Raw genomic sequence first — 57,671 nt, forward strand, 5'->3', positions numbered from 1 at the left:
CCGCAAACGGCCCAAAGACGCGCAATTCGAAAAGCGAAAGAAACCACCGTCAAAACTGAAAGACTCGGATCTAAAGTAAGTGCCATTCGGCGTTAGCCCCGGTTGTGCGTGAATACCGTGACGAACGCCAACGGATCACCTACCCGATGACACCTGCGTACCTGCTTAGCTGAGTTTTGAGGCCCCGCTACCACCGATTGTTCCGTCGTGTGTGCGGAAACGAGCGACCAGTCCGACCAAGCCAAGTTGGTAACCGCCATGCGGCGAGACACTTTCGCAATTACCGGAACAGCGCTTCAACCGAGAATTTGATCTCGCAGTCGTCGCAGACACGAAAGGCGACCGAATCGTTCAAGTTTTCAGTTTGATAACCACCATCGTCTTGGCGTCGATCGAGAACAACCGTTTTTTCTTGTGGGTCAACAATGAGGTACGCGGCGATGCCGTGCTGGTGATAGAGCTGTCGCTTGTAGCCGAGATCGTTCCGTCGCGTGGACTCCGAAAGCACTTCCACAGCGACTGCGGGAGCCTTTTCCAAATGCCGTTCAGGTGGATCGCCGCCGACAACCATCACGTCCGGTCGCACAACGGTATCGTCACTGACAATCCAATCCAGCTCAACCACCGTTCTGGCATCGCAACCCGCATCGTGAATCGCGTTGCGAATCAGTCCAGCAAGTTCGGTCAGCGCGAGCTGATGCCGACCAAATGGGCTGGGGCTCATCGCAATCGCAATGCCTTCCCACAATTCCCAGTCACCCTTCCAGTGCTGATAGTCGCTTGCCGTGTAGTGCGGTGAAAACTCGTATGCACTCGACATTTTTGATCCCTCGTAAATGCGGCCCCTCAACCAAATGGCCCGCATGAATGCAGCGGAGACGCAGAAATAGCCCGGCTGCCCACTGGACCAGTGCCCGTATTCTAGCAACGATTTCATTTGACCGAGAGTCGAGACTTGGCAATCGCGATTTTAACTGCAAGCGAATCCCCAGCAGGGATCAAGCGGTCAGTGCAATTCGACCGCAGTAAAAAACGCCAACCGCCAAAATCAATCCGGCACGCAAATACGGCCACGGCAGCTTCCCGAGTCGGCTGTCTTCGCGAATCAGGCTGCCGCCGAAACGTTGCAGCAGAATACCGACCAGCGTCAGACTGCTGGCAATCCCGGCAGCAAACAAACCGATCACCGCGTAGGCCGCGACTGGCGAACCAGTCGACATACTAGTGAAGTAGGCGGCCAAGGCCGACGGACATGGAAGCAGCCCAAAGGCGATGCCCAGCAACGCACTCATCGAGTAGCTCGACCGTTTGGACACCGGCTCAGCATCACAACTGGCGTGCTGATGCGACTTGCACCCACACGCCATTGGCTTCGCCCGCCAAGCCGACCACAGCATCCAAATCCCCACACACATCACCAACGCGGCACTGATCCACTGCAGCGATTGCGTGACCACTTCATCGTCATGATGGTGATCACCCGAGACCAGGTGATGTGTCAGGTGCACCGCCATGGCGATCGCAATCAACGAAACGGAATGAGCCAAACCACTGGAGATTCCCATCACGATCGGGTGCCAGAAACTTCGACGTTCCCCAGACAGATAGACCAGCATCGCGGTCTTGCCATGCCCCGGTTCCAAGGCATGCAAAGCACCAAGGAAGAACGCGAGACCTAGCGTCAGTTCATGGGAATGAGTGTGCATATTTTTCTCGCTTACTGACTACAAGGACATTCTTCGGTACCGCTGACAATTTTGAGCTTCCGACCGACCGCCCAATGTTTCGAAACCGACGACATTTCAATGACTGACTTGGTACCCGGAGCACAAAGGACGACTTTCCAAGGGCGAACCTGCTGCCGAATTCCAACGATGCATAATTCTCGGTCCAACATGACCACGTCGATCGGAAACCGCATGAAACATGTGTGGAGAGACGAACAGGGTGTGATCAACAATCCGGTATCAGCCGGCAGCGACGATCGAAACTGCAAGCCTTTGAATCGTCGCCAAAAGGTGTCGGCGACTTCGACTTGGTTCAACAGAACTTCGTTCGTGGCCGCGTCAATCAAGTGTCTCATCCTCCACCTCCCGTCAACGAATCAACGATTCGCAGCAACTGAGTGAAGAATGGACCGAGAGGCCAAACGAACAAACCAGGCAGGAAACAAACCACGAGCGGGATGACACGCTTCGTCGCGAGAGACTGTGCGAATGCCATCGACTTTTCACGGCGTTCGGCACGGACATCTTCGGCTTGCAGACGCAACGTTTCAGAGACGCTGGCCCCCATTTGTTCGGACTGAATCATCGCGGCAGTGAATCTCGTCAGCGGCGGCACATCCAACCGGCCCGCTAACCTGCGAAAGGCAACACTCCGTCGCATTCCCCCTAGCAAATCACGTTGAAAGCCTCGACACGCACTCGCCAACACTCGGTCCGGTCGTTGAGTCCTTTGCCAACGATCCAGGGCCGCATCAAACCCAAGTCCACCTTCCGAGAGCGTCGCCCAGAGGTCCATCGCGAGCGGCAGGTCACGTGACACTTGCGCCACCCGAGTGCGGCGTGATGCTCGCACCACCAGAATTGGCAAGGCAGCCACCATCACAGCGATCAACCAGGGCGAAACGATCACCACCGGCGCCAGCATCCCCGACAGCCCGCCGGGCACCGATTCGATCCCTTCCAAGAAGACTTGTTGCAGTCCCGACCACCGAAACAGCAACGCGCAGAAAATCCCACCCACCAACATCACGATCGTTGAGACAACGAGCAGCGTGCCGGCGGCCGGCGTTCCATAGCCAGCCAGCATCATCCGCCGACGAAGCCAACTGATTTGGTTTTCTTCGATTTTGGATGAGTCCGTTCGCGTCACGTCCCGTTGCAAACGGTCCAACGCCTCACCACGCCGTTGGTACCTTCGCCAAACGGAATAGCAAACAAGGATGATGCCCAGCCAAAGGACAACGACGATCGTGACTCGCAGCGATACGCTCATGATCGTGCCTTCTTCGACCCCGTTGGGGTCGGGTTTGCGTGAGGAGTCGAGGACCGGGGGTGCGCTGCGCGACCCCCGGCTACCTTCTTCCACCGCTTCGCGGTGGTTTCGGCGCGCCCCCGAAGGAGCCCCATTGGACAGCAGCTCGCTTTCTGACCCCGAAGGGGTCGTGGATGGTAGCCGTGGGTCGCGCAGCGCACCCACGGATGACGAAAACCAACGCGGCTCTCGCCCCCGACAGGGTCGAAGATTCGTTTCACCTGCTTCCACCGCTTCGCGGTGGGTCGAACATTGCACCCTCGATGGGCGAGAAGGTTTTCATTCATCGCTCATGCCTTTGGCCGACTGATTGCGTTCATCCAAACAATTCCAACAGCCTGCAATACGATCGTGGCCGCGATGGCTGCCGAACCGAGCGAACTGCTCGCAAATTCTTTCATCACGTCCGGTCGATCCAGCCACAACACCAACGCGACAAAGTAGATCAACAACAACACCGCGATCGTCGAAAATTGGCTTTGAGCAATGTTGCTGCGAATCCGCCGTGCCACCTCTTGCCGGTCACGCGCGACTCGCGCGACGGACGCCAGCACCGGAGCCAGCGAACCACCCGTTTCCCAGTGCACGCTCATCGTCGTTGCAAACAACTCCATCGCATCAATCGGCATCCGCCGGGAGAGCTCACGGAAGACACCGCTTCCGGAATCGCCAAGCTGGATTCGTCGCACACACCAGTGAATTTGATCCTGCAAGGGCGAAGCCGTGACCTCGGAAGCCGCCGCCAATGCCGCCGACGCTCCGGCACCGCTGCGCAGCATCGGAATCATCATGTCCAGTAAATCAATCAACTGCCGCTCAATCCGGCTGAGTCGCCAAGCGTGCCAGCCGACTTCGAGTTGCGCCAGCAACAGAGCCACCACCAGTCCAATCGCGGCCACTATCGAAATGGGAATCGAGGTCAGCAGGCCGATCGTCAATGAAATCAAGGCACCAACGAGGTAGGGCACCCACCGCAACGGACGCAAGAGCGGCTGAATGATCCGACGACGGTCCGCACGTGCTGAACTCGCCTCGACTTGTGGCGTCTTCGTCGGTGAAAGCAACTCGATGCTATCGCCGAGCCGATTGCCCGCGGTTGCACCGGCGAGTGATCGACGCAGCGCCAGCGTCGCACCTGCGAGCACGAACAGCGTGATGGCTAGAATGATGAGTGTGGCCATTGGGGCAAACGATTCAACCGAATCTGTCTTCTCTTTGTTTAGGTTGGCTTCTCAAGGGTCGAAACGGAAAAGGTTGGAACGCTCGTTCCCGGGCTCTTGCCTGGGAACGCACTGCTTCGGAGGCTCCTGCCTCCACCGCCCCGTGCTCAGCAGGCAGGAGCCTGCCATTCGGTGGATTCCTAGGCAGAGCCTGGGAACCAGCACCGGCGATCCATGAAACCATTCAACGCTCCACTTTTTCAAACCACGAGGTCGGCACATCGATCGCTCGAGCATGCAGCTTCTCGACCAAACGCGGCACCGTTCCCGTGGCCACGTGCGTTCCTTGCAAACGCTTTCCCTTGCGACCGGAAACGTTGAACCGAAAGATCTGTTGCAACTGGGGCGTGCTGCCTTCCAACCCGACCAATTCATCGACCGACTCAACCCGACGCACGCCGTCTTCATAACGACGGACGTGAAAGATCAAATCAATTGCCGAGACAATCTGTTCGCGAATCGCCGTGGGCGGCAACTCCATGCCGCTCATCAAAACCATCGTCGACAATCGTGAGATCGCATCGCGAGGGCTGTTGGCGTGAACCGTCGTCAGTGAACCATCGTGCCCTGTGTTCATAGCCTGCAACATGTCCAGCGTTTCGCCAGCGCGAACTTCGCCGACAATGATGCGGTCAGGACGCATCCGCAATGCATTGACCACCAAATCGCGAGCCGTGATTTTGCCACGCCCTTCCACATTTGCCGGTCGCGTTTCCATGCGAACCACATGCAGTTGATCCAGCACCAATTCCGCGGCGTCTTCAATCGTCACCACGCGTTCATCGTCGGGGATGCTCTCACAGATCGCCCCCAAGAACGTGCTCTTGCCGCTGCCGGTTCCCCCACTGATCAGAATGTTCAAACGGGACCGAACGGCGATGGCAAAGAACTCCGCCATCGTTTCACTGAACATCCCCAGTCGCTGCAGTTCCTCCCCCCGCAATCGACGGCGACCAAAGCGACGAATCGATAGCGTCGGTCCGTCCAAGGTCACCGGAGGCAAGGTCGCATTGACACGACTGCCATCAGGAAGCCGTGCATCCACCATGGGCTGCGACTCATCGATCCGTCGTCCCACGCGAGTCGCAATTCGCTGGATGATTCGGGTCAGGTGATCGTCATCCCGGAACTCGACCTCGGTGAGTTCCAGTTTGCCATATCGTTCCACGAAAACATGATGCGGGCCGTTGACCAGGATGTCGGTCACCGACGGATCCGCCATCAGCGGTGCCAATGGCCCCAACCCGAGCGTTTCTTCCAACAAGTCGGCTGCGAGACGCGACCGTTCCGAATCGTTCAGTGGCAACTGCTCACTGGCAGCAATGTCAGCCACAAACGCATCGACTTCCTCCTTGAGTTGTTCGTTGTCGGCGGTCAGCAACCCGCGACGATCCAGGTCATCGAGCAACTGACCATGCAAACGTCCCTTGACAGTCACCGCTCGACCGCGACGGGCCGGGTCAGTGGCTTGCTTGGCCGTGTCTTCGGTGAGTCGTTCCGGTTGCGGCTTGCTGGTCGTCAATCGAGTCGGGCGTCCAACCTTGCCCAGCCGAGATCGTAGATTCGAGTCGCTCATGAGCTGACCTGCTGCTCGGGTAGCTGATCAGGTAGCTGATCGGAATTCACACTCCCGCTTGTGGGACGGTCGGTCGCGACAACGGCCGAGACAGGTTCTGTGCCAGTCCGCCTGAGCAACTCATCTGCCAACTTTCGCATCGAGCCACCCACGCCCCACCAACCGCGTGACATGATGACGGGCCGGCCCAGGTTCGCGGCTTCCAAAACACGACGATCGTATTTGATGACCGCAGCGACCGGTTCGCCAAGTTGCTCCGCCACTTCGGCGGCCGACAAGCTCCCCGCACAACTCTGGAACCGATTCAGGATCAACGAGCGCCGATCTCGGCGAACCTCCAATTGATCCAACGTCTTCAGCATCGCCGCGGTTCCGGTCAGCGTGGGCACGACATTCTCCGTGACCACCGCGACGTGATCCGCTCGGTCGAAGATCGCCAACGTCGTCGCGTCCAACAGAGGAAACGAATCGACGATCACCAAATCGAACGCCGATTTCGCGACCCCCAGGATGATCGACATGCAAGTGTCGTCCACCTCGGATGCATCGGCCGGTGTCGGCGGCGCCGCCAAAACGTGCAACCCAGATTCATGCCGCGTGGTGACTTCACGCAGCATCGTGGCGTCCAGTCGATCCTGCATCGCGGCCACATCGGCGATCGTCATGTCCGGCGTCAAGTCCAAGAGCGAGGCCGCGACCCCCAATTGCAGCGATGCGTCAACCAACAAGACTCGCTGGTCCGTCGTCGCGGCCCAGTGAACGGCTGTGTTGATGGCGATGGTTGACTTTCCGACGCCACCCTTGGTGCTGGCGACCGCCAACAACCTCCCGCGACGCCCCGATTCGGGACGCGATTTGGCGACACGGCGAATCACACCGGCAAGCTCTCCTGCACTGGCCGGACGCCGCAGGAAATCGCGAAAACCGACGCGGACAGCTTCCACCAACAAGCCATCGCTGGGGTCGGCGTCATCATCCAGAATCCCGATGATCGGGCAAGTGATCTGGTGCACTTCGATCGCATGCTGCCACGCGTCCAGCGACTCGCGTGACCCCGACAACTCGACGAGCAACAGGTCCGGTGCATCGTGCCGCATCTGGTGAATCGCGGACGAAAGATCGATGCTGAAATCGAGGGAGTGATCCCCTTCGAGGGCCGAGGTGGCGGCTTCCAGTTCAATCTCCAGCGAGTCCGATTGAACGACTGCGAGAAACTTCGTCATGGCGTGCCTCCTTGGATTTGTTGACTGCGGACCAGGACTGGGGCACGAACGACGTTTCGTTCCGAAAGCTTTCCCAGTGAAAAGCGAATGACTTGCGATGCAATCTCAGTAGATTGAGCGTCATAGTGCAGCGTCGGCAAAGCAGCATCAAAGTCGGTCGTAAAATTGGCGAACTTACCGGTGCTGACGAATCGAAGAATCTCAACTCGATATTCGTCTTCGTCTTCGTCTTCGTCTTCGTCTTCGGTGATTCTCGCAAAAACAAAACCAACGACGACATCGAGATCGTCGCCATTGTCATCTTCGAAGCTAGAAAACATGGAGTAGAATTGCGGTTCGTCTGGCAAAGTCACTTCAGAAATGTCGGTGACTCGGTGACCAATCGACAGTGGATTGCAATCCTCAAATTCTGAATCGTAGTCTTCAAGTTGCTTCAGTGATCCCACTGGGAAAGCATCAGCGAAACCCGAATCCTGCCAATCTGCAAAGTCAAAGGCCAGCTGATTCGCTGATGGCAATCCAACTGGATTCTCAAACGCTCGACCGATCGCCACCGCCGGAGCCAGCGTCGCGATCGACTCACTACGGACAGCGATGCCATCACCTTTCAAACTCAAGTCGAGGAGCGAACCGCGACTCCACAGGTACGTCAAACGTTCCGCTGAGGTGCCTCCTGCGAGGGCGGCTTCGCCCGTCCGACGTAGGCGAACCAAGATCGAATTCGGGTCCTCGTCGTTTGGTTCAAACGCCGGGCTGCGGTCGTACCCACTGGGCTGACCAGGTAAATCGTCTGGCACCTCGCCACGCATATACTCACCGAGCACGATGTCGCCCGCGATGTCGTTGTCGACATTGGGATCCAGCATCGGACGAACGGGATCGCCGAGCGTGTCTCGTTTGATCGTTTGGGAGCTCTCCCGTTTGCCGTCATCGTTGAGGTCATAACCATCTTCCAGCTCAATGCGATGCGGTCCCCAACTCTCGGACATCTCTGCGGCACGACGGACGACCGCGTCTCGCGTTGTTTCCTTATCGGCCCCCATCGCCAACTGCCAACCACCTTCGATCGCGGCGGCGTCAGAAACCGATTGCATGTGAGCCTGGGTGAGCCGAGCCATTCCGATGTCGATCAACAGCCCCGCGATCGCCAGCAATGCGAAGAGCAGCATCACCACCAGAATCAACACGGCTCCACGCCGAGCATCTTTGACCCCTCCGGGGTCACGCAGGCAGGTTGGACGACGTTCCGGGGGTGCGCTTCGCGACCCCCGGCTACCTTCTTTCACCGCTCCGCGGTGGGCTGGGATCCAGCAATGAACCGCTTCGCGGTGTCCTCCACTCAACGATCCCGAAGGGATCCAAGAGGGTAGCCGTGGGTCGCGTAGCGAACCCACGGATAACGTGCCCCAAAACAATTTGCGACCCCGGCGGGGTCGAAGACGTTCACTCACGGCACCCAAGGACGAGGCGTACCAACGCGACGCCCGACCCTGAAGGGGTCGAAGATCCGACAAACAACCGCCCCCCCGCCTTACAATGACTGGCGTCACTTGCCACTCAAGCCCCAAGGCTCCGCCATGTCGACCTTTCATAGCTTGCACTACCACATCACCTTCTCCACCAAACATCGCAAACCCTGGATCAAGGTCGATTGGCGAGATCGGATGCATGCCTATTTGGGAGGAATCGTGAAGGAAATCAGCGGCGTTCCTCTTTGCGTCGGTGGTGTCGATGATCACGTCCACCTGCTCGTCGGACTCAAGACAACGCATTGCATCGCCGACTTCATGCGAGAATTGAAAGGATCGACCAGCCGATGGGTCCATAAGGAGATCGGTTACCCGCCCTTCCAGTGGCAAGACGGCTACGCCGTGTTTTCGCTCAGCCCATCGGCCATCCCCGAGGTTCGGCGATACATCGAAAACCAAGACGAACACCATCGCAAGCGAACGTTCCGAGAGGAGCTGATCGAAATGCTCGATCGAGCTGGAGTGAAGTACGATCCGAGATACTTGGATTGAAGTGCGCGATGGTTCTTTGACCCCTCCGGGGCCAGGCCGGCACGTTGCGTGATGTTCCGGGGGTTCGCTTCGCGACCCCCGGCTACCTTCTTTCACCGCTTCGCGGTGACTCCAACGCAACGATCCCGGAGGGATCCAAGAGGGTAGCCGTGGGTCGCGAAGCGAACCCACGGGTCGAGTAATACAACATGCCTCCCGGCCCCGAAGGGGTCGAAGACGTTCCCAGAGCGAGCGGCGCGACTCCCGGCTACCTTCTTTCACCGCTTCGCGGTGACTCCAACTCAACGATCCCGGAGGGATCCAAGAGGGTAGCCGTGGGTCGCGAAGCGAACCCACGGGTCGAACGGCACAACGCAAATCCCGGCCCCGAAGGGGCCGAAGACTTCCACTCCGCACCAACGCCGAGATCGAAAACGAACTCAATTCCCAATCGCAGGAACTCATATCGCCCCCTCTCATTCTCCCGCCCCAAACAACTGGGCTTCTCGCGAACCGCCGACGAAAATATCGGTTCGCTTGGCATCCGAAAGCGGATCGAACTTCATCACGGTCACTCGTTGCGGCGTGTCGCTCACCAAATCCAACGCGTCGACCCGCGAACTGCCCGACCGAACCGTCGCTCGCAAACTGGAACCAACCGCGACGGCGTATTCCAACTGAGCGACCTGATCGGGGCGAACCGCAACGATCAACTTGGGCGACTCGGAATCCTTCGAGTCCTTCGATTTCCTGCCCGTCGGATTGCCAGGGGATCGGGTCGGCATCACGACAATGACATCGTCCGCAATCGGTTCCACGCGAGTCCGCTGAGCATCCGTGAGCGTCACGTTGGCAAATCCGCCTCGATTGCCCCCCCGAGGTTGATCTTCCGTCCGGCTGGCCACGAGATCCAAGTGCTGACCGAACTCGAATGCATCCCCACCGATCAGTCCCTCGGTATCGAGAAAGAACAAGACCCTTCCCGGCGGCGTCGCACCGGACAATCCCGTCATCGTGCCTGCCGGCATCAAGTCGCCCTCCTGGATCGGCACGGTGGCCGGCAAATCGTGACGTGGAATTCGCCCCACCAAGTCCGAAAGATCCGTGATCCAGTTCGATTGACTCGCCGTTTCCACGGGCACCTGGATCGTTCGCACGTAAGCTGTCGCCGGATCTTCAAAGCTGGTCGGACGAATGGTTTGGTAGGCCAACAAGGTTTGCCCGGGAATCGGAACCGCCACCATGCCCTCGGGAACATCCACCGACGATTCGTTTGTGTCGACTCGACCGCTGCGGACCAAGACGTTGACTGTTGCCCCCAATTCCAACGCGGACGTGACCGCGGAGACGTCTTCGGCGGCAACTGCCAACACCACTTCCTCCACCGGCACGCTCAACAGTCGCTTGCCCTGCGAAAGCGAAGCCGATGTTTCGGTGCTGACTCGCTTGACGACCGGGGTCAGCACCACCGCTTGCCGAGCGACCAACCGCGCGGTCGTCTCCTTTTCTTGGTCACGATTGGCGCGTCCCGCATCCGCCACCAACTCTGCCCCAGGCAATTGACTGCCAGTCGAGAACTCAAAGCGGCTGAGTTTCTGCAGCGGGATATTGGCCACCAAGTCGATCTGTTCGCCCATGCTGATACGATGCACGCCAGCGAGCTGAGCGGCTTCCAACGTCATCGCACGCATGCCCGGGGGAGTCGCACCGGCCAAACCTGCCGGCGTCCCACGCTCGAAAAAGTTGGCTTCGGCGAACGCAAATCCGGACGACTTGTCGCTCTTGACGACCCGGCCGATGATGTCCGTTGCCTGCGTGAACGCGCCCCCCAGTTTCACCAATTGGCGACTGGTGACGACCGATCCATCTTCGAGTTGCAAGACGATCCCCTCGTCGGTCCGCTGAGCGAGTTCAATTCGTTTGTCGACCAGCCCCCCTTCGCCATCCGTCATCGTTGCACTCATGCCCCCGAGCGCTGTCAGTGGAATTTCGACCCCATGGATGCCGCCCGTGCGGGGATCCACCAAATCGCCGCGAGAGACTTTGCTGTAAGCCGGAATCGTCTGCCAGTTCATGGGCAGCGAGATCGTGTCAGGCCGAGTTTCGTCGACACGCCAGAACGCAAGCCGTTCCATTGGCACACCGGCAGCAAACAGCGATGCGATCAGGCCACCGCCGAGAACCACGAGGACCAGCAACATCGCCAGCAAGATTTTGATGAGCCCGAAGGATGATTTTTGTTTTCGCATGATGGAAGTTTTCGATGGTAGTGGACGAGGCAACGAGTCCCTTCGCCTGGGAACACGCAACTTCGTTCACACCCCTTTTATGGAGTCGCTTCAGTGGAGGGTAAAAACACTTCCCTGCGAAAGATGGCGTGTGACACGAGCACTCGCCGGTACGGGCGAATGCCGATCGCACTGCCCGTCAACTCGGGACTGGTCATCGCTCCATGAATACCAAGCCCATACTTACCCCCGTAAGTTCCTGCGTAGACCGATTCGCCAAGAGCGTTCTCCAACACGAGCGGTTTGCTATCGTGCAGCGATCCCTTCATGGCTTCAGGATTGAGTGATTCGACCGCATCATCGATGGCGACATTGGGATCACCGCCGTTTGATACAAACGCACCACGGTCTTGATAGCTGCTCAACCAAGTCGACTGAGCGGGGTAGTGAACACGAAGTGCCACGACGCCCTTGGGCGGTTCCGATTCCGGTGGATCAAGCGGATCGGCAGGAATCGCCGATTCATTGGTCAATGAGAAAGGATCTGGATTGGCACCTGAATCGTCGTCCGGCAATTCTTCTGTGTCGATTTCCTCGACCACACAAACCCAACGAATTCGCTCGGCACCACCGCCGTTGTTGTGCTCCTCTTTTCTCTCGACAACGAAAGGGATCTGAACAACGTAATCGTCTGCGACATAGTCGGGATACTCGATCCCCGACTCATCGGACTCACCTTGAGAGCGATTCAACAACGCACCGGGATACCGCATCAATCGCTTTGGCGGAGTGGCGTCGTCGTTGTCATGATCGAAAGTCTCGAGCACATAAAGAACCGCCAACTGTTGGTTCAACAGAGGCATGCGTGGAACCACATCTTGGAAAAAGTTGTAGTCAGGAATTTCCTCTTCCAGCTCATCCAAGTCGATCACCAACCAGCGATCGTCATAGATTCGCTGGCGGACGATTTTCTGATCGAGTGCATCCTCGAACGTCTCATCAAATGGCAGCGGCGTTTGCGAAAGCTCCCGGGCGCCCACATTGGCCGCTTGTTGAATTTGCCCCGCCGCATAAATCCAGATGCCGAACGTGATCGCGCCACCCACCAGCATGTACAGCACCAACGCGACGAGTCCAAACTCGACGAGTGCTTGACCGGATCGTTTGTGGCAGCGACTTCGCACTATTGAACGCTCTTCATTGCGTCGAAGAATTTGTGCAGCAAATCGTGCAACTCTTTGTGGCCATCTTTCACCGCGTCGTGTTTCTTCGCCATCGCAGCATGCTTGGCCGAGAAATTCTTGTGCTCCTTTTCCAGAGCCTCGTGATTGCTCGCGTCACCATCATGCTCGTGATGGGCGATCTCCTCGCCATGATGCATCGCGTGATCTTCATGAGCACGCATCGCTTCATCGTGCTCGATCAATTCCGCTTCGTGTTCGTAGATCTTCGCTTGCAGCTTGGCCATCATGGCCAAGGCTCGCATGTGTTCGGCACGCCACTTGGCGTGTTCAGCAGCCCATTGGTCGTGTTGCAGGTGAGCGGACTGGTGTTCCTGCTTCATGCCAGCGTGATCGTCAGCCGAAGCGACGACATTCGAGGTCAGCGAAACAAACGCAACGGCCAGAGCAAGTGTGACTTTCAACATAGGAACAATCCTTTTCGAGTCAGACGAGGAAGTGAACGAAACCGACGTAGCCAACAAACCCCGCCGCGATGGCGGGCACATAGGCGTAGTCTCGCTCGCCGCGAAGCATCGCGATCAGCGAGAGCACGCCACCGGCGATGGCCATTCCAAACAACACAATCAAAATCCCAACGGGTCCCACCAACATCCCCAGCGAAATGAGAAGCTTTCCATCGCCACCACCGAGCTTCGCGAATCGAAACAAGGCGTACGCGATCGCAAGTCCGACGACACCGCCCACCAGCACCCAGACGATCGGTAGACCAAGCCAGCCCAACAGCGAACTGATAACGGCAACGCTGCCGATCGACACCGAGATCCAATCCGGAATCTCTCGCGTGCGAAGGTCGCAAGCGGTTGCGATCGCAAGCAAGGCACACACAACGATGGCGATGGTGATGAACAAACGATCGAATTGAGAGGCTGAAAGTTTTTGGTTTGTGGATTACCGCGGAGCGGCAATGGAAAGTAGCCGGGGGTTGCGAAGCAGACCCCCGGGAACGGTTCTCCTCGTGCCGAAACGACCCCGTCGGGGTCGAAGATCGGTGCGAGTCTTCTTTGACCCCTCCGGGGGTCACGCTTGTGTGCTGGACGATGGACCGGGGGTTCGCTTCGCGACCCCCGGCTACCATCTTGGATCCCTTCGGGATCAGGAAAACCACTCACGGCGAGCAAGCTCGCCGTGAGTGGTTGAAGAGTCCGTGCAGTTTCAAATCAACTTACGGCTCGAGAACCAACCCACCAAAGTCGGCTGGTGTATCCAACCCAACGTTTACACCAAGTCGATCGGTGCCGGAGTTACCCGCGATCGTAACGGCGTCTAATTCAATTGGGTCGCCGACGGCTCCAGCAGTCGTTTCGATCAACTTGCCGCTTGCCAAGGCTGCATTGTCTTCACCATGGGCACCTGGCAAGATCGCTGCCGTTGCACCGATCAAATCGCTGGTCTTGTGACCGAAGACCGAAATGGCAGCGGCACAGATCAAAGCCACACCGGCGATGATCAAACCGTACTCAACCAGGCCTTGGCCCTTCTTGTTGTTCAAAAACTTACGCATTGTGTTTTCCTTTGAGAAAACGAGTTGTTAACAAATGTTTTGTCGCCTGACCAAAGGTTTTGCATGACCAATGCAGGCATGTGCGGCGGCGACGAACAGACCGCACACGTTGTCCTTTCTTCGTAGTGGACGAGGCAACGAGGCCTGAGCAAGAGGACTCGTTGCCTCGTCCACTACGATCTGTCTTGTTCAAGGAGCCCCACCGCGCGAAGCACAACCGATCTGGTTTGGTCGGACCGTTTGACCGATCGCACCGCCGCGCGGCGGGACGTATTGGGTCGTGAGTCCATTTGGATCAGCGCGCACCGATCAACAGCGAGCACCAAAACAAACGAGGTGGAGATCCTGAAACAGGCTTCCAAACCGTTATGTGGGGACAACAGGCTGGACGCCTATCCCACGAACGGAGTGCGAACCCTAAGCAACGATCGCGGGTGGCCCGCGAGGCTGCGGGATCGAAAGAAGAGTCGCCGACAAGAGGCGAGCAGGCGAGACGCTGGTGAGCTCGGAAACGGACTCCACCGGAAGAACAACCACCAATTCCCACGTCACACCGACGGGGGCCGCCAATGATTGGCAAATCCCGCAAGTATTGGGATCGTGCTCGTGAGGGCTGCTCGAATCGTGCGAAGCTGGGACCGCGTTGTCTGCATCGGAACCCGATGCGTCCGGCGCGGTCGCTTGGTGATAGCACCCATGCGAGCAAACGAAAACCGTGTCGCTCGCCGATTCCGTCACTTGCGAATGGGACTCGCTGTCACAGGTGGCCACATGCAACCAAGCCGGAGCCTGACCGAGAACGATCAGGCTGCAGAGCAGGCTAGCGACGAGGGGCCGGAACAGCGAAGTCATGAAAGCGACGTTCGATTCAAAGAGATTTTGATTGTGGCAAAGTGGTCCGACCAAAGACGATTGCTGCCTAGTACGATGACTACAACCCTTCCGTTCGTCAAGTTCTTCGTTAAAAACTTGGGAGTTTGAACGTTTTTGTCCGTCACAAGCAATTGCAATCAGACTCGGATCGCATGTCGTGGGCAGGCGACCGATTCGCCCATCCCTCCAGTCACTCAACGGACGGACGCTCTGAACCATTTCGATTGACAAGCCGTAACATCGCGAGAACAATCATGGCATCCTTGGTCGGACCGTTGATTCACGCTTGAATCAATCTGCATTGCTTCAAGCTTCTTCCGCTTTTCAACGTTGGCAACCGACTCTTGGCGTCGTTTCGCATCTTCACCGTTTACTTGACTCTGGCTGCGTTGCTGTTCGGCAACGCTGCAGGTTGGGTTCACGTGGGGTGCTCGTCACACACCGCGGGTTGCTGTGCCGTTGAATGTCATCCGAGTGGGCATTCTCATGGCGAATCGCATTGCCTGGCAGACTCACATCGCCTGACTGACGCTGGCTCCACGCATGATCACAGTGGGCACAGTTGCTGCCATCATGGTCACGCGAACCACAGTGAAAGCGAAGTCACTTGCCAGAGCGACGCAGATGATTGCTCGGCCGAGTCCGACTCGAATCAACCGACAGAGCCGCACGATTCGGATCGCTGCTCGATTTGCCAGAGCTTCTTTGGGTCGCGTCATGCCGCCTTGCTTTGGGACACGCTGGTTCAGTTCGAACCACTGACCGCCAGCCGCGAGATCGTGCTGGCCGACACCGCGTTCGTCCCCAACACCGCGTCCAATCTCCACTGGGTACGGGGTCCGCCGAGCGTCTAACGCTTCGCGATTGTTTCCCCCTGTTTCGCTTCCGTACCCAAGGTGCGCTTCCATGGCCATTGTCCATGAAGTTCCCAGGTCGGCGAGTTGGTTATCACGCATGCTGACGACCGATTTTTGCCCCTGGGCGAATCGTTTTGTTTACTGGCTCAAAGAGCCAATCGGTTGGTTCGTTCTGGCAACCGCGATCAGCGTGATCGTCGGTTTGTACTTGAGTCCCATCGGTTGGGTCCTGGCCGCGTCCTTGTCCGCGATCATGGTCGTCGGGATGGCCTGGCCGTTGGTGGCCGTGTCCGTTACGAGATGCGAACTGCGGCCCGAAACAAATTGCGTTCATGAGGGGGATGCATGCCGAATGCTTGTCTCGGTTCGCAATCGGCTTCCCATTCCAGTTTGGGGATTGTCCGTCGAAGGCTACCTGGATTGTGAAGGTGATGAAGCGGTTCCCACGGTCGGACTCGCTTGTGTGCCACCGATGTGCGTCAGTGACTTTGGCATCACCGTCAATCCGACACTGCGAGGCCATTACCCCATTCAATCGCCTTCCGTTGCCTGCTCGTTTCCATTTGGAATTTGGACCGCACGGCGAAAGCTGTCCACGACGAAGTCGCTCACGGTCTGGCCCAAGGTTTATCCGGTTCAAGGCGTTTGCCCGATCATCGGTCTGACCAGCACCGATCACGGCGACGGAAATCGCGGCGGCCGAAGCGGCGACTTTGTCGGCGTGAGAGACTATCGCCGCGGCGATTCGGCCAAGCACATCAACTGGGTCGCATCCGCCAGAGTGGACACGTTGGTCGTGACCGAACGTGGCGGACCGCAGTCGGTGGAACTGGATGTGTTTGTCGACACTGCCATTTCCCGCTCCGCCTCCACGACACTCTCCGAAGAGGAGCAATCTGAATCCGTCGGGCGTGAACGGCTGGCCAATCGCATTCGCATGGCGGCCAGTGTCTTGATCAATCTGCACCAAACCGGGGTGCCAATGCGTGTCACGATTGGCCCGCAAAGTTTGTCTTTGCCACATGGCGCCAAAGGCAGGCAGCAGATTCTCAACGCACTCACCGAGATCCCCGCCGATGGAATCGTTGCCCCCATCCAACGAAAACGGATCAGCAAACACGCCCGAATCGAGTTCGCGACCGATCCCCCTGGGTGCGAAGTCGTGCAGGTGATTGACCCGCGGGGCGGCCGCCGGGCAGGTGGGCGATCGGTGACGAAACAAATCGTATCGAGCGGTGCGTTGGCGCAGCAAATCGGCGACTTCTGGACGGAGGTGCGTGATGCTGACGTCGCCGCGTAAACGAACCGAAATCATCCTGCTCGCAATCCTTGCGATCGTCGCCGTTGTGCCGCTGCGATTCTTCGTTGAATCAAAGCTCTGGTTTCTGACGGAGATGGGAACGTTGTTGGTTCTCCTGGCCGTAGCGGAAGTCGTCAAGACTTTCGGTGTGGAATCAGGCAGATCGAAACTCGTGTCGAGCTTCGCTACGACGCTGCTCGCGATCACCCCCCTCCTGTTCGCAACCCTGGCCCGAACATTCGGTTCGCCAATCGCGTTTGAGATGTCCGCTCTCTCGGCATTTGGTTCGGTCTCGTTGGCCGTTGCCATCGCGGCAACCACCGATCGAACCCGATCGATGTCCTTGGTTGCCAGTGGTTTCCTGGTGCTGTTTGCCACGTCCATTTCCGAACACCCACACGCCGTCTGGCTGGCGGTTGCCTGGATGAGCGTTTGCGTTTGGCACTTGGTTGCCAATCACTGGGAAAAACTCGACGTCTGCTTGCCCGACTCCGTTCGCCCCGCCGTGGGCGTTCGTCCCGCAAGCGTGCTGGTCGCCGTTGCGTTGTGCGTTGCCGGTGGACTGGTCGTTCGCGATCGCGTCGGTCCAGCCAATCGAATGACCAACGGTGTGATGCCCACCAGCGGAGGATCCAAGTGGTCCGACCCGGCAGCACGCTCTGGCATTGGAACGGGCGACGCTGCGATCGCAGCGAAGGATCATGCCGAGTCCTTCGGCGCGGTCGAATCGGAGATCTTCTTGGAATCCACTGAGTCGTCGCTGTTCGACATGGTCAACGAAATGATTGGAGAACCCAAGCAAAAAATGAAATGGGATCGTCGCCAAGCGATGGGCAGCGAGAACCTGATCCCGATGCACGATCAAGCCGCCAAAAGTGAAAAAGGCGGGGCCTCTTTCAGCACCGATCGAATGCCACCGAAGAAACATCACCACATCGAAGATGCAAAAGAAAACGCGGTGATTCAGTGGGACGGACCCACCGGCATTCGATTGGCGATGGAACGCTTCGACACCTTCGATGGTGTTGACTGGACTAACTCAGCCGATCACTTCAACAATCAACTCAGCCGGCAGGAGATTGATCAACATGTTTGGTTCTTCGACCCACACATGAAATCCAGAGCGTTCAGCAACAGCGACCTGGTGTCGGTCAACTTGCTGAAGGTATTGCGTCTCGATTCAACGCGGTTTCCGTCACCGATGATGACGGCAGGACTGCATATCAAAGACATCAACCGCCAAGACTTCTTTGGCATCACCAACGATGGTTCGTTGTTCATGCCCGAACGCGACAAGATCCCGCCCCTGACGGTTGTGAACCTGGCTTCGATCCAGGTGATGGAAGATGAACTGTGGGAACGGCTTCCACGATGTGTCACCGAAGTCGAGGGACATCCAACGCTGGATCCAGCTTCCACGCCGCACCCATACGAACAACTGCAAGCCATCGTCCACCGATTGCGAACGGAGTTCACGTTCGATCGCAACACCGCGAGCCTGACCGACAACCCAGTCGAAGAATTCTTGGAAAGCCGCCGCGGTGGCGATCACCTATTCGCGACCGCAGCAGCACTCCAAGCACGTGAAATCGGATTGCAATCCCGACTGGTGACCGGGTTCTATGTTCGTCCGGACTCCTACGACTTCACCGCGGGACATGCAAACATCACCCCCGAGGACGTTCACGTTTGGGTGGAGATCCAACTCGACGACGGACGCTGGTTCGAACTGGAACCCACACCGGGGTACCAACCACCCATCTACACGCCGTCTTTGTGGCTGAGCACCAAACGCTTTGCGGCAGCGCATTGGATCCATGGCTGCCTCCTCATCGCAATCGGTGCCGTGATATTCCTCACGCGGTTGATTTGGATCGAGTGGTTGCTGGCAACCATCTGGTCGCTGTCGTTGTTGCTGCCCTCGAAACACCAATTGCGAATCGCCATGCGGATCGTGGAAACGCGAGCCCGCTTGATTGGCAAAGCTCGTCCGACGGGGAAACCGCAACGTGATTGGTTGGAATCCTTGGTCGCCCGTGACGTTGGCCTCCACGATCACGTCCAGCAATTCTGCGATGTGGCTGACCAAGCCGTCTTTGGCGCACCGACACCGATCGATCGTCGCCAACTCAGCTCGGTTGTTCGCGGATTGAAAACCAAACAATTGAAATCGATTCCAAGTGAGACAACCGCATGAGTGTGGCAACAGAACACGAACACGAAACACAAGCCGCCCTGCAGGCGATGCGTGAGCAACTCGGAAGAGTCCTCTTGGGCAAGTCCGAACAAATCGAAATGGTGATTGCGTGCCTGCTCGCACAAGGCCACTTGCTGCTGGATGATTTGCCGGGAACGGGCAAGACAACGTTGGCGAAAGCCCTCGCGGATTGCTTGGGAGGCCGACTGGCCCGGATCCAGTGCACGCCGGACTTATTGCCGACCGACGTGACGGGGTTCAATCTCTTCAACCAAAAAACTCGGGAGTTCGAGTTCCATCCCGGTCCCGTGTTCTCCGACGTGCTCTTGGCGGATGAGCTGAACCGAACAACGCCACGTACCCAGAGCGCCTTGCTGGAAGCGATGGCGGAACGGCAGGTCACGATCGATGCGGTCCCGCACTCACTCTCGGACACGTTCTTTGTGATCGCAACGCAGAATCCGATCGACTCACACGGCGCCTACCCGTTGCCCGAAGCCCAACTGGATCGGTTCACGATCAAGCTTCAAATCGGATACCCCGACCGCGCCGCACAACTTGGGATTCTGGAAAACGCTGCCCGTGCGACCAGTTCCCATGACCGTCCGAGCAGCACCCTCTCATTGGCCGAACTGAGGCGGATGCAGCAACACGTCCAAACGATTTCCGTCCACCCGAAAGTCCGCGAATACTTGGTTGACTTGGTCGAAGCAACGCGTGACGACGCAACCATTCAGCTCGGTGTGAGCCCCCGAGGCATGCTGCTGTGGCAACGGATCGCTCAAGCTTGGGCGGTGCTGCAAGGTCGCGACTTCGTGACCCCCAGCGACGTTGCCAAGGTGGCTCACCCGGTCCTGTCCGTGCGTTTGCTGACGATGACCGACGACGTCGATTCCGTGATCGACCGCATCATGGCTGAAGTTCCCGCCCCGGAGTACAAGTGATGACTCGCAAGCCCAAACCATCGCAACCAGCACTTCCACGCCACCGGCTCTGGATTTCAGCTCTCGTCCTTTCACTTCTCGCCCTGCTTGTTGGCTGCAGCACGGATGACGCTCCCAAGACCTCCCTCTTTGAACACGACCACGTCGTGTCATCGCACTGGCCCAGTGACCTTGCCGACTTGTCGAGCAAGCTACGCAGTCGAATGGAGGAATACGGCGATTCGCCCGACGAACACCTGCGTCACGAAATCGAAGACCTTGTCGACTGGGTCAGTGAATTCGCTGCAGACACGCCCCTGTCCGAAACCGATTGGATTCCGCTGCATGAAAACAGCCAGGCCGTCTCGGCAAACTTGAAGGCAACCGACGAAGCGTTCGCCAGCGATGACCTGAAACAGATCGAATCACTCTGCCAACGGATCGATGAATCGGTCTCCCTGATCCCGGAACACTTTGCCAGCGTGAAAGCGTCCACCCCATGAACCAACCACTCACAATCATGTTGACCGGCGGATTCGTTCGCGTCCTTCAAGGCTTCGCTGCCGCCGCGCCAACGTTGCTGGTGGGACTGCTGATCGCGTCGATCATGCGCTACTACCTCGGCGACAAGGGCACCCGAAGGTTGTTCGGCGGCGAGACAATCCGATCACTGCCACAATCCTGGTTGGTCGGCATGCTCTTGCCAGTCTGCTCGATTGGCGTGCTGCCGATTCTCTGCGAGATGCGACGGGCTCGCGTGAAGCCGGGGGCGATGTCGGCGTTCGCTCTCTCCGCTCCGTTGTTCAATCCGCTGTCGCTGCTTTACGGGCTGACACTCAGTCGACCGATGGTGATCATTCTGTTTGCATTCGGTTCACTGATCATCGTCACAGCGCTCGGACTGTTCTGGGATGCGTTCGGCGGGCGGAAAGAACCAGCTTGCGATTCAGAACCAGACATCTCGGATGCCGATCCCACCAACCCCGACTACTTGATCGGTCTGCGGCGACTGGCCGCCACGTTCGTTCACTTCGCTCGTGATCTCACCGGTGCGAGCCTTGGTTGGACGGTGCTCGCGTTGTCCGGTCTCGCGGTTCTGGCCGCTGTCCTTCCCTTTGGAGCCATGCAGCACTCCGTGGAACGCGACGACTGGCTGGCGCCGTTGACGATGATGGGAGTCGCGATTCCTGTTTACGCGACCCCGATGTTGGCGATGAGCCAGTTGGGGATGATGTTTCAACATGCCAACTCACCCGGTGCAGCGTTCACCCTGTTGATCTTGGGCACCGGTATGAACCTGGCCACTCCGGTCTGGTTTGGAAAGCACTACGGATTCAAAGCGACGGCACGGTGGACGGTTTCCCTGCTGGTGATCGTGCTGGGAATCTCCTATGCAATCAATCAGCCGCTGATTCCACCGGGGGTCGAACCTGCCGGTCACACGCATGCCTTTGACATCTACGCCAATCCGATCCCGGTCTCCCAAGGGGGCAACACAACCTCGCTGCGAGACTTGGTGGTCAAGGACCTCGACTTCAGCGTCATCGCTTCGCTCGCCGTCCTGGGTTTCTTCAGCTTGGCCGGGATCGGTTTGCGACTCATGAAAATCGATGAGGCTTGGTTGGTGCGAACTGCCAAGGCTCACTCGTTTGTTTCCTCCCTGACATCGGAAGATGCAAAACCTCGCAAGGGACTCGACTTGGTGGTCCCGCCAGGCATCATCGGAGCGACCATGCTGGCGGGCTTGGTCGCGATGAGTGTCGTCGCCTGCTTCGCCTACTACCCATCGGCGGAGGAATGCTTGGATGAGATCAGCATGGCGAGGGCAGAGTGTTTGTCGGCGGCCAACAGCGGCCAAGCCGAACACGCTTTGTATTGGCTGCCTGTTTGGGAAGACTGGAGTCGCCGAATGGAAGTCGGAACATTCATTCGCACGGGGCAGATTCGGCCCTACCAAAGGATGCAGGGTTATTTGATCCGCAAAAAGCTCGAATTGCTCGAACATGAACTGGAGCACGACCCGTTCGAACTGGAGGAAACACAGCAGGTCGTGAGGAATATTCTGTCAACCAACACCCGCTGGGTACGTTCATTTCGACCCCAAGACTGACAATCCGATCTCGACGAGATTACAATCGCAGGCGGTCGGACCGGACTGACGCACCTCTTTTTGCGGAAGATCCGTTTCATGTTGGTAGTTCAAAAAAGCAAAGCTCGCGCCTTCACGCTGGTCGAATTGCTGGTGGTCATCTCGATCATTGGCGTTCTGATCTCGATGTTGCTGCCTGCCGTTCAATCGGCCCGCGAAGCCGCTCGTAGCACCGATTGCAAGAACCGCATTCGGCAATTGGCACTGGCGACGCACATGCACCATGACGTGCTCGGCTACTTTCCGCCGGCCAGGTACGAGTCGCGACCGGACGCCGATCCGGCCGACCAATGCGGCTTGGAAACACCCACGTGGCTGGCCCGTGTGATGCCTTATATCGAGCAAGCCTCGCTCGGTAGCCAATGGGATTTTTCCAAACCCTGGCATCAACACCCCGAGAACGTTCGAACGGTCGTTCCGGACATCTTCCTCTGCCCCTCGCGACGCTCCGGAACACAACCGACCGGCACTCGGGCACTCCGCACAACGGTCGATGGCGGAGGCGGTCGCCTCCCCTGCGGTTGCCCCATGCCGCCTCGTCCCGTCGACGTGTCCTTGGATATCGAAGGTGCGCTCAGCGATTACGCAGGCAACCATGGTGACCTGACGCCCGGTGCGACCGGTGCTCCCACTGATTTTTACTATGGTGGCAACGGGACCGGAGTGATCATCAGTGTGCGTCCCAACTGCAGTGATGGCAAAGCGATTGCCCCCTCCGATCGCATCCGGATGGCCTCTGTCACGGATGGGACGTCCAGCACGTTTCTGTTTGGCGAAAAGTTTGTCCCCCTCAACGGCCTGGCTCAATTCCCCGAAGACTCGCCAGCTTACGATGGCGACCACCTGCCCGCGTCCAGTCGTCTCGCCGGGCCCGGACTGCGTTTGGCCAACGGCCCCAGCGACGTTCTCGCTGACATGTTCTCATTTGGAAGCTGGCACCCTGCCGGCGTTCACTTCGCGCTGGTCGATGGCAGCGTTCGAATGCTCAGCCCCCACACCGACACCAAAGTCCTGGGCTCGCTGGCCAACCGTCGCGACGCCCACGTGGTGGAGTTGGCCCAATGACTCGTCCTTGGGTCTCAGCCTTGTTTCTTCCACTGCTGCTGGCAGGATGTTCGGCGCAACACCCCGCAACAGGATTTGTCGGGTACACCGACGGGGAACCCGTTCAGTCCGGAAGCATTGAGTTTCGTTTGATCGAGACGGGCGATCGCTTTGCTGGACGGATCGCTCGCGATGGCGAGTTCACGTTGCGGGATCAAGACGGAAACGAATCGCTGCCCCCTGGTGACTACGAAGTCGTCGTCGTGCAAATCGTGCTGACGGAAGATGTCGCCGCAGCCGATCACGATCACGGCCGCACCGTCCCTCGACGTTACGCCGACTACTACACCAGCGGCTTGCGGTATTCCAACCCAGCTGACCGGGTCGATTCGATCCGTGTTGAGCTCGAAGCAACGCCATCGACCCAATCGTCTGCTTTTTAAAGAACGTTGCCGATTCCGAGTGAATGACAGGCGACATCCGCGGCGGAAAACGCCGTCTTCACAACGCATCCAGCATGCAAAACGCGTCATCTTGATTGCGTATCCGTTCCGTGAATTCGGCGGCATCAGCCTGCACTGCCACTGCCACGTGCTTGGATGCTTCGTCGTTCTGTGCACCTTTCGGCCGAGGCATGCCGCATGCATCCGCCTCAGATGGTTAGGATAGGACACAAAGGCGGTGTCAGTGTTGAAAGATTGTACGATTCGAAGCACCGGCTGATTCAACACACGAGGAGCGAAGTGATGCAGATTGGCGTCCCCCGCGAAAATTGGCCAGGCGAGGCGAGGGTGGCACTCGTCCCCGCCAGTGTCAAGAAACTGATTCAGTCTGGGTTTTCAGTCGAGATCGAATCGGGTGCGGGATCTCAATCAGGGTTTCCGGACGACGCCTACACGGAGGCCGGTGCTGTCATTCTGACCGACCGGGCATCCCTGCTGTCGGGCTCCGACGTCGTGCTGCGAGTCCGACGCCCCGAGACCGCGGAGGTTTCCAACCTCCGGCAAGAAGCCATCCACATCAGCTTCCTTGACCCATTCAATGAAAAGGAACTAATTGGCGAAATGGCCCAGTGCGGCGTGACGTCGGTTTCGATGGAGATGATCCCGCGATCCACTCGCGCCCAAAAGATGGATGCGTTGTCCTCGCAAGCCAACCTGGCGGGCTACGTCACGGTGATCCAAGCTGCGTATCACAGCCAAAAGATCTTCCCGATGATGATGACTCCCTCGGGAACCATTCGGCCCGCTCGGGTCTTTGTGATCGGTGCGGGCGTCGCGGGCCTGCAAGCGATTGCAACGGCGAAACGACTCGGTGCCCGCGTCGATGCCTTTGACACCCGGCCCGTCGTCGCGGAACAAGTTCGATCGCTCGGTGCCAAGTTCGTGGAGATCGATCTGGGCGAAGTGGGGCAAACGGAACAGGGGTACGCCAAAGCGCTGACACCGGAACAAATTGAACTTCAAAAGGAAGGCCAAAAGAAACTCATTGCGGTCTCCGATGTCGTCATCACCACCGCCCAACTGTTTGGTCGCCCGGCGCCTCGCATCGTCACTCGCGACATGCTGCTCGCGATGCAACCCGGCAGCGTTGTCGTTGACATGGCAGTGGAAACGGGAGGCAACGTCGAGGGTTCCGTGCTGAATGAAATCGTCGATGTCGAAGGTGTCAAAATCATCGGCCAAGGGAATCTGCCATCCGAGGTCAGCCGCAATGCCAGCGAGATGTACTCGAACAACTTGACCGCCTTGATCGACGATTTTTGGGACACCGAATCCAAGCGGTTCGCATTCGATCCCGAGGACGAAATCGTTCAAGCCGCCGTCATCACTCGTGGTGGCGTGATCGTGAACGAGACCATCGCCAAGCTTCATTCGTAAACCACCATTCATCCATTCAAACAGGGGTTCCCATGGAAGCCGTGCTGCTCGCCTTCATTTTGATGTTGTCCGTGTTCTTAGGCTTTGAACTGATCGCCAAAGTGCCGGCAACCCTGCACACGCCCTTGATGTCGGGTGCCAATGCGATTTCCGGCATCACCGTCGTCGGGGCCATCATCGCTGCGGGAGCCGATCTGGGACCGTGGTCGACGTGGCTGGGCGCACTGGCGGTCTTCTTTGCCACCGTCAACGTGGTTGGCGGCTACATGGTGACCGATCGGATGCTGAGCATGTTCAAAAAGAAAGACAGCCCATCGGGAGGTGACTCATGAGCGTTGAAGTCCTGGGTTCGGTCTACATCCTCGCGGCCATCTTGTTTGTCTTCGGGCTCAAACTGATGAGCTCCCCGGCAACCGCTGTGCGAGGCAATCTCCTGTCGTCTGTCGGGATGCTGATGGCCGTCCTGATCACACTCACGTCCAAGGAAATCCTGGACTACCGCTACCTGGCCGGTGCCGCGATTCTCGGCGCCGTCGTGGGCGTGATCTCGGCGCGGCGAGTTGCCATGACGGGAATGCCCGAAATGGTCGCGTTGTTCAATGGCTCCGGTGGCATCGCCAGCCTGCTGGTGGGCTGGGCCGCCCTGTATGGGCAAGAATCGTCCGCCTTCACATTGGTCACCGTTCTGGTTTCGATCTTGATTGGCGGCGTGACGTTTTCGGGATCGTTGGTGGCCTGGGCCAAGCTCTCAGAAACCATCGGCAGCGGGGCGATGACCTTCGCAGGGCAGCGTGTCGTCAACGTCTTGTTGTTGCTGGTGCTGCTGGGATGCTCGATTGCGATGGTCCTGGACCCCGCCTGGACGTTCCCCCTCGTCTTCGTTGTGATTGGACTGTCGATCTTATTGGGTGTGATGGCCGTCATCCCGATCGGTGGCGCCGACATGCCCGTTGTGATTTCCCTGCTCAACAGCTACTCGGGACTGGCTGCATGTGCCGCTGGATTCGCAATCAACAACACCATCTTGATCGTGGCTGGTTCGCTGGTGGGGGCGGCAGGATTGATTCTGACCAACATCATGTGCAAAGCAATGAATCGATCGCTCAGCAACGTGTTGTTCTCCGGTTTTGCAGCGACCACCAAAGCCACCAAGGTCGAAGGGGAAGTCAAACCGATCACCGCCGATGACGCCTACCTGATTCTCGAGGCCGCTTCCTCGGTCGTGATGGTACCTGGATACGGCATGGCGGTCGCGCAAGCACAGCACGTGGTTCGCGAATTGGGCGAACTGCTCGAAGCCAACGGGGCAGATGTCAGCTATGCGATTCATCCCGTTGCCGGAAGGATGCCCGGACACATGAACGTCCTGCTAGCCGAAGCGAACGTGCCCTACGATCAATTGATCGAAATGGACGAGATCAACCCACGGATGGAAAACATCGACGTGGCAATCGTGATCGGAGCCAACGACGTGGTGAACCCAGCGGCACGCGAAGACGAGAACAGTCCGATCTACGGCATGCCGATCATCAACGTCGACTATGCACGGACGGTGTTCGTGCTGAAGCGTTCCATGGCGTCCGGGTTCTCCGGCGTCGACAACCCACTGTTCTTTGGCGAAAACACAAGAATGCTTTTCGGTGACGCCAAACAATCGCTCAGCAGTGTGATCGCCGAATTCAAATCCTGAGCGACTTCGCCAGCACTGATTGCCAGACTTCCGGGAGCGGGCAGGACGCGTCACTTCCCGGGCTTTGGCCCCTCCCTCCGGTACGCCTGAGGGACGTCGATTTTATGACTGACGTTCTTCGAGGCGTCCTTCGCCCAGGACCTGAACCGTAGTGGACGAGGCGACGAATCCTTCCCCACGCAAGGGACTCGTTGCCTCGTCCACTACCAAATGCTGTCCTCAATCAATCGACATCCCAAAGGCGTCGATCAACTGCACGACCTCCAATCGGAGAGGAGAGTCTGTCATCGATGCGACCTGGCTTCGTTGGATGATTCACCCCGACCAAACTGCGTTCCCATCACGCGGCTGCAAATTCGGCATTGATACAATCGCTCAAGGTGGTTCCTGATCCCGTAATCAGAGCCCAGTGGACACCGAAAATTCATTGCGCAGCGGCCTCTCGCACGCATGGTAGAGTTTCGACTCGTTGAGTGCCGACCCCCACTAAGCATTCTTGTTTTCACAGTGTCCGAAGAAGTGAGAAAATGAAGATGTCATTACAGGTCAATCGTTCCCGCGGATTCACTTTGGTGGAACTGCTGGTTGTCATCGCAATCATCGGCGTGCTGGTGGGACTTCTTTTACCAGCGGTGCAATCAGCGCGTGAGGCGGCCAGACGAATGCAGTGCAGCAATCGTTTGAAACAGATGAGTTTGGCGTTGCACAACTACCACGCCAGCTTCAACACCTTCCCAGCGGCAGGCGTCCTGCCAAAGGGACAGAATGTTGCACGTTACTACCCAGGGGTGACGGTTGCGTTGCTGCCGTACATCGAGGAGCAAGCACGCTACGAAATAATTCAGCAGCGACTTGCTGCATCCACCTCAGCGTTCAGCCGGATGTTCAACGGAACAGAATACGAATCCATTTTGCCGGGTGTGCTATGCCCGTCATCTCCAAATTCGTCGCAACCATCGCCATACGCGAACAACGCTCGAATCAACTACATGTTCAACATGGGTGACGGCATGTTGAAACTCGACGCTGCCTGGCACCATCCGAACTATATCAACAACAAATACGTTCAAGCGCGGCATCGGGGCCCGTTCCACTTGGAATCGTGGGTCAAGTTTCGTGACATCTTGGATGGGACGAGCAACACGCTGGCATTCAGTGAATCGGCCAGTGCCGGATCCGGAAATTACTCCTTGGAAGTCAAAGGAAGCTCCGGATACAACGGTGCGTTGCTTGATCCTGATGGTTCCGAACCAGTGATTCACCCCGACGTGTGCGTCACCAGCACCGTGGACCCGGTCAATCGGAATCTGTACTTGGACCCTTGCGACTCCTGGCGTGGAAACTTCTTCCAAACCGGGACGCCGTGGAATGGTTTTCACACGGTCGTCCCACCCAACGGCCCAAGTTGCTGGGACAGTCCCACAGGATACTGGGCGGCCATCTTCACACCCAACAGCTATCACACCGGCGGCGTCCACGGTGCCTTGATGGATGGGTCCGTGCGATTCATCTCCGATTCGATCGACAGCGGAGACCTGACACAGTCTCAACCACTCTCAGGAGAGAGCCCCTACGGTGTCTGGGGGGCGCTCGGAACGCACCGCGGTGCGGAGCTACCCGGCGAGTATTGAGCAAAGAGTATTGAGCAAACGTGAGCGTTTGAGCAATCAACACGCGGAACACTGCGAGCAACCGGCTGCAGTGTTCCGCCTTTGCCGCCTGCTTGAACGCAGGAATGGACTGAGGTCAGTCCATTCGTCAGAAGTGCGATTCAAGCGAAGCAGGTGGGCAGAAATGATCGGGAGGAACCATGTGAGCCGTTTGGGCGTTCGCCCCGGTTCTGCGTGGGAACAGTGGCGTTCGCCAAAACAGTTCCAATGCCGAATGACTCCTGCTGACCTGCTGATGAAATCATCGCTGCGAGCTGCGAGGCTCACTCCATCGGTGTGTACGACGCATCGCCTTTGGACGTTGCACTCGCTTGCACATCGATCTCTTTGACGGCGGCGCCCAAATCCTCACTGAACAGGTTCTCACCTGAACTCGTGACTTCCACCTTCAGGGGCGTTGTCCCGGCGGTGCGGTATTCCTTTGCGACCACCTTGTAAACCTCGAACGTCCCCGTCTTCAGTGCTCGATCGTACTCATTGATCTCATCTCGCGTCGCTCCTTGACCAGGATGTTTTGGGTAAGGATCGCCTTCGGTGACGTTTTTGCTGACGATCACTTTAAAATGACCTTCAGGTGCCCCCTCATATTGAGTGGACGTCACCAAGGCCGCAGTCCCTTGCTCGTCAGTGGTTCCACCGACCGGCCAACGAGTCAGGGACGAATCTTCTGGATAGAGCACAACAGTCGCGTCAGCGAGCGGAACGCCATCCTGAGTGATCGTGATGGATGCAGGGTAAGTTTCAGGCATCCCCTCAGGACGCGAGTCGCCGCATCCAGTGAAAGCGAGTGTCAGTGCCAAAAGCAATCCGACAGCACCACTCCAAGTTCGGTCAATCTTTTGCATGTCTCGTTCTTTGTGTTTGTCATCGATGTCTCGCGGAAACCACCATGGCATCGGCAAGTTCGCGCTGCCCATCAGGAAACCGCGCACAGAGAACGAAACTATATCAACCTGCTCTGTCACCCACGGATTGGAGCCTCTCTTGCAACCGCAAGGCGAAAGATAGCACCGCCATCGAGGGATACGGAAAAGATCAATCACACAGAACTTCGCCGGCCCGAAGGCCGGAGCGTCTGCCTATGTCGGTGTGGACTTCAGCGGGGCCGCTTTCACTTGGATTGCTTCGGCTTCCGCCGGGAACCTGCTTTTCGCTGGGAACCAGCTTTCGAGTTGCCTTGAGACCTCGTTGTCTTCGGTATGGTAACGGTGTAAGTCAAACCGTGATTGGTTTGAATCGTTACCGCGACATTCGACATGCCAGTTGACACAACAATTTCCTTGGAGAATGGAAAACGAATTGACCGAACAAGTCGACCTTTGATTGCAAAAGCTGGACCACCTCGACCACGAAACGAATCCCGCGTGTTCGCGAGAAACAGCGTCAACCAAGGTTTCCAATCGTGTCATCGGAGATTGTCATCGTCCGCGGATCACCCCCATCCGCTGAAGCGGTCGTGCGATGCCAACGCCTCCGAGTCGTGGAGAATCGTTCGGAATTAATTGGCTGTAGCGGAGCGGCGCGAGCCGCCCGGTGTGTCACCGGAGGGCTCGCGCCCTTCCGCTATCTTTTGAAATCCCGAAGTTGTTTCCGAACGGTTCCGAGCGACGGCAGTTGGCAGCGAGTTTGATCCCACCTGCCGCCGCCCCGCGGTTTGGTTGGGCAACGCGTCAGGCGACCGCTTGGTCAGATCAGCCCCAAGGATTCCATGGCGTCCGCGACACGCATGAAGCCTTCGATGTTTGCTCCTTGGGCATAGTTGCCGGTGACTCCAAATTCGTCGGCCGTTTCCAGGCAACGGTCGTGGATGTCCTTCATGATTGCCGCCAATTTCTGCTCGGTGTATTCAAACGACCAGGCGTCACGCGAGGCATTTTGCTGCATCTCCAAAGCACTGGTCGCGACCCCGCCTGCGTTGGCAGCCTTGCCGGGCGCGTAGGCGATCCCCGCCTCATGGAATTTCTCGATTCCCTCGGGCGTGGTTGGCATGTTGGCACCTTCAGCAACCGCCCTGCAACCACCTCGCAACAGCGAGTCCGCGTCTTTCCCGGTCAGTTCATTCTGGGTCGCGCAGGGGAGCGCGACATCACACTTGATTTCCCAAATCTTCCCCGCCCGTTGATAGCGTGCTTGCTTTCTCGTTTTGCAGTAAGCCTCAACGGGCAGTCGCTCTTGTTCCTTGACCCGCTTCAGGGTGGGCAGGTCGATGCCACACTCGTCATAGACCACGCCTTTCGAATCGGAACAAGCCACCACCTTGCCGCCCAGTTGCGTGACCTTTTCAATCGCGTAGATCGCGACGTTGCCCGCCCCGGACACGATGCAGGTTTTGCCTTCGAGTGATTCCCCTCGCGCCGCCAGCATCTGCTGGACGAAGTAGCCGAGTCCGTACCCAGTCGCTTCGGCCCGAACCAGCGCGCCGCCATAGCTGAGCCCTTTGCCTGTCAAAACGCCCGACTCATAACGGTTGCTGATTCGTTTGTATTGTCCAAACAGGTACCCCAACTCACGACGTCCCACGCCGATGTCGCCCGCTGGAACATCGGTGTATTCCCCCAAGTGCCGTGACAGTTCAGTCATGAAGCTTTGGCAGAACCGCATCACTTCATTGTCGCTGCGTCCCTTGGGGTCAAAGTCGCTGCCGCCTTTCCCACCACCGATGGGCATCCCGGTCAGAGCGTTCTTGAAAATCTGTTCAAAGCCCAGGAATTTGACGATCGACAAATTGACGGATGGATGAAATCGCAACCCGCCTTTGTACGGACCCAGGGCACTGTTGAACTGCACGCGAAAGCCGCGGTTGATGTGCACCTCGCCCCGATCATCCTGCCATGGAACACGGAAAATCACCTGCCGTTCGGGCTCGCAAATGCGCTCGATGATCTTCTGTTCCGTCAGCCGAGGGTACTTTGCCAACACAGTCCCGATCGATCCCAACACCTCTTTCACCGCTTGGATGAACTCTTGTTCGCCGAGGTTTCGTTGTTGGATATTCCAGAGTGTTGACTCTAATTTTTCATGCATCGTGTGGATCAAATCTCTTGAAGTGGTGCCGGGGAGCCAAATCTGGCGTGAAACAATCGCTCGGCCGACGATTGCCTGATTCCCGGTAGAGAAAGCCAAGGCAACGAGAGTTGTCATTGGCTTGTCGATCGAAGGTGGCTTCTTTGCAATCATGGCCCCAGCATGGAAAGGCCGCAGCGAAAAAACCCCATTAGCACCTGGCATGCCGAACCGTTCGGACCATCGCAATCGACGTCAATCCGGCGTTGAAACAGATTCCATGTGCCCCGCCACTTCACCGATGCGTCAACTCCCGGCGACACCACGTCGCCACAGGTTGACTCCCTGGCGATTGAGACAGGATCACGACTTCCGGTGGGGCCCGGACGTTTCAAAACCAAAGGCAAGCCACCAACATCCTGCTGCCTCCACCTCCAACCACGATGAGACATCCGATTCGTGCCTTGCTTCCTTCCAGGCCGGAAAGCTACAGAGGAATGAACGAATTGCCACTCCTTCTTTTCACCCCCATCAAGGACGACTGCTTGCGAACGAAGAAAGGCGTCCGAACGTTCGCAATCCGAGCGATCAACCTGGGGCTGTTGCTCGCATTGGTGCTTCTAGTTTCCCGGAACGTCGTTTCACGGTTCCTAGCAGAACGAGTGGCGTCGTCCCTGTTGGCAACGGAAGTCCGAGTGGAATCGGTTCACATTGGCCTGGGTACGATTCAAGTTGATGGCATCACGGTCATGGAACCTTCCATCCCAGATGCCGCGCAGATCGAAGTCCACCAAGTCGACGTTGTCGCGTCCATCTTTCGTGGTCTGAGCGACGGGAAGTGGGTCGATCACATTGCCGTTGTGAAACCAGTCCTCCACCTTCGGTTCGACGACGAAGGCCAACTGCTCTCGGTTTTCCCGAAATCAGAAAGCTCATCCGAAGGCGAGACCAAAATCCCACTTCGGTCTTTGCTGGTTCAGAACGCGGAACTGATCGTTCACCAGGGAACACACTGCCAAGCGATGGTGGAGGGAGCCAGCCTTTCGGCCGCGTTCGGAACCGAAATCGACCTCCGCGCGGAAGTCGACCAGTTGCTCGATGGACAGCTCGATTTTCAAACCCGAGTGGATGCAGCCACCTTCGCCGGATCAACCGTCATCCAATTGACGGGCTGCCGCCTCGATAGCCACACGCTACCTGCCAGTTTGTTACCGCCTGACGTTCGCAAGGAACGCGTCAGTGGGACGGCGTCGATGCTGGTCAAAGTGCAGCACCCGGCCGACGAGAAAGATTTCCGACACCACCCCGCGGAAATGCAACTGCGTTTGCAAGACATCGCCTGGAGTGACTTCGGAACGGTGGTGAGCCAAGTGACGCTGCATGCCAACACAAGCCGCGATGGACTCGCACTGAACGTGGACGCGGACCCGCTGCAGGGCAGGGCTCAATTGTCATTGACGACCAATTCACTCGCTGCACCACTGACAGCGAACATGACCAGCGAGGTCAGCGGTTGTGACCTCCAACCCTTGCTCGCTCACTTCATCCCGAACTTTGGCGTTCACGCGACAGCGGGCTTCTCAACGCACTCCCAGGTCAGCTGGCACGATGGGGTCGCTGACTTCCAAAACACAATTCACGCGATGGCGTCAGGCCTCGCCGCGGATGACATCGAACTGGATCCCGTCATCTGCGACGTCATTTGCAAGGGGCAAATCCCACTGGATCCAAACAACTTCGATCCGATGGGAGGGTTGCAAGGCAACCTCTCCGGCAACGTGACGTCAGACGGCCTTGGTTTGCATCAACTGGCCAAGCGACTCGGCATCGCGGATCTGGATGGCCGCCTCCAAACATCGGTCGCCTTCTCACTGCCCCTGGATCAATGCCTCGACCCCAATGCACTGACCGTCGAAGCAACCGCAAGTTGCGAAAACATTCAGGCACACGGCGTTGCACTGAACGACACGGTCGCCCAAATGAGCCTTTCCAAGGGCACGGCTGTCGCTCGCTTGGACGAAGCCCGATTCGTCAGTGCACAGGGCGAGACGATTGCGGTGACAAGCGGTTCCGCACAAACAAGCCTGTCCACTCGGCGACTCCAACTGCAGGCCATCTTGAACGAACTGGATGGACAGCACGCTGCCCGCCTTTGCAAGGTCGATGATGGACAACTCAGAGGGAAGGCAACCGGCCAAGTGGACGCTTCCGTCTCGCTCGATTCGATGGCTCACCCCGACGCCTGGCAAGTGTTGGCCAGCCTGAACACGGTGGGCATCTCCGTCTTGGGAGAAGTGGTCCGCGACGTGAACGCGCAGCTGGAACTGAACCAAGGGCGAATCGTTGTTGCCCCCACCACCTTGCAATGGCGTGAGAACCGCTGCCAGCTCTCATTGGATGGAAAGCTCACCAATGAATTGACAATCGACGCGGACTTTTCAGCGGGACCGATCTCACTCCGTGATGTTGCCGATGTTGCGTCACGTTTTTCATCCACCCCGTTGCCACTCGCCGGAACAGCCCAACTGGCTGGCAAACTGCATGCAGACTCCAAACGCCACACCATCACGACAACCGGGACCGCGTCTTTGTCGGACGCAACCTACGCCCGCACGAGCATTGGCTCGGCCCGTCTGAATTGGAAAGCGGACTCAACAGGGCTGGTGATCCACACGGGATCCGACGATCTGCTTGGCGGTCAATACACGCTCTCGCTGACGACCCACCAACTGGATTGGACGCAGTCGACGATCGAATCGTGGTTCACTGGAATCCAGGCCAACCGCTTGCCTCGATTTGCCAACGTTCAAATTCCTGTGACAGGCACTCTGGAAGGCGGATTCAAATTCACGTCGCTCGGATCGCTCGCCAAACTGGGTGGAAACGCTTGGGTCCGCAGTCGCGCGCTCTCGGCAATGAACGTGCCGATTGAGCTGACACGGGCGGAGATTCAGATCGAGAACGGGATGGCGAATGGGAATGCAAACGGAGAGCTCCTGCAAGGCACCTTTGACGCCAAGGTCCAAAGTGATCTGCAAGAACTCGTCGCATTCGCGAATCAAGACGCCACCGACCTGCGTCAGATTCCCTTTTTCGTGGAAGCCAAACTCAGCCGACTCTCAATCGACAAAGCGATCCAAGCGGCCAAGTTGCCGACAGCCCTTCGCCCTTTGTCCGGGTTCGTGGATGCCAACTGCACGCGTGATGCGAACTCGATCCGCGACGGTTTGCTTTGCACTGCGACGGCGTCAGCGGAACGCGTTCGCTGGAACCAATCCAGACTTTCCGATCGTGTGACCGCCAACGTCGAACTGCGTCCCGATCGTCTGGCGTTGGAATCCGTTGACGGACGATTCGCAGACGGACGGCTCAGTGGGCGGGCGGAAGTCTCGCTGATTGGCGAACCTCGCGGGACGTTTCAATTCGGTATCAACCGAATGAACCTTCGACTTGCTGCCGCACCACTGGGCAACATCGCAAGCGGTGCGTCCGGAACGGCCAGTGTGCGAGTCACCGGTCGCATCGCACAAACCATTTCGGGTCGGGCGGATGTCTCCGCCAACAACCCTTCGATTGCCGACCTCAACATCCGCGCGGTTCGATTCCCGATCGACTGGACGGTCACACCAGCCTCGAACCGCATTGCCTGGCGATGCCGCGCGGGGGTGATCGAAGCAGGCGGTGGAAAGATCAATGTTTCGACCGAGGGCGACTACAGTCGTTCTCTCAACATGCAACTTGCCGCACGGCTGAATCAGATCGACACCTCTCGTTTGCTCCGCGGCAAAAGCGTGGGAGCAGGCGTGATGGACGGGCAAGTCCATTTGAACGCCCGACGTGCCAGCCGCCCGGATCAGATTTCCGGCAACTTCGACCTCCAGATGTCCCAGGTCGATTCGTTGGAGATGCCGATCTTGGACCAGCTCGATTCCCTGGTGAGTTTGACTCCCTCACTGGGTTCCAAACACGACAATGACGGCACCATCACAGGTCGATTGTCCGGCGGATTGGTTCACCTCGATCAACTGGCCATCACACAGAGCAACGTCCAGGTCCTGATGAGCGGCAATGCTTCGCTCGACGGACGTCTCAACTTTGACGTGACCGCAGCAACCGGCCAGGTTGGGCCGGCAGACGGATTGATGGCGCTCACCGACTCGCCGCTCATGCTGGCTGCTCCCGCGCCGGTCACCCTGGTTTTGAAAGCGAACGAGGCGATGAAAGACCGAGTCGTCCACGTCCATGTGGGTGGAACTTCCTCCCGGCCAACCCTTCGTTTGCAACCCGGCAAAAACTTAACCCAAGACACCTTACGTTTCTTCTTGACCAACAGCTTCGGATCGCAGGTTGCCAATGTGGCGGACCAGTCACGGAACCAGAACCGCTCGCGTTAGCAAGCAACGGAAAACGACCGTTCCTTCACCGGCAACAGCGTGTCAATCAAGCAGACAGAACCAAAACTGAACACGGAGATTCCTATGACCCATCATCCTACTTTTCGCACCGTTCAGGTGATGCTGCTCGCCGCCTGCTGCGTTGCAGTCATCGCCGGCTGTCGCACCGCCGCCTCGCTCGGACTGCCTGTTTCGGCAAGTTCCAACGCGTTGCTTCCCTACGCAACGAATCTCCGCCAAGCCGGACATCGTCACGGCATCCCAACGGAGTTGGCCAAGCAAGCCTTGCCGCCTCACCGCATGGAAGCTGGCGATGTCTTGGTCATTGAGCCCAACGATTTCAATTCGCCCGTGCGTCTGCAAAGCGACCAAACCGTCCATCAAGATGGCTACATCGAACTGGGCGACTACGGCCGTGTGGCGGTCCTCGGTATGACGACCGAAGAGATCCAACAAACGGTTCAATCGCGTGTTGCCGCTCGAGAAACGGAAAAGAGTCAACAACGATTCGCTCTCGCCTCACACAGCCAGAATCGCCCGCCGGAGGAAATAGTCGACTACGGCGTCAACGTCCGCTTGGTCAACAACGAAAGCGATCAGTTCTATGTGATGGGAGAGGTCAATGCGCCAGGCTCGTATCAGTTGGTCGGCGCCGAAACGGTGTTGGACGCACTGATCGCTGCCGGTGGTTTGTCCGATCGAGCGAACGAACACAAAATCATTCTCACTCGCCCCCAACCGGACGGACAACCACGACTGGTCCTCCCCGTTTGCTACAAACAAATTCTGCAACTGGGTGATGTCACCACGAACTACCAATTGCTTCCTGGGGACCGCATCTATGTTCCCAGCATCACGCTCTGGGAAGATGTCAAACAAAGCGTCGCCTTCAACAGCGACAAGAGCTGCCCACACTGCCGCGAGTACCGCCAGTAGGTGACGGCAGAGCCAGCGAAACGAACGTCTCGTTCAGACCGCCCAAGACTCACTCGATTTCACGGAACAAGGCATCCGTTTCTTCGATTCGGAAACGCGTGGTCACCACCGAGTGTTTTTCTGGCCCCGGCTGATACTTGATGTACGTGGTCGCCACGATCGTTCCATCGGGCAACAACTCGACGCCCGGATAACCACAATCGCCCACATTCTTCGCGTGACTGTGCAACAGCTTGATTCGATATTGCCCCGGTCGGTTTTCGCGAATGTCCTCGTAAGTTCCGACCCAAGCCACGAAATGCCCGCGTGTTGGACTGCCCGGGGCCTGATCACGGAACGCGAATACCCAGCGACCGTCTGGCAGCGGGACGCCGATGTGTCGATCGCCCGACAATCCCCATGGCGTGTCAACGGGCGTGGTCCAGGTCTGGCCCTCATCACGCGAGAACATCATCAGACTGCGTCCGCGGTGTGTGTTCTCTCGCAGCAGACAACACAATTCTTCCCCGTCGGGTGAACGAAACACGAACGGCTCACAGGGATTCTTCCCTTCCACCGCGGCGACCACACGCGGCTCGGACCAAGTGAACCCTCCGTCCGCGGTGATGGTTTGCAACACGCTCAGCGGTGCTCTGTCCTTGCCGTCAGGCCCTTTGTGATACAGCCCCAGAGTCCGACCATCTTTCAGTGTCACCACACTGCTGAACGTCATCACACATGGAAAACCAAGTGGCGGCATCTCGGTCCAAGTCTGGCCGTCGTCTTCGCTCATGATGCTCGGCATCCCCGGACCACCACGCTGGTTGAGCGACGCCGAGAAGACCCACAACCGCGGCTTCCCCTCGGGATCAAGAATCCGATAGATGCTTGGACAATTTTGATGCTTTGAAAAGTTGGGTGGCAACTGATCGTCCAGTCGCGTCCACGTCAGTCCCCCGTCGTCGCTCTTGGCCATCGGCCCCGCCGAGCCACCGTGATTGACACACCAAACGCAAAGGATTGTTTCGCTCTCCGGCATCCGCAGTGTCGTGGGATGGCCTTGGTAAACGTCTTCGGTGCCCGCTGCGATGACCACCTGACGTTCCGTCTGCTGCGACAAATCCACGACCGGCAAATCAGGACCATCGCCCAACGCGGCGGAAGTCACTGACATGACTCCCACGATCCAGATCAACTGACGGCAAGCCAAACCAATGAGCGGGTTCCTTCGATCAGCAAGCAACAAATGCATGGTCAATTCCAGTGGAGGTACGGCGGGGTGTTTGAATCGAAACGAGACAGTCTACCCGATTCACGCGTCGCATTTGTTCCGAGCAAGGACTCCCAACGGTGGCGTCAGGGAGTGAAGGGGAACAGCAGGGGCACGATCCAGAGCGTGACCGCGAGAACGAGCAACTGCAGTGGGATGCCGACCTTCAGGAAATCGCCGAAACGGTAGCTGCCCGCGCCAGTCACCAGCGCATTGATCGGTGAAGCCATTGGAGTGGAAAAGGAGGTCGATGCAGCGAGCGCCACGCCCATCAACAAAGGGTACGGCGAAACGTCCAGCCGGTGAGCGACCTCCAGTGCCAGCGGTGCGAGCAACACACTCGTTGCGGTATTGGAAATCGCTTGACTGAGCAGCGACGTGACACTGAAGAGCAACAGCAGCAACAGAGTCGGGTTCGCTAAATGAGGGCTTTCCACGATCGCGTCGGTCACCATCCCCAGCACACCCGTTTTCTCGAGCGCCGTGGCCAGCGGCATGACCGAAGCGATCATCACGATGCTGTCCCAATGGATGCTCTGATAAGCCGTCGATCCACGAAATGCTCCGACCACCACGGTCAACAACGCGGCGACCAGAACCGCAGTCACATTGGCGACCACGCCTGTGCTCATCACCATCAACATTCCCAACAGAATCGCAACGACCCAGCCAGCAGCAGGAGTCAGTGTCGGACCATGTTGCTCGTCCTGTGTGCTGATCAGCAACACATCTCGTCGCGATTTCCAGAGTCGCTCCAGCGTGCTCGTGTTGGTGGCAATCAAAAGCGTGTTGCCTGGATTCAATGGCGTGTCAGATGTCCGCGTGCTGATTGGCTCCTTGCCATCGTGCATCGCCACCACCATCGCCCCGTATTGACGAAAAAAGTCGATTTCCCGAACCGTCCGCCCAACCAACTCAGAGCGAGGTGGGACGATCAATTCGGCCAGGTACACATCCTTGGGAAGCGACGGAGCGGTTGAAACCAACTCGACGTACCCTTCCGTGATCAGGCGTTCGACGGCCCCCTGGTTGGAGGATTTAATGAAGAGCGTGTCGCCGGGTCGCAACAGCGTATCGGCGTTGCATTTGCGCACGATATCCCCGTCCGAGCGACGAGTCAGCACCGCGATGACGTTGACTTGAAACGTCGTCCGCAACCCAATCTCCCGAAGCGTGCGGCCCGCCAAGACCGAACCCACGGGAATCGTGACTTCGCTGATCTGCCCCTCCACCCCGTAGCTATGGAGCAGGTCAGGACGCGAAACGTATCGCTGCTCGTGACTCGCTTGCGCCACGTTGTCGTCTTCCTTCGCCCTGTCAGGCAACAGTCGCGTTCCGATCGTGCACATGAAGCCAACACCGACGCAGAGCATGACCAAGCCCGCCGGCGCAAACGAAAAGAAATGAAACGGTTCCATCCCCGCATGCCGAAGTTCTTGACTGACGACGATGTTGGATGGGGTGCCAATCAGAGTCAGCATGCCGCCCAACGCGGCCGCAAAGGCCAGTGGGATCAACAGCTTCGACGGTGAGATTTCCGCACGGCGACTCAGCGAGAGCACGACAGGCAGCATCACAGCGACCGTTCCCGTTGAACTGATGAACGCCGACAACAGGGCACAGGCGAGCATCACCGTCGCGGTCAGCCGGACCGTCGACTTGCCGCCGATTCGCCCCAGCCCTCTGCCGACCTGATCAGCCACGCCGGTTTCCAAGATCGCACCACCGACGACAAACAGTCCGGCAATCATCAGCACCAACGAATTGGAAAAACCTGCGGTTGCCTCCGCTGGCGTCAGGATGCCGGTCAGCACGAGCGCCAAGAGCGAAACAAATGCAACGAGATCCATCCGGAATCGATCCACCACAAACGCGATGATGGTTGCCACCAGGATGAAAGTCACCATCCAAACGTCAGTGGACATCGGTTGATCCGTTCTTTCGTCGGAGTGATTCTTAAATGAAAAAGCAGGTGCGCATCAGTTGTCCCACTGCTGGGAAGGACCATCGCAACGATAGCTCTCGTCAATCGCTTCGTCGATCCATGTTGGAGACAACGGATCGACCGAACGATCCAATATCATCCCACCGTGCAACGATCGATCAGCCGCCCCATACTTCTCTGCCCGAGTCGCATACGCCACGGCAAGCACGGGCAGTGAAAGCTGCGTTTCATCTTGCCAGGCGACGCCGTGCGATATCGCACGCGGTTGCTGTGCAGTTCGTCACACTGTGTGACGCCTTCCCAAACGTGTTCGGGAGTGGCCCTGTGGTGCGACCTCTTGTCCACTGGACCTCCGTTGTGATGCCGAACCGTCAACACGCTGATCGAAATTCAGTTCGCAGCGGCAGCAGTGCTCTTTCCTGAATGAATGTCCATCGCGGAACAACGTTTGCCAATCAAGGATGGCAACTTGATTGCCACGTGTTGAGCGTGGATGGATCTCCTAATTTTCCATCCCTTGGTTCAGCACCACTCCTTGGAAATAAGATGAAGAAAAACGAGCCGCTGACAAAAATCATGTCAACAGGATTGCAGACCATTCACGACGGCGAGCCCGTTTCGAAGTTGCGAGCCATGTTTGAATCCGGTGGCATTCACCACATCCCTGTTGTCAGCGGGGAGAAGTTGATCGGCATCGTTAGCTGGAGTGACTTCGTGCGAATCTCGTTTGGCGAGTTCGGAAACCAAACCTCGAAGTCCTTGGATCAAACACTCGATCACCTTTACAAGGTGCACGACGTGATGGTCGCCGATTGCGTCACGATTGAAAAATCGAGCACGATCCGTGACGCCGCGAGACTGCTTGGGTCTCACAGTTTCCACTCTCTGCCTGTCGTCGAAGGAGACAAGCTGGTGGGCATTGTGACCTCAACGGACTTGATTCAGTATCTCGCTGATCAATAGCCTTCACGCGTCGCCGGAACCGCTTCAGCCAAGCAGCTGTTTCGATCACGCTGGGTGACGCCCGCACAGCTTTTCAACTGCGGGCGATCACCCACTATGGCTCGACCCCAACGCCTGGTCCCTCCCTCAACTCACTTGTCGAGTGTTTGAATCAACGCCTCGGGACGCACAAGGTGGAAATAGTGCCCATGGTCGGCGGTCAAAATCAACGCGGTGTCATCCCAGCCACCATTTTGCTCAATCCACTGAACAACCGCCGCGAACGCATCGTCACCGCTGAGCACAGCCCCGATTGAATTGTCGATGTTGTTGGAGTGATTTGCCCAATCGACGTCGCCCGATTCGACCAGCAACCACCAACGTTCATTTTTCGATTGGAGCACCTCCATCGCAGCAACCGCCATCTCGCGTAGCTGGACGTTTTCAACCCGATCGGCCTCGCTGTAGACCTCTGCCTTGGCCGGTTTGGGATTGCCAACGCTGACGACGGGGTCGTAGTTGCCGTCGGCGGTCTGGAACGGCAGGTGACCGGCTTGAGCACCAAAGAAACCAAACAACCGCTTGCCATCGGTTTTTGCTTGCTCGACGGCCTTGCTCAACACCTCGGTACCAGCCACCCCATTGGTTCGTTGAGCCACGACGTACTTGCCGCCGTTTTGAATATCAATCGCTTCCAAATCTTCGGGCGCCAGGTAGCGATTCCCGGGGACAAAGTTCTTGCCCTGAGCGCCGTCGGTGTCCTTGTCCATTCCCCAGCCACCACCAATCAGCACATCCACCCCTGGCAGACCACCGGGATGATAAATCGACGGACGCCCGATCAGGTCGCGAGTCAAATCTTGATAGTCGTTTCGATGAACGTTGTTGGCGTAGGCACATCCCGGCGTTGCATGGCTGATCGGAACGCTCGTCACCACTCCCACCGCAAAACCATCTTCTTGCAGTGTTCGAGCGATCGGCAACGCCTCACGCCCCATCGAATTGACATTCATCGACGCGTTGTAGGTCTTGATGCCACTCATCAACGAAGTCGCCGAGGATGCCGAATCGGTGTAGGCCTGGCGGTTCTGTTTGCTTTTGCCAATCGGATAGTCCGCGTCCTTGATCGGGCTCCACGGTGAATCGCCACCCAACTCGGGGTCATAACCACCACGAACTTTGCCGTCAGGATTGACGACGATTTGCTTGTCGACACTCACATTGGTGCCATCGTTGTGCGGGCTGGTGACGCAGTAGCCAAAGTCGGTCGTCGTGCCTCGGTAATCTTGAAAATGCAAACCCTCCCCTCGTCCTTGGTCGTAGGCAACGCGACCTGACTTCGCGATCGCAGCCGCTCGCGTCGTGTCCCAATCCATGCCATCGAAGACAAACAGAATGACTCGCTTCTTCCCTGACTCGGCCGCTTGTTTCTGCAGCCGATAAACATCGGTTTGGTCAAAGTACTCCGCGTTCGGGTTCAAGGTCTTTTCAGGCAGGTAGCCGTAGAGCTTTTCGATGGCCGCCGCATCGCGATACAGGCTGTTCTCACCGCGGACCGATTGGAGATCCATCCCAAATGAGTACACCGGGATCAACCGGTTGCTATGCGTTTTCCAACTGGAATAGGTGTCTGGGTCGGATCCCCAGTGCCCCCAGTCCGACGTGCGTGTTGTCGCTGCATCGGCCTGCAACTTGGCGATCGGGTCAGGGACTTGCGCCAGCAACGGCGTCCAGGATGTCGTGACCGCTCCTCCCATCAGAATGGCGAACAGCATTGTCAGGCGAGAGCAAAAACTCATGGTGGGGCCTCAGAAGTCGAGCGGGAGAGGTAGCTGGTGGGACGGTTTGGTGGGAGAGATTTGCTGCAAAGCGCAAAACTCTGGTACCGGCGATCATCCTTGGGGACATGCATCCATTCAAGACCCTTGTCCCCAGTGATTTCGTCCGCCCTCAGGAATCAGCGGCCTGCCTGCGTCTGAACTTGCCCTCCATCACCCGTGCTTCGGCGTGATCCGCTGTCGAATGATTCGATCCAGTGGACGCTCCGTTCGGCCAGTCGTCGGGCGACGATGCCGTGCCAATTTCAGGGAAGTGAATCCCGAACCTTGGGGATGACAACCAACTTGGAGCCGTCTCACAAATAATCCAAACGAGAGGCAAGCATCCACACCGGTATGAGATACAGCAACGGAACACACGCAATGATGAACGCTGAAATTGGCCGCCTGGCGATCAATCCAACGATCGAAAAAAAAGAACAGGTGACATAGACGGGCGGATAGAAGCACGCAGCAGCGAAAAATTTGCAGAGCAAAGCCACCTCCTCCTTCGCTTCCGCTTTCGGCAGATCGCCTGTCGGCACACCATCGCCTGACAGCACACCGAAGATCAGAAACAACCCGAGAATGAAAAGGAACGGCAAGTATTTGAAAGGCCAGATCCCAACCATCACTGGCAAGACAGGAAGCAATCGCCCGACTGATTTCAGTAGTTTCATGCTTGCTCCCATCAGCGTGACAAAAGAAACAGCCCCCGAACGAACCGCCCCCCCCAATGTAACGGATCAACTCCCCCAAAGCTCGCGCAGCGGTCGCGTGCCGCCGAAATGAATGGACCTTGCTCGGGAACCCCACGCGTCCGTTCCGAACTTGCCTTTTGCCGATCGGTTCTGTTGGCCAACAGGCCTTTCTCCACCCCAACACGATGCGTCCAACCTTTGTCCCCTGCTCCCACACGCTTCGGGTATCGGGCGGCTTTCAAGTCTCGAACTGCCAGGCAATTTCTCATGACCCTCGCTCCGGGAGGGTCGAGCGAAGCGAGGGGAGAGTGAAGCAAAGCCGCACGACCCGTGAAGCGGTAGGGGCCGGGAAAGGAGCGTTCAGCGACGCATCCGGGTGAGGGCAACACGCACAACCATCGCCCAACAACACCGAATTTCAACTCCTGTCCCCCCTCTCGCACGGAGGTCGTGCAGTTTTTTGGTGCTGCATTTTGGCGGGTTTTCACGCGGCGCACCTCTCCTGAAACGCAGTTTCAGGAGAGGTCGAGCGACGCCGTTCAGGCGTACGCGAGGGTGAGGGCCGAGCATGGGGAGCGGCGCGGATGGCCCTCCCCCGGAAATCTCGCTGAACGCTCGCTTTCCGACCCCTCCCGCTGCACGGGCGGGGTTCTCAAGGCATTGCAAGCACAGCATTTAAAAACTGCACGACCTCCACGCTTTGTGGGGAGAGGGCGAGGGGCAAGATCTCAACCCAAGGTTCGGAGCACCAACCGGCGTATTTCAGTCACTCGTGGATGGTTTTGGATTGTATTGACTCCGAATCGTGGTAGCTTGCAATGTTGGCCTGCGTGAAGCGTGCACTCAAATCACGCCCGTGAGTTTCCACCGCATCTTCCGGTTGAAACCTCTCTGTTCGCAATTCGCTGTTTGATTTCGCCGTCGATTTTCTTCGGCAGACAAACCGCAGCAGGCCTCTGGATGGCCCAAGGAGGCGATCATGGTGGATGTTTTTGCCAAGACACCACGTTATGTCTTGAAGGATGGGGCGAACCCGACGGGTCCGCCTGTCATTTCAGCAGCGGCCGATCCCCATTCCGTTGTCATTCACGGGTTTTCGGACAAACCAGACTACGACGTGTTCGTGTCTGCCAGTTCGCTGGAACTCACCCCGTACCCACTGGTCAAAGGGTTCCTGAAGAATCAATGCGAACTGGACACGGACGTTCTAAGACTGATCGTGCTCGATCCAGTCTCGCCCACCCAAGCATGCCTAGATGCCACCACGCTTCAGGCCGTACTCGAGGCCTTGCGGATTGGTTCGAAGAGTGTCCCGGTCTCCCACCGATTGCGACGGGATCCGTCTTCGTCGGGCTACCGAATTGAACCGATTGCTTGCTCCTCCCCAGCGAGCCCTCTGTCATGAATTGGAAACAAGTCAAACGGCAATGGCCGGCCGTCCAAAATGGCATCAAACGCACCTGGGGAAAGATCGACGAGATGGACTTGAAGATGATCCACGGCGAACGTGAATCGTTCATCCGAATTCTGGCCCAGCGGTATCACTACACCGAGGCGGTGGCAGAAACCAAGGTGGACCAATTTGTCGCCTGCTTGCAGCCCGACAATGAAAGCCACCAGTTGCCATCCTGGGTCTCTCAACGACTGCAAAGATGTTGGGATCATGTCCATTTTACAAGTCGGCGATGACACCGATCCCTGGATCCAATTTGTCGGCGGCCCCTTCGATGGGCATCGGCAACACCATCCGTCCGCGACGGAACCATTGGCAGCGGATGTCGTCTGGTTGGTCACGCCTGACTCTTTGCGACAGATCGACCATCTCGAATCCATCCACCCCGCCTTGGGAAATGCGTTGACCAGTGTCGCGCTGTACATCCTCAACACGACTTCGGAGCACCCCAATTACCTGTATGCAGGATCCCTGGGCCCACGAGCGTTCAGCGATGTGATTGCGAATCTGAATTGACACGGATGCCCCCACACCACCCCAACCCTCAAGGAAAACGGAATGGAACGCATGGAAGGAAAGTCACTTTCGAGTGGGCTCGCCAAAGGAGTTGCGGTTGTGGTGGGTTACGAGTTGCAGCGGACAATCACGCTGCCCGATCTCGATCAACCTGCTCCCGATCAACCCGAGTCAATCTCCAGAGCCCGCGTCCCAGTCGAATGCGACCGCATGGACGATGCCCTGGAACGATCCCAACGAGACCTCCAGGAACTCAAAACGATTGCATCCGACAATTCTTCGGTGGCCTCGGCGATCGAACTGGTGTCCGCCCACGCGGCGATGGCGGGCGAGATTGCCTCGCTGGTAAAGGACCGAATCTCGCACGATCTGGTGGGAGTCGAGGAGGCCCTGGATTCCGTCATCGTGCAAACAGTCAGTCGGTTGACCAAGATCGACAACGACTACCTTCGCGAGCGAGAAACGGACGTCCGTGACATTGGGCAACGCATGATGCGACATCTGTTGGGACTGACACCAACCAACCTGGCTGAACTTCCTTCCAATGCGATCATCGTTGCCCGGGAACTCGTTCCATCCGATGCGATTGCACTGGCGAACTCCGGACTGGTTGGCATCGTGACGCAGATTGGCGGAAACCTCGGTCACACGGCCATCATCGCTCGATCACTGGGCATCCCCGCTGTCTCAGGCATCGCCAATGTCACTCAGCGAATCACCAGCGGAATGACTCTGTTGCTCGACGGGGAGGCCGGCATCATCACCGCCGAACCTTCCGCAGAACAACTGTCCAACTTCGACGCTCGAATCGTGGAAGCGGAACGTCTCACCGACGCCAGCGACACGCTGAACAGCGGCCCCTGCCGGACCCTCGATGGCATCGAGATCACGCTGCTCGGCAATGTCGGGTTGTCGGCCGATCTGGACCAAGTCCTTCGTCGCGGGATGGCAGGCGTCGGTCTGTTCCGAACCGAGTTTCTCTACTTGCAATCCACCCAGCGGCCAGACACGGAGGCCCAACGCCGGATCTTTGCTCCAATGGCAAAACGACTGGGTGACCGGCCTCTGGTGATTCGCACCTTCGACCTGGGCGGCGACAAACTGCCCCCGTTTCTGTCGCTGGATGAGAACATGGATCCATCCAGTCTGAGTTTGCGTGGGCTGCGATTCTCACTCGCTGAAAAGCATTTGCTTCGGTCGCAACTGACCGCGATCGTCCAGGTTGCCCAAGAAGCCGATGTGAGAATTCTGTTCCCGATGGTGATCGGTGGTCACGACTTCGCGCAAGCGATTTCGATGGTGGAAGAGGTCGTCGAAGAATGCCAGGCATTCAAGCGACCTCAGATCGGAGCCATGATCGAAACGCCTGCCGCCCTGTTCTGCTTGGACGAAATTCTCGAACTCGCTGACTTTGTCGCCATCGGCACCAACGATCTCACGCAGTACCTGTTGGCCGCCGACCGCGAACTGTCCGCTGAAAGCGAACTGGTCACCGCAATGCACCCCGCGGTATTGCGAGCGATCCAGCAAGTCGTGGTGGCAGCCAAACGCTGGAATTGCCCGGTCTGTGTTTGCGGCGAAGAAGCCAGTGACCCCGAATTTGCAGAACTGTTGATCGGACTCGGAATTCAAGAACTGAGCATCAGCCCTTCGCGCGCGGGCGAACTCGCGACCGCCATCGGCAAGATGAATTCAGCAACCGCGAGTGCCCTTGCGCAACTCGCACAAAAGTGCCGCAGCCCGCAAGAGGTTCGGCAATTGTTGACGCCAGAAAGCAGACAAGAACAGCTCGAAGAATCAGACCACCAACCCGTGGATGCAATCGGAACTCGCTCGTGATCGAAAGAAGCTCCACCTCGTTGCTGCTGCAACCGAGTGACGTGCCGCCATCGCAGGCTGACCTCCGAGTGATCGGCGTGTTCAACCCGGCCGTTGCAATCCTCAATGACGACCGGTTCATGCTGGCCCGCGTCGCGGAACTGCCATCCGAATCACGAACCGGATGGCTCCCTCTGCCCCGTTGGTCAACCTCCGGGACGACCGAGGTCGACTGGGTGCGGGAAGAGGATCTGACCCACGTCGATGCACGCGTGGTGGCGATGAAGACCAGCGGCGACCTGCGTTTGACTTCCGTTTCCCATTTGCGACTCTATCGCTCATCGAACGCAAGCGACACGTCTTGGGAGTTCGTCACAACGATTCATCCCGAAGGCCCTTGGGAAGAATACGGCATCGAAGACCCTCGGATCACCAAGATCGGGCCGATCTACTGGATCACCTATGTCGCTGTTTCTCGATCCGGTGCAGCGACCGCACTGATGTCATCGACGGACCTGATGACCTTCCAGCGTCACGGCATCATCTTCCCCAGCGAAAACAAAGACGTCGTCCTGTTCCCGGAAATGATCTCCGGTGACTTTGTCGCCTTGCACCGCCCGAACCCTCACTCGCACTTTCACTCGCCCCAAATTTGGCTGGCCCGTTCGCCCGACATGATTCATTGGGGGCGTCACGAATGTGTTCTCAGCGGAATGCATGCCTGGGAAAGCGACCGCGTTGGCAGTGGCACGCCGCCGATTTTATGCGAGGAGGGTTGGCTCACGCTTCATCACGGCAGCGCTCGTCCGAGTTCCGCCGGCACCGTGGGTTGTTACTCCGCGGGTGCGATCTTGCTCGATCGCGATCATCCCGGTCGTGTGCTGGCTCGGTCAAGCCAACCGATGATGCAGCCCACAACCGAATATGAGCTTCATGGCTTCGTCCCCCAGGTCGTGTTCCCAACCGCCATGCTGGACCGAGACGATCAGCTTCACGTCTTCTACGGAGCCGCCGACACCTGTGTCGCCTCGGCCCGTTTCCCAAAGCAATCCGTCCTGGATTCGCTGCAACGACAACCCCCGAGTCAACCCAAACAATGACCTCACCTGATCTATTAAAAATTGCCTTCCTTGGCGACTACTTGCCGCGCAAATGTGGCATCGCCACGTTCACTCACGACCTGCGAATCGCCGTCGCCACTGAATCCTGTGCGGAGTGCATCGTGGTCACGATGGACGACGTCGACGGCGGCTACGCCTACGACGATGAAGTCCAGTTTCAAGTGGCCGATCAAGAACTGGATGAGTACCGATCGGCAGCTGACTTCCTGAACTTCAGCAACGTGGATGTGATCTCGCTGCAGCACGAATTCGGCATCTATGGCGGTCCCTGCGGAAGCCACATTCTGGCCCTGCTGCAAGACGTTCGGATGCCGGTCGTCACGACCCTTCACACGGTTCTGTCGGAACCCAGCCAAACCCAGCGGGCGGTGATGATGCAGCTGATTCGGTTGTCAACGCGGCTGGTCGTGATGACGGAGCGAAGTCGCCAAACGCTGCTCAACACCTACTCCGTCGACAGTGAACAAGTCGACTTGATCGCGCACGGAATCCCGGAAGCTCCCGAGACCGACCAAAGCGTCCTGAAAGAACAATTCGGGGTCGAGAACAACAACGTCGCACTCACCTTTGGCTTGCTTTCCCCCGGCAAAGGCATCGAACATGTCTTGAAAGCGATCCCAGAGATCGTCGCCCAATTCCCGGATTTCATCTACATCGTCCTGGGGGCAACGCACCCCAGCCTGATTCGCGATCAAGGCGAACGCTATCGGATCAGCCTGGAACGGATGGCAAAGGAACTGGGCGTTTCCAAGCATGTCAGTTTCTACAACCGCTTTGTCGAACTGGAAGAACTGACGGAATTCATTGGTGCTGCGGACCTGTACATCACACCGTATCTGAACGTGGAACAAGCCGTCTCGGGAACGCTGGCCTACGCGTTTGGTTGTGGCCAAGCCGTGATTTCCACTCCCTACTGGCACGCCGAAGAACTGCTCGCCGATGGGCGTGGGGTGCTGGTCCCGTTCGCGGATCCAGCCGCGATCGCGCGCGAGGTGATCGGGTTGTTGGGCGACGACGACCGGCGTCTGGCAATGCGAGCGAAGGCCTATGAACTGGGTCGCAGCATGACCTGGGACCATGTCTCGCAGATGTACCTCGACTCATTCAACCGAGCCCGAGATCAACGCACGTCGTCCTCGAAACCACTCGCGGTCCGCACGCTGGACGAACAACCTTTGGCGCTGCCGCAAATGCAGCTCGACCATCTGCAGCACCTCAGTGATTCCACCGGCATCATCCAGCACGCCATCTATTCCATTCCCGATCACGCCCATGGCTACTGCACCGATGACAACGCTCGAGCCTTGATCCTGACGGTCTTGCTGGAGGAACAAGGCAAGGATTCCCCCGAAGTCCGTGCGTTGGCATCTCGCTACGCCGCCTTCCTCAACAACGCCTTCAATCGTGACACCGGACGATTCCGCAACTTCCTTGGGTTTGATCGACAATGGATGGAAGCAGACGGTTCGGACGATTCGCAGGGCCGCGCCTTGTGGGCAATCGGAACGTGCGTCGGTCGATCCTGCAACGCAGGCTTGGTTGCCTGGGCGCGAGAGGTGTTCCACCAAGCACTTCCTGCCAGCGAACGAACCACCTCCCCGAGAACCTGGGCACTCGCCATCATCGGCATTCACGAATACTTGCGACGCTACAGCGGTGATCGCGTGGCTGCGGCGATGAGTCAGCAACTCGCCGACCGCCTGGCCGACATGTACGAAGCCATCGCCACGGACGAATGGCCCTGGTTCGAAAAAATCGCGACCTACAACAACGCCAAACTATCGCAAGCCCTGATCACACATGGTCGCTGGTTCGACAATCAACGCGCGGTCGACATCGGGCTGAAATCCTTGCATTGGCTTAGCGGAATCCAACGCTCGCCGCAGGGAAGGTTTCGCCCGATTGGTTCCAACGGCTTCAGCCCCGAAGGCGAAGTGACGGCCGTGTTCGATCAACAAGCCATCGAGGCGCATGCCATGATCTCGGCCTCGATCGAAGCCTTCGCTGCCAGCAAAGACAACTTCTGGTCCGAACAAGCTCACTTGGCATTCGATTGGTTCTTGGGACGCAATGATCTCGGCCAACCCATTTACGACGCCTCCACAGGCGGTTGCTTTGACGGCTTGATGGAAAATCAAGTCAATGAAAACCAAGGCGCTGAGTCCACGCTCGCGTTCTTACTCTCACTCGCTGAAATGCGCGGCTTGAATGCCATGATGCGCGTCGTCCCCAACCCCACTCACTGATCTTCACCTTGCCAATCAAACGAACCGGAATCGTCCTCTCGCCCAACCGCCAACGCGTCGTCCTCCGACCGTTCCAGCCTCCTGGTGACGATCGTGTGCTGCGTGTCATCGGACGGGTCTGCACCCTTTCCGAAGCGGAGGTGAACCAACAACTCGCCCATGTCCTGGAGGAATTCCACGGGCGACATCAAAAACCCAAGGCCTACTTTGAACAACGGTTTCGGGACCTCAAACACCACCTGCTCACCGACACCCCGCTCAGCGAAAACCGGCGGCTGCTGCTGGGAGCGTACTTCACCCAAGAATACGCGCTCGAATCGGCCGCTCTGTTCAACCCTTCGCTCGTGTGGCATCCCGACCAATCGAATCTCCCTGCAGGTACGCGGCGGTTTGCAATGAGCTTGCGAGCCGTCGGCGAAGGACACATCTCCTCCATCGTCTTTCGCAGTGGAACGATCGACCGCAACTGCAACATTCAGGTCGATGAATCCGTGCGGTATGTCACGACACCTCGGTACGTCCCCGATTCCTGTTACGAGAACAGTCTGTTTCGGCGCAAACTCATCGAACTCGGGCTCGGCAACACGTTCACCTACGAAGTGCTGGACGCACTCCCGGAGGAATTCACACTCGCCGAACTGGAAACGCGTTTGCAAGCGTCGCTCCGCGAACATCGCTCGCTTCACAACGAACTCGCGCCGCTGGTGGATCGAGTGGTCATGCTGGCCAAATCGAACTACGAAATCCAATACACACCCGATCACGAACTGTCCGAACGAGTCATCTTTCCATTCAGTCCCACCGAAAGCAACGGGATCGAAGACGCGCGTTTCGTGGACTTCCAAGACGACGATGGCAGCCGTCGATACTACGCCACCTACAGCGCCTACGACGGCCAATTGGTCTTGCCCCAATTGTTAGAAACAAAGGACTTCCTGCGTTTCAAGATGCACACTCTCAACGGTCCCGCCGTCGCCAACAAAGGCATGGCGTTGTTCCCGCGGAAAATCAACGGCCATTACGCAATGCTGGGCCGGCAAGACGGCGAACATCTGTTTCTGATGTATTCCGACATGCTCTATTTCTGGCACACCAGCGAATTGATCATCAAGCCTGCCATGCCTTGGGAGTACATCCAAATGGGCAACTGTGGCTCGCCCATCGAAACCGACGCAGGGTGGCTGGTCCTCACTCACGGTGTCGGCCCGATGCGCAAGTACTGCATCGGCGCGATGCTGCTGGACCTGAATGACCCTTCCAAAGTCATCGCACGGTTGAGCGAACCTCTGATCACTCCCAACGAAGTCGAGCGGGAAGGCTACGTCCCCAACGTGGTCTACACCTGCGGTTCGATCATTCATGAAAACCAACTGATCATCCCCTACGCGATGTCCGACTACGCCACCACGTTTGCCACCATCGAAGTTGACAAATTGCTGGCCTTGATGACGTAGAGAACCGTCGAAAAATCCGTGTCAGGTACCCTTTGCCAAACGACGATCCATGAAATCACACTCCCGCCCCCTCAGCGATCATCGATGGTGGGAAACCGGGGTGATCTACCAGATCTACCCGCGTTCATTTCAAGATCGCGATGGCGATGGGGTCGGTGACCTGGCGGGAATCGAGACGCGGCTGGATCACCTGGTGACACTGGGGATCGATGCGATTTGGCTGTCGCCGATCTACCCGTCCCCGATGGCGGACTTCGGCTACGACGTGGCCGACTACTGCGACATCGATCCGATCTTCGGGGATCTCGATGCCTTCGATCGGTTGCTGGCGGCAATCCACTCGAGAGGGCTCAAGCTGCTGCTGGATTTCGTTCCCAACCATTCCTCGGACCAACATCCCTGGTTTGTCGAAAGCCGTTCTGCTCGCGACCATCCCAAACGGGACTGGTACATTTGGCGTGACCCATCGCCCGGCGGCGGACCACCCAACAACTGGGTCAGTGATTTTGGTGGCTCGTCCTGGCAGTGGGACGAGGCGACGCAGCAATACTACCTGCACGCGTTTCTCCCGCAGCAACCCGATCTCAATTGGCGGCACCCGGAACTGCGTCCGGCGATGATGCAGGTGCTGCGATTCTGGCTGGATCGCGGCGTCGATGGATTCCGCATCGACGTGTTGTGGCACATCATCAAAGACGCGGGTCTCCCCGACAATCCTCTCAACCCAAACTGGACGCCCGACCAAACTCAGCGCGATCGGTTGATCCAATTGCACTCGACCGATCAACCCGAAGCTCACCAGATCGCCGCCGAGTTCCGAGCCTTGGCCGACTCCTATGGCGACCGCGTCCTGATCGGCGAGATCTGTTTGCCAGACGATCGTCTCGCCCGCTGGTTCGGCACCCAGGATCAACCTCAAGTCCATTTCCCGGTCAACTTTCACCTGATCGAAAGCGAATGGAAGGCGGACTCCCTGTGCCGGATGATCGCCAACTACGAACAGTCCCTCCCGGCATTTGGTTGGCCCAATTGGGTCCTGGGCAGTCACGATGCACCTCGCATCGCCGCCCGACTGGGAGAGGCCCAATCCCCAGTGGCCGCCATGCTGTTGCTGACCCTTCGCGGCACACCGACGCTCTACCAAGGCGATGAGATCGGGATTGGCGAAGTGACCATTCCTCGCGATCGAGTTCGTGACCCGCAGGATCTTCGGCAACCCGAATTGGGGATCGGTCGCGATCGTTCCCGCACACCAATGCGGTGGGACGCTTCCGCTCACGCCGGATTCAGCACCGTCGATCCTTGGCTTCCGCTGGGTGACGATTGGCGGACGCGGAATGTTGCCGCGCAAGCTCGGGACCCTCAATCGCTTCTGTCTCTGTACCAAACATTGCTCTCACTGCGGCGAAGCCACCCGGCACTTGTGATCGGCGACCTCGTGCACCTGGATTCCGCCAACGACGTGCTCTGCTTTGAGCGACAGCATGGCGAGGAACGACTGTGGATCGCACTGAATCTCAGCGACCAACCCCAGCCCATGCCCAGGCCACAAGAAGCTGCCCAAGCGACCTCCCTGTTCACGCTTCTGTGCTCAACATCAAAACCTCGTCCGCTGGACGGCACGCTGGCGCCCAACGAAGGTCTCCTCCTGCAACGAAGAAAGCAATCCTAGAATGCGAATCGCAATGCTGGCCCCCATCGCGTGGCGAACTCCACCGAAGGCCTACGGCCCGTGGGAACTCGTCACCAGCATGTTGACAGAGGCCCTTGTGGCGAGAGGGGTGGACGTGACTCTGTTCGCCACGCTCGACAGCCAAACGTCGGGGAAGCTCGATGGCGTGGTCCCCGCACCCTACGGCGACGACCCATCGATCGACGCAAAGGTCTGGGAGTTTCGGCATCTGGCTCATCTGTTTGAACAAGCCGACCAGTTCGACTTGATCCACAACCAAGCGGACTTTCCCGCCCACGCCTTCGCCCGGATGATCGACACGCCGATCGTCACCACCATTCATGGATTCTCATCCGACCGCATCCTGCCGATGTATCAAGCGTTCCAGGACGTGGTTCACTACGTCGCGATCAGCGATGCCGATCGGCATCCCAGTTTGCGGTACGCCGCCACCATCCATCATGGCATTCCCATTGATCAGTTTCCGTTTCAGCCAAAGCTCAGCGATGACCTGCTGTTCTTTGGCCGCATCCATCCTGACAAAGGTGCGGCGGAAGCGATCGCGGTGGCACGCCGCAGCGGACGCCCGCTGCACATGTACGGCCTCATTCAAGACCACCAGTACCATGAAACGCATGTCGTGCCAGCCGATGATGGCGTGCACATGACCTACCATGGGGTGGTCGGTGGGAAGCAACGACTGGACGCCTTGGGCAATGCGAGAGCGTTGTTGCACCTGATCAACTTTGACGAACCATTTGGTCTGTCGGTGATCGAAGCGATGGCCTGCGGAACACCCGTGATTGCCACCCGGCGCGGATCGATGCCCGAGCTGATTGAACACGGCGTCACTGGTTTCCTGGTCGACAACTTGGAAGAAGCGAACCAAGCGATTGAGCGAATCGACGAGATCGATCGAGCCACCGTTCGCCGAGCGGTCGCGGAACGTTTCTCCATCGACCGCATGGCCGACGCCTACCAAGCCCTCTACCACCGCATCAGCAACCCCATCGTGGCCTAGGCTTCCAGCCTGGGTTGCGTCCGTCATTCACCACCCGGCACAACTCTCGCCCCCGCTCCCACTCGCGTCAGAGGTCGTGCAGTTTCTGAATGATCTGTTGCGTCTGAACCGCAAAGGGATGTGTCTTGGACTCTGGGGCGATCGCGTCCAAGTCAGCAACGGCGGCCGCGATCGCTTCACGCTCTGCCTCTGTGTCACCGCTGCGTCGTCGAATTTCGGCAAGACTTCGGAACAGCAACGCTCGCCAACATCGATGGGGCATGCTACTGGGTGATGCATCGACCAACGACGACTGAATCGCAATTGCCTTTTCGAGGCGTTCCAGTTCCAAAGCAAAGTCGCCATCCGAACGAGCGAGGCTCGATAGCTTGTGCAAAATGTGAACTTCGGAGATGGCGAACAGTTGTGTCTTGGGATTGCTCGACCGCAGCGGTTGCAATTCCGCCAGCGCTTCGTGAAGTCGCTCGTCCGCTTCGTTGATCAATCGTTTCGAACCGAACTGCCGTCGCAGATTCACGCTGGAGAGCACCTCGACCAAGGCGAACCGGACTCGGGAATCGTCTGGATTTTGAATCAGTCGATCCCGCAAAATTTCGGTGGCTGACAGAAGCTCCGACTGCCGAATCGCTGGCCGCTTTGCGCGACGTGATTTGGCGAGATGAATCCGCGCTCGCAGCACAGCAACTTCACTCGCGTCATGCAAAGGGATTGTCAATTCACTCAACAGCAACTCGGCCGCTGACAATCGCTCACGGGCGATTCGTGATTCAACCGGCGACCCCCATTCATCGCGGCGACGCTGAGGCGGCGGCTCACCGAGCGCCACATACGCAGACGCTAGTTGCAGTTTCAACCGATCGTCTGGATCGGTGACCGCTTCCCCGAACTGGATCGCCATGCCATAGGCTTTGTCGGAATGGGCGTCGTCCAACTTCAGGGCGTGGACTTTGCCGAGCTCGTTGTGCAAACGGGCGAGCAGCATTCGCTTCTCATTCGTTGGCAAACCAGCCAGGTCACCCCGTGTCCCCAAGAGTTCAATGCTTTGGTCGAGGGTGTTGATTGCAGCGTCGGTCTGCCCGAGTTGTCGTTGAATCTGTGACAACCGAAGGCTCGCTTCCACCATTTGTCGAACGATGTCGGGCCGAGTCGGCGACTGGTTGGCAAGCCGTTCGTACAGGGGTTGAATGTTTTCCAACACGCTTGCAGCATGCGGCGATGGATTCAGCAGAAACGGTGCCGAATCCAATTCCCCCAGATCCATGTCTCCGATCGCTGAGCCTGGAGTAGAGACCACCTCCACCACGCCATCCAACGACTGCAGCGCGAGATCGACCGTTTGCTCGGATCGCGCAAGTGCCTCGCTGGTTCGCTTGTTGGCGGCCGATGTCATCGCAAACCCGACCGACGACGCGACCGTTGCGGCCAGCATCGACGCGATGGCGATGCCGGTCACACCAGCCAGCTTCGGGTTGCGGCGACACCAACGAACCAGTCTCTGGAACGCCGTTGTTCGTCGAGCAAGGATCGGCTCGTCTTGCAAAAAACGCTTCAGATCGTCACGCAAATCAGACGCCGATGGATACCGATGGGCCGGCTCAGGATTGATCGCTTTGGCGACAATCGTCTGCAGGTCCATGGGAACATCGGCGCGAACATCCCTCCATGGCTTGATGAGCTGAAGCTTCACCGCCTCCGGCAGTTGCTGCTGGGTCAGGCCTTCAAAAGCAGGTGTGCCCGCCAGCATTTCGTAGAGCGTCAATCCAACGCCGTACACGTCGGACCGCTCATCCGATTGCCCTTGAAAACGTTCCGGTGCCATGTAGCGAGGACTCCCGCTGAGTGCCTGCGTCATGGTCGGATCGTCCCGAGTGTTTCGGGCCAGTCCAAAGTCGGTCAGTTGCGCGACCCCCTCTTCATCGAGCAGAATGTTGGCGGGCTTCACGTCGCGATGCAACACGCCATTTCCATGCGCGTAAGCCAGTCCGTCAGCAATCTGGGCGGCGATCTCAGCTGCGGTGCGACAGTCGAAAGGCGGTCCCTCTGCCGTGATCCGTTTATCAAGCGACTCGCCTCGAATCAGTTGCATCACCAAATACTGCGTTCCATCGCATTGCCCCGTCCCGAAGATGGGCACAATGTTCGAATGATGCATCGCCGCTGCCGTGCTGGCTTCGCGATGAAAACTTTGCAACGCATCGTCGGTCAGCAAAGACTGTTTGGGCAGAACCTTGATCGCAACACGACGCCCGAGCGACTCTTGTTCGGCTTCGTAAACAATCCCCATCCCCCCACGACCAATTTCGCGGACGAGACGAAAATCACCGAGTCTTTCGATCGTCCGTCCCGCGAGCGTCGCTCGTCCATCGCTTTCAGCTTGCTGGTCAACCTTGACCTTTTCGACCGAGAGCACCAATGGAAAGACGCGCCGAATGGGCTCGCTCAGTTCGGGATGGCGAATCGCATATTCCTCGACCGTCGGTCGATCACCATTGCGATACCGTGCCACGAAATCACTGGCCAGGATATCAACCGTTGCGTAGGTGTCGTCGTCGATCGATTCAGGAAGTTGCATGCGGTGTCAAAGAAAAGGTGAATGCGAAGGCCCTGACTGGACAACATCGACAAATTGTAACAAGCACGTCTCATTCACAACCAAAGTGTTAAACAGGTCGACAGGAATGAAGACTCCTGTCGACCTGCTTAGCGAGGAATTCGGTGTCACTGTCCCAAGCGTCCGCCCGGCCGCTGTCCCCCGCCCGTTCGTCCTTG

48 protein-coding genes (1 of these 48 running past the window's edge) are annotated in these 57,671 nt (G+C 57.9%); 24 read left to right on the top strand and 24 right to left on the bottom strand.

Translation table 11 applies throughout. The annotated features are described in order from the left end of the window. Positions 1-280: 280 nt before the first annotated feature. The 8 genes from RISK_RS05040 to RISK_RS05075 all read right to left on the bottom strand — a co-directional run bounded on the left by RISK_RS05040 (position 281) and on the right by RISK_RS05075 (position 8,245). Positions 281-937 (bottom strand): Uma2 family endonuclease, encoded by a 657-nt coding sequence (locus RISK_RS05040; protein WP_236696036.1) that lies wholly within the window; start codon positions 935-937, stop codon positions 281-283. Positions 938-998: 61 nt separating this feature from the next. Continuing rightward, complete coding sequence (locus RISK_RS05045) at positions 999-1,706, bottom strand: HoxN/HupN/NixA family nickel/cobalt transporter (protein WP_047813192.1); 708 nt, start codon at positions 1,704-1,706, stop codon at positions 999-1,001. Between the two features lie 11 nt (positions 1,707-1,717). Then, positions 1,718-2,083: a DUF192 domain-containing protein gene (locus RISK_RS05050; protein ID WP_047813193.1), complete on the bottom strand. Its 366-nt coding sequence runs from the start codon at positions 2,081-2,083 to the stop codon at positions 1,718-1,720. Continuing rightward, complete coding sequence (locus tag RISK_RS05055) at positions 2,080-3,000, bottom strand: type II secretion system F family protein (protein WP_047813229.1); 921 nt, start codon at positions 2,998-3,000, stop codon at positions 2,080-2,082. The genes RISK_RS05050 and RISK_RS05055 overlap by 4 nt, the downstream gene beginning before the upstream one ends. Before the next feature lie 329 nt (positions 3,001-3,329). Beyond that, positions 3,330-4,220 (bottom strand): type II secretion system F family protein, encoded by an 891-nt coding sequence (locus tag RISK_RS05060; RefSeq protein ID WP_047813194.1) that lies wholly within the window; start codon positions 4,218-4,220, stop codon positions 3,330-3,332. A gap of 223 nt (positions 4,221-4,443) precedes the next feature. After that, a complete protein-coding gene (locus tag RISK_RS05065) occupies positions 4,444-5,835 on the bottom strand; it encodes a CpaF family protein (RefSeq protein WP_047813195.1) in 1,392 nt (463 codons plus the stop codon). Beyond that, a complete protein-coding gene (locus RISK_RS05070; RefSeq protein ID WP_047813196.1) occupies positions 5,832-7,058 on the bottom strand; it encodes an AAA family ATPase in 1,227 nt (408 codons plus the stop codon). Before RISK_RS05070 ends, RISK_RS05065 begins: the two co-directional genes overlap by 4 nt. Next, positions 7,055-8,245 (bottom strand): pilus assembly protein TadG-related protein, encoded by a 1,191-nt coding sequence (locus tag RISK_RS05075; protein ID WP_083434797.1) that lies wholly within the window; start codon positions 8,243-8,245, stop codon positions 7,055-7,057. The genes RISK_RS05070 and RISK_RS05075 overlap by 4 nt, the downstream gene beginning before the upstream one ends. A gap of 390 nt (positions 8,246-8,635) precedes the next feature. Here RISK_RS05075 and tnpA point away from each other — a divergent pair, with 390 nt between their 5' ends. Continuing rightward, complete coding sequence (gene tnpA, locus RISK_RS05080; protein WP_047813198.1) at positions 8,636-9,079, top strand: IS200/IS605 family transposase; 444 nt, start codon at positions 8,636-8,638, stop codon at positions 9,077-9,079. A gap of 455 nt (positions 9,080-9,534) precedes the next feature. Here tnpA and RISK_RS05085 read toward each other — a convergent pair whose 3' ends face one another. From RISK_RS05085 to RISK_RS05120, 7 genes are all read right to left on the bottom strand, one after another. Next, positions 9,535-11,307 carry an RcpC/CpaB family pilus assembly protein gene (locus RISK_RS05085; RefSeq protein ID WP_047813199.1) on the bottom strand — a complete coding sequence of 591 codons (1,773 nt, stop codon included), beginning with the start codon at positions 11,305-11,307 and terminating at the stop codon, positions 9,535-9,537. A 77-nt stretch (positions 11,308-11,384) separates the two neighbouring features. Continuing rightward, positions 11,385-12,470, bottom strand: coding sequence for a TadE/TadG family type IV pilus assembly protein (locus tag RISK_RS05090; protein WP_047813200.1), 1,086 nt, complete (start codon positions 12,468-12,470; stop codon positions 11,385-11,387). Further along, entirely contained in the window at positions 12,470-12,934 is a 465-nt protein-coding gene (locus tag RISK_RS05095) for a hypothetical protein (protein WP_047813201.1), read from the bottom strand. The genes RISK_RS05090 and RISK_RS05095 overlap by 1 nt, the downstream gene beginning before the upstream one ends. A 19-nt stretch (positions 12,935-12,953) precedes the next feature. Further along, a complete protein-coding gene (locus tag RISK_RS05100; protein WP_047813202.1) occupies positions 12,954-13,379 on the bottom strand; it encodes a prepilin peptidase in 426 nt (141 codons plus the stop codon). Between the two features lie 313 nt (positions 13,380-13,692). After that, complete coding sequence (locus RISK_RS05105; protein WP_047813203.1) at positions 13,693-14,031, bottom strand: Flp family type IVb pilin; 339 nt, start codon at positions 14,029-14,031, stop codon at positions 13,693-13,695. A gap of 417 nt (positions 14,032-14,448) precedes the next feature. Beyond that, positions 14,449-14,883, bottom strand: a complete 435-nt coding sequence (locus RISK_RS05115; protein ID WP_047813231.1) for a DUF2946 family protein — start codon at positions 14,881-14,883, stop codon at positions 14,449-14,451. Between the two features lie 533 nt (positions 14,884-15,416). Further along, positions 15,417-15,860, bottom strand: coding sequence for a hypothetical protein (locus tag RISK_RS05120; RefSeq protein ID WP_236696037.1), 444 nt, complete (start codon positions 15,858-15,860; stop codon positions 15,417-15,419). Here RISK_RS05120 and RISK_RS05125 point away from each other — a divergent pair. The 7 genes from RISK_RS05125 (at position 15,859) to RISK_RS05155 (ending at position 23,817) form a co-directional block, all read left to right on the top strand. Then, positions 15,859-17,061, top strand: coding sequence for a DUF58 domain-containing protein (locus RISK_RS05125; RefSeq protein WP_236696038.1), 1,203 nt, complete (start codon positions 15,859-15,861; stop codon positions 17,059-17,061). The two genes, RISK_RS05120 and RISK_RS05125, sit on opposite strands and share 2 nt — an antisense overlap. Further along, entirely contained in the window at positions 17,042-19,258 is a 2,217-nt protein-coding gene (locus RISK_RS05130) for a transglutaminase-like domain-containing protein (RefSeq protein WP_047813205.1), read from the top strand. Before RISK_RS05125 ends, RISK_RS05130 begins: the two co-directional genes overlap by 20 nt. Continuing rightward, complete coding sequence (locus tag RISK_RS05135) at positions 19,255-20,202, top strand: AAA family ATPase (protein ID WP_047813206.1); 948 nt, start codon at positions 19,255-19,257, stop codon at positions 20,200-20,202. The genes RISK_RS05130 and RISK_RS05135 overlap by 4 nt, the downstream gene beginning before the upstream one ends. 146 nt (positions 20,203-20,348) lie before the next feature. Further along, positions 20,349-20,684 carry a hypothetical protein gene (locus RISK_RS05140; RefSeq protein ID WP_236696039.1) on the top strand — a complete coding sequence of 112 codons (336 nt, stop codon included), beginning with the start codon at positions 20,349-20,351 and terminating at the stop codon, positions 20,682-20,684. After that, positions 20,681-22,291, top strand: coding sequence for a permease (locus RISK_RS05145; protein ID WP_047813207.1), 1,611 nt, complete (start codon positions 20,681-20,683; stop codon positions 22,289-22,291). The genes RISK_RS05140 and RISK_RS05145 overlap by 4 nt, the downstream gene beginning before the upstream one ends. 78 nt (positions 22,292-22,369) lie before the next feature. Further along, entirely contained in the window at positions 22,370-23,395 is a 1,026-nt protein-coding gene (locus tag RISK_RS05150; RefSeq protein ID WP_047813208.1) for a DUF1559 family PulG-like putative transporter, read from the top strand. Next, on the top strand, positions 23,392-23,817 hold the full coding sequence (locus RISK_RS05155; RefSeq protein ID WP_047813209.1) for a carboxypeptidase-like regulatory domain-containing protein: 426 nt from the start codon (positions 23,392-23,394) through the stop codon (positions 23,815-23,817). Before RISK_RS05150 ends, RISK_RS05155 begins: the two co-directional genes overlap by 4 nt. Before the next feature lie 58 nt (positions 23,818-23,875). Here the strand turns inward: RISK_RS05155 and RISK_RS33345 are convergent, their stop codons facing one another. Then, a complete protein-coding gene (locus tag RISK_RS33345) occupies positions 23,876-24,010 on the bottom strand; it encodes a hypothetical protein (protein WP_261340211.1) in 135 nt (44 codons plus the stop codon). Between the two features lie 110 nt (positions 24,011-24,120). Between RISK_RS33345 and RISK_RS05160 the strand changes: the two genes are divergently transcribed. The 4 genes from RISK_RS05160 (at position 24,121) to RISK_RS05180 (ending at position 28,575) form a co-directional block, all read left to right on the top strand. Then, positions 24,121-25,254, top strand: coding sequence for a Re/Si-specific NAD(P)(+) transhydrogenase subunit alpha (locus RISK_RS05160; RefSeq protein WP_047813210.1), 1,134 nt, complete (start codon positions 24,121-24,123; stop codon positions 25,252-25,254). Between the two features lie 32 nt (positions 25,255-25,286). Next, entirely contained in the window at positions 25,287-25,586 is a 300-nt protein-coding gene (locus tag RISK_RS05165) for an NAD(P) transhydrogenase subunit alpha (RefSeq protein WP_047813211.1), read from the top strand. Then, complete coding sequence (locus tag RISK_RS05170; protein WP_047813212.1) at positions 25,583-26,944, top strand: NAD(P)(+) transhydrogenase (Re/Si-specific) subunit beta; 1,362 nt, start codon at positions 25,583-25,585, stop codon at positions 26,942-26,944. Before RISK_RS05165 ends, RISK_RS05170 begins: the two co-directional genes overlap by 4 nt. Positions 26,945-27,471: 527 nt before the next feature. Continuing rightward, the gene (locus RISK_RS05180; RefSeq protein WP_047813214.1) at positions 27,472-28,575 is read left to right on the top strand and encodes a DUF1559 domain-containing protein; all 1,104 of its coding nucleotides are present in this window, start codon (positions 27,472-27,474) and stop codon (positions 28,573-28,575) included. A gap of 302 nt (positions 28,576-28,877) precedes the next feature. Here the strand turns inward: RISK_RS05180 and RISK_RS05185 are convergent, their stop codons facing one another. Together RISK_RS05185 and gdhA are read right to left on the bottom strand one after the other, a co-directional pair. After that, the gene (locus RISK_RS05185) at positions 28,878-29,510 is read right to left on the bottom strand and encodes a hypothetical protein (protein WP_150122490.1); all 633 of its coding nucleotides are present in this window, start codon (positions 29,508-29,510) and stop codon (positions 28,878-28,880) included. Positions 29,511-30,300: 790 nt separating this feature from the next. Continuing rightward, complete coding sequence (gene gdhA, locus RISK_RS05195; RefSeq protein ID WP_047813234.1) at positions 30,301-31,638, bottom strand: NADP-specific glutamate dehydrogenase; 1,338 nt, start codon at positions 31,636-31,638, stop codon at positions 30,301-30,303. A gap of 485 nt (positions 31,639-32,123) precedes the next feature. On the opposite strand from gdhA, the gene RISK_RS05200 reads away from it, so the two are divergent. Both RISK_RS05200 and RISK_RS05205 read left to right on the top strand, forming a co-directional pair. Further along, positions 32,124-36,011, top strand: a complete 3,888-nt coding sequence (locus tag RISK_RS05200) for an AsmA-like C-terminal region-containing protein (protein WP_160311399.1) — start codon at positions 32,124-32,126, stop codon at positions 36,009-36,011. 84 nt (positions 36,012-36,095) lie between these two features. Next, positions 36,096-36,947, top strand: coding sequence for a polysaccharide biosynthesis/export family protein (locus RISK_RS05205; RefSeq protein ID WP_083434792.1), 852 nt, complete (start codon positions 36,096-36,098; stop codon positions 36,945-36,947). Positions 36,948-36,996: 49 nt separating this feature from the next. Here the strand turns inward: RISK_RS05205 and RISK_RS05210 are convergent, their stop codons facing one another. Together RISK_RS05210 and RISK_RS05215 are read right to left on the bottom strand one after the other, a co-directional pair. Continuing rightward, a complete protein-coding gene (locus RISK_RS05210) occupies positions 36,997-38,100 on the bottom strand; it encodes a sialidase family protein (protein WP_047813236.1) in 1,104 nt (367 codons plus the stop codon). 182 nt (positions 38,101-38,282) lie between these two features. Continuing rightward, positions 38,283-40,121 carry an SLC13 family permease gene (locus tag RISK_RS05215; RefSeq protein ID WP_047813218.1) on the bottom strand — a complete coding sequence of 613 codons (1,839 nt, stop codon included), beginning with the start codon at positions 40,119-40,121 and terminating at the stop codon, positions 38,283-38,285. Between the two features lie 566 nt (positions 40,122-40,687). Between RISK_RS05215 and RISK_RS05220 the strand changes: the two genes are divergently transcribed. Next, positions 40,688-41,104 carry a CBS domain-containing protein gene (locus RISK_RS05220; RefSeq protein WP_047813237.1) on the top strand — a complete coding sequence of 139 codons (417 nt, stop codon included), beginning with the start codon at positions 40,688-40,690 and terminating at the stop codon, positions 41,102-41,104. A gap of 131 nt (positions 41,105-41,235) precedes the next feature. Here the strand turns inward: RISK_RS05220 and RISK_RS05225 are convergent, their stop codons facing one another. Together RISK_RS05225 and RISK_RS05230 are read right to left on the bottom strand one after the other, a co-directional pair. Continuing rightward, on the bottom strand, positions 41,236-42,882 hold the full coding sequence (locus RISK_RS05225) for an alkaline phosphatase (protein ID WP_236696040.1): 1,647 nt from the start codon (positions 42,880-42,882) through the stop codon (positions 41,236-41,238). A gap of 335 nt (positions 42,883-43,217) precedes the next feature. After that, positions 43,218-43,580, bottom strand: coding sequence for a hypothetical protein (locus RISK_RS05230; protein WP_083434794.1), 363 nt, complete (start codon positions 43,578-43,580; stop codon positions 43,218-43,220). Between the two features lie 1,000 nt (positions 43,581-44,580). On the opposite strand from RISK_RS05230, the gene RISK_RS05240 reads away from it, so the two are divergent. From RISK_RS05240 to RISK_RS05280, 9 genes are read left to right on the top strand one after another with little or no spacing between them, the layout of a single operon-like run. Then, entirely contained in the window at positions 44,581-45,006 is a 426-nt protein-coding gene (locus RISK_RS05240) for a hypothetical protein (protein ID WP_236696041.1), read from the top strand. After that, entirely contained in the window at positions 45,003-45,290 is a 288-nt protein-coding gene (locus RISK_RS27880; protein ID WP_053061066.1) for a CsbD family protein, read from the top strand. The genes RISK_RS05240 and RISK_RS27880 overlap by 4 nt, the downstream gene beginning before the upstream one ends. After that, positions 45,265-45,570 (top strand): hypothetical protein, encoded by a 306-nt coding sequence (locus RISK_RS05250; protein ID WP_053061067.1) that lies wholly within the window; start codon positions 45,265-45,267, stop codon positions 45,568-45,570. Before RISK_RS27880 ends, RISK_RS05250 begins: the two co-directional genes overlap by 26 nt. 42 nt (positions 45,571-45,612) lie before the next feature. Beyond that, positions 45,613-47,409 (top strand): phosphoenolpyruvate--protein phosphotransferase, encoded by a 1,797-nt coding sequence (gene ptsP / locus RISK_RS05255; protein WP_047813221.1) that lies wholly within the window; start codon positions 45,613-45,615, stop codon positions 47,407-47,409. Continuing rightward, a complete protein-coding gene (locus RISK_RS05260) occupies positions 47,406-48,488 on the top strand; it encodes a glycoside hydrolase family 130 protein (protein ID WP_047813222.1) in 1,083 nt (360 codons plus the stop codon). Before ptsP ends, RISK_RS05260 begins: the two co-directional genes overlap by 4 nt. Then, complete coding sequence (locus tag RISK_RS05265) at positions 48,485-50,755, top strand: glycosyltransferase family 4 protein (protein ID WP_047813223.1); 2,271 nt, start codon at positions 48,485-48,487, stop codon at positions 50,753-50,755. Before RISK_RS05260 ends, RISK_RS05265 begins: the two co-directional genes overlap by 4 nt. 8 nt (positions 50,756-50,763) lie before the next feature. Continuing rightward, positions 50,764-52,209 (top strand): glycoside hydrolase family 130 protein, encoded by a 1,446-nt coding sequence (locus tag RISK_RS05270; RefSeq protein ID WP_047813224.1) that lies wholly within the window; start codon positions 50,764-50,766, stop codon positions 52,207-52,209. A 49-nt stretch (positions 52,210-52,258) separates the two neighbouring features. Then, complete coding sequence (locus RISK_RS05275) at positions 52,259-53,881, top strand: alpha-amylase family glycosyl hydrolase (RefSeq protein ID WP_047813225.1); 1,623 nt, start codon at positions 52,259-52,261, stop codon at positions 53,879-53,881. A gap of 1 nt (position 53,882) precedes the next feature. Further along, on the top strand, positions 53,883-54,902 hold the full coding sequence (locus tag RISK_RS05280; RefSeq protein WP_047813226.1) for a glycosyltransferase family 4 protein: 1,020 nt from the start codon (positions 53,883-53,885) through the stop codon (positions 54,900-54,902). 67 nt (positions 54,903-54,969) lie between these two features. Here the strand turns inward: RISK_RS05280 and RISK_RS05285 are convergent, their stop codons facing one another. Together RISK_RS05285 and RISK_RS32775 are read right to left on the bottom strand one after the other, a co-directional pair. Further along, complete coding sequence (locus RISK_RS05285) at positions 54,970-57,474, bottom strand: serine/threonine-protein kinase (RefSeq protein ID WP_047813227.1); 2,505 nt, start codon at positions 57,472-57,474, stop codon at positions 54,970-54,972. Positions 57,475-57,620: 146 nt separating this feature from the next. Then, positions 57,621-57,671, bottom strand: partial view of an EF-hand domain-containing protein gene (locus RISK_RS32775; RefSeq protein ID WP_083434796.1) — the 3' portion only. The gene runs 2,049 nt beyond the window's last position; the window shows 51 of its 2,100 coding nt (coding positions 2,050-2,100); its start codon lies off the right edge, out of view — the gene reads right to left on this strand; it ends in the stop codon at positions 57,621-57,623.

This window comes from Rhodopirellula islandica, assembly GCF_001027925.1.
Classification (GTDB): Bacteria; Planctomycetota; Planctomycetia; order Pirellulales; family Pirellulaceae; genus Rhodopirellula; species Rhodopirellula islandica.

Coding starts and splice junctions, on each gene's coding strand:
- RISK_RS05040 (WP_236696036.1), bottom strand. CDS start 937: ATGAAATCGTTGCTAGAATACGGGCACTGGTCCAGTGGGCAGCCGGGC.
- RISK_RS05045 (WP_047813192.1), bottom strand. CDS start 1,706: ATGCACACTCATTCCCATGAACTGACGCTAGGTCTCGCGTTCTTCCTT.
- RISK_RS05050 (WP_047813193.1), bottom strand. CDS start 2,083: ATGAGACACTTGATTGACGCGGCCACGAACGAAGTTCTGTTGAACCAA.
- RISK_RS05055 (WP_047813229.1), bottom strand. CDS start 3,000: ATGAGCGTATCGCTGCGAGTCACGATCGTCGTTGTCCTTTGGCTGGGC.
- RISK_RS05060 (WP_047813194.1), bottom strand. CDS start 4,220: ATGGCCACACTCATCATTCTAGCCATCACGCTGTTCGTGCTCGCAGGT.
- RISK_RS05065 (WP_047813195.1), bottom strand. CDS start 5,835: ATGAGCGACTCGAATCTACGATCTCGGCTGGGCAAGGTTGGACGCCCG.
- RISK_RS05070 (WP_047813196.1), bottom strand. CDS start 7,058: ATGACGAAGTTTCTCGCAGTCGTTCAATCGGACTCGCTGGAGATTGAA.
- tnpA (WP_047813198.1), top strand. CDS start 8,636: ATGTCGACCTTTCATAGCTTGCACTACCACATCACCTTCTCCACCAAA.
- RISK_RS05085 (WP_047813199.1), bottom strand. CDS start 11,307: ATGCGAAAACAAAAATCATCCTTCGGGCTCATCAAAATCTTGCTGGCG.
- RISK_RS05095 (WP_047813201.1), bottom strand. CDS start 12,934: ATGTTGAAAGTCACACTTGCTCTGGCCGTTGCGTTTGTTTCGCTGACC.
- RISK_RS05105 (WP_047813203.1), bottom strand. CDS start 14,031: ATGCGTAAGTTTTTGAACAACAAGAAGGGCCAAGGCCTGGTTGAGTAC.
- RISK_RS05115 (WP_047813231.1), bottom strand. CDS start 14,883: ATGACTTCGCTGTTCCGGCCCCTCGTCGCTAGCCTGCTCTGCAGCCTG.
- RISK_RS05125 (WP_236696038.1), top strand. CDS start 15,859: ATGCTGACGACCGATTTTTGCCCCTGGGCGAATCGTTTTGTTTACTGG.
- RISK_RS05120 (WP_236696037.1), bottom strand. CDS start 15,860: ATGCGTGATAACCAACTCGCCGACCTGGGAACTTCATGGACAATGGCC.
- RISK_RS05130 (WP_047813205.1), top strand. CDS start 17,042: ATGCTGACGTCGCCGCGTAAACGAACCGAAATCATCCTGCTCGCAATC.
- RISK_RS05135 (WP_047813206.1), top strand. CDS start 19,255: ATGAGTGTGGCAACAGAACACGAACACGAAACACAAGCCGCCCTGCAG.
- RISK_RS05145 (WP_047813207.1), top strand. CDS start 20,681: ATGAACCAACCACTCACAATCATGTTGACCGGCGGATTCGTTCGCGTC.
- RISK_RS05150 (WP_047813208.1), top strand. CDS start 22,370: ATGTTGGTAGTTCAAAAAAGCAAAGCTCGCGCCTTCACGCTGGTCGAA.
- RISK_RS05155 (WP_047813209.1), top strand. CDS start 23,392: ATGACTCGTCCTTGGGTCTCAGCCTTGTTTCTTCCACTGCTGCTGGCA.
- RISK_RS33345 (WP_261340211.1), bottom strand. CDS start 24,010: ATGCCTCGGCCGAAAGGTGCACAGAACGACGAAGCATCCAAGCACGTG.
- RISK_RS05160 (WP_047813210.1), top strand. CDS start 24,121: ATGCAGATTGGCGTCCCCCGCGAAAATTGGCCAGGCGAGGCGAGGGTG.
- RISK_RS05165 (WP_047813211.1), top strand. CDS start 25,287: ATGGAAGCCGTGCTGCTCGCCTTCATTTTGATGTTGTCCGTGTTCTTA.
- RISK_RS05170 (WP_047813212.1), top strand. CDS start 25,583: ATGAGCGTTGAAGTCCTGGGTTCGGTCTACATCCTCGCGGCCATCTTG.
- RISK_RS05180 (WP_047813214.1), top strand. CDS start 27,472: ATGAAGATGTCATTACAGGTCAATCGTTCCCGCGGATTCACTTTGGTG.
- RISK_RS05185 (WP_150122490.1), bottom strand. CDS start 29,510: ATGCCATGGTGGTTTCCGCGAGACATCGATGACAAACACAAAGAACGA.
- gdhA (WP_047813234.1), bottom strand. CDS start 31,638: ATGCATGAAAAATTAGAGTCAACACTCTGGAATATCCAACAACGAAAC.
- RISK_RS05205 (WP_083434792.1), top strand. CDS start 36,096: ATGACCCATCATCCTACTTTTCGCACCGTTCAGGTGATGCTGCTCGCC.
- RISK_RS05210 (WP_047813236.1), bottom strand. CDS start 38,100: ATGTCAGTGACTTCCGCCGCGTTGGGCGATGGTCCTGATTTGCCGGTC.
- RISK_RS05215 (WP_047813218.1), bottom strand. CDS start 40,121: ATGTCCACTGACGTTTGGATGGTGACTTTCATCCTGGTGGCAACCATC.
- RISK_RS05220 (WP_047813237.1), top strand. CDS start 40,688: ATGAAGAAAAACGAGCCGCTGACAAAAATCATGTCAACAGGATTGCAG.
- RISK_RS05225 (WP_236696040.1), bottom strand. CDS start 42,882: ATGAGTTTTTGCTCTCGCCTGACAATGCTGTTCGCCATTCTGATGGGA.
- RISK_RS05230 (WP_083434794.1), bottom strand. CDS start 43,580: ATGAAACTACTGAAATCAGTCGGGCGATTGCTTCCTGTCTTGCCAGTG.
- RISK_RS05240 (WP_236696041.1), top strand. CDS start 44,581: ATGGTGGATGTTTTTGCCAAGACACCACGTTATGTCTTGAAGGATGGG.
- RISK_RS27880 (WP_053061066.1), top strand. CDS start 45,003: ATGAATTGGAAACAAGTCAAACGGCAATGGCCGGCCGTCCAAAATGGC.
- RISK_RS05250 (WP_053061067.1), top strand. CDS start 45,265: ATGTCCATTTTACAAGTCGGCGATGACACCGATCCCTGGATCCAATTT.
- ptsP (WP_047813221.1), top strand. CDS start 45,613: ATGGAACGCATGGAAGGAAAGTCACTTTCGAGTGGGCTCGCCAAAGGA.
- RISK_RS05265 (WP_047813223.1), top strand. CDS start 48,485: ATGACCTCACCTGATCTATTAAAAATTGCCTTCCTTGGCGACTACTTG.
- RISK_RS05275 (WP_047813225.1), top strand. CDS start 52,259: ATGAAATCACACTCCCGCCCCCTCAGCGATCATCGATGGTGGGAAACC.
- RISK_RS05280 (WP_047813226.1), top strand. CDS start 53,883: ATGCGAATCGCAATGCTGGCCCCCATCGCGTGGCGAACTCCACCGAAG.
- RISK_RS05285 (WP_047813227.1), bottom strand. CDS start 57,474: ATGCAACTTCCTGAATCGATCGACGACGACACCTACGCAACGGTTGAT.